The organism is Actinomyces sp., from assembly GCF_030530635.1.
Taxonomy (GTDB): Bacteria; Actinomycetota; Actinomycetes; order Actinomycetales; family Actinomycetaceae; genus Actinomyces.
Genome location: NZ_JAUMUL010000014.1, coordinates 1 through 55,681, shown reverse-complemented (window position 1 = coordinate 55,681; position 55,681 = coordinate 1). Strand labels below are relative to the sequence as shown.

Here is a 55,681-nt window from a genome sequence, read left to right as displayed (position 1 = left end):
GCATGGTCTCCTCCAGCGGCGTGGCGTAGTCGTAGCGGTGCGCCTGGTAGAGGTCTACGTAATCCATCCCCAGGCGACGCAACGAACCGTCGATGCCCTCCATGATGTGCTTGCGGGAAAGGCCGACGTCGTTGGCGCCCTTCGGGCCGACGGGCCAGTAGACCTTGGTGAAGATCTCCAGGGACTCGCGCCGCTGCCCCTTCAACGCCTGCCCGAGGACCTCCTCCGCGACGGTGTTGGCGTACACGTCCGCGGTGTCGAAGCTGGTGATGCCCAGGTCCAGCGCCGTGTGTACGCACTCCACGGCGGTGTCGGCTTCAACCTGGGAGCCGTGAGTGAGCCAGTTGCCGTAAGTGATTTCGGTGATCTTGAGTCCGGAACTGCCGAGATGACGATATGCGACCATGGCCACAGCCTAGCGCGACGCAAGTACAGTGGCGCAACTATTTCGGGGAGTGAACGCATCCCGCGCCTGTTCTACCGACCTCGGCACGTAACAACTACCGATCTCGGTGGGGAACTGGGCCCGGAGTTCGGGGCCCAGTGGGCTCAGTCGGGGTACTGGCGGCGAGCCACCTGGGGCGCGGGCTGCCGCCACCGGCGCAGGTTGAAGCAGCGCGAGAAGATGTACCAGAAGATCGTCCCCTGCTCCTGGACCTTGTCACTTCCGAACTTGGCGTACAGGCGCCGGCGCAGTCGCCGCCAACAGACCACCGCATCGCCGATCGCGATGAACAGGAACAGGTAGATGGCCAACATGAAGTAGTAACCGAGCAGCGTCTGCCGAGAGGAGAAGGCGATGAACACAATCAGCAGCAGGAAAGTCAGCGGCATGAACAACTCGCCCAGGGAGAAGCGGGCGTCGATGTAGTCGCGGATGTACCGCTTGATCGGGCCCTTGTCCCGCAGCGGCAGGTAACGGTCGTCTCCGGTCTGCATAGCCTGCCGCTGGCGCTCCCAGGCGGCGTCCTGCTTAGCTCGTGCCTCCCGTTTGGCGGCCTTTCGGTCCGCGGGCACGAGCGGGTGCAGGTTTCGGGCCTGCGCGTCCTTGCGCTTAGGAGTGGGACGCCCCTTGCCTGAAGCCTTTGCGGGGGCGGGCGCGGCGGCTGCGGCATCGTCGTCGGCCCGGCTGCGTCTGCCGAACGGCAGCTTCTCTAACAGACTCACGGGCCACAGGTTAGCGGCTCTACCGCGCTACCCTGCAACTCATGATCACTGTCCAAGCCGTGCGCGCCGCCGTACACGACTCCTTCGATCGGGTCGTCGCCGACCTTAGGGAGCTGGTGTCCATCCCGTCCGTATCCGCCTCCGGTCACGATCCCGCCCAGATTGAACGTTCCGCCGAGCATGTGGCCGGGCTGCTGCGTGAGGCCGGTCTGGAGGCGCGAGTGGCGAGCGCCGTCGGCCCGGACGGTCCCGGCCGTCCAGCGGTGCTTGCTCACCGGGAGGGCCCTGCCGGCTCACCCCGGGTACTGTTGTACGCCCACCACGACGTCCAGCCCGTGGGCGATCCCGCCAAGTGGCGCCAGGCCGATCCCTTCGTCGCCGAGCGGCGCGGTGAGCGTCTGTTCGGTCGGGGTGCGGCCGACGACGGCGCCGGCGTGGTCTCCCTGGTGCACGCTCTGCGCCTGGTCGCCGATTTGAATGACGGTGAACTGCCATGCTCGGTGACCGTGTTCATTGAGGGGGAGGAGGAGATCGGCTCGCCCTCATTCGAGGCCTTCCTCGAGGCATACCGCGAGCAACTGGACGCCGATGTGATCGTGGTCGCCGACTCTTCCAACTGGCGGGTGGGGGTGCCGGCGCTGACCACTTCCCTACGGGGAGTGGTCCAGGTGGACGTGCACCTGGACGTGCTCGATCATGCTCTCCACTCCGGCCAGTACGGCGGTCCGGTACTCGATGCCATCACCCTCATGTGCCGGTTGGTGGCCACCCTGCACGACGAGAACGGCGATGTCGCCGTGGACGGCCTCATCTGCGAAACTGTCGCCGCGCCCGGCGCTCCCGACTACTCTGAGGCCGACTTCCGCTCCGACGCCGGCGTGCTGGACGGCGTTGCGCTCGCCGGCACGGGTGACCTGACTGCCCGATTGTGGACCAAGCCGGCGCTCGCCGTCATCGGCATGGACGTGCCGCCTCTCCGGGTGGCCGGCAATGTGCTCGCCCCGAGCTGCACCGCCCGCCTCTCCCTGCGGATCGCACCCGGTGAGGATCCGGCCACAGCACTCGCCGCCCTGCAGACGCATCTGCAGACGCACGCCCCTCTCGGTGCCCGGGTTACGGTCGACGTCGGCGAGATGGGACCGGCCTTCGACTCGACCGCCGACACGCCTGCTGCGCGTGCGGCCCGCTGGGCATTGAGCACCGCCTTCGGCAATGGGGCCGTTAACATCGGTCAGGGCGGTTCGATACCCTTCATCGCCACCCTCAAGCGGGCGTTCCCCGACGCACAGGTGCTGGTCACTGGCATTGAGGATCCGGACACACGCGCACACAGCGAGGACGAGTCCATGCACCTGGGTGACCTCGAACGCATAGTGGTCGCCGACATCCTGCTGCTGGCGCGGCTCGGTGGCGTCGTCGTGTCCGACTGACTCGGCCCGCCATGCCAATGCGTATCCTCCTGGCCCCCGGGCCGATGTACCCCGAGCCCGGCGGTATCCCCTTGGTGACCCCTGAATCCGGGCTTGGAGCCGCCGCCGTCGCACGAGCCTTATCCACTGGTTGGGAGGACCAGCGGCCCGACGATGTTCTCACCCGCCTGCCGCTGCCCGACGGCGGCTCAGGCACGGCGCAGGCAATCAGCGAGGACCGGATCGGGGCGTGGACCGCCGTGGAGGCGGCCGGTCCCCTCGGCCAGGTCCGGGAGGCGGACCTGCTGTGCCTGCGTCCTAGTGACCTAGGCCGCGCCGGCACGGCCGCGGTTAGCGGCGCACGCGCTACCTGGTTGTTGGACACGGCCCGATTGCTAGCGCTTCCCGCCGACCGCGGGCAGGCTGCGCTCGAGGCGCGGGCCGGTACGACAAAGGGCCTTGGGCAGGCCTTGGCCGCTGCTCTGCGGATTACGGCGCCTGGAGACACGCTCGTAGCGACCTTGGGACCGACCGCCGTGCACGATGGCGGGCTCGGTGCCCTGGATGGACTCGGCGGGTTGGAAGCGGCTCGCACACTGATGACTGGCCGCGAGTTGGTGCTCGCCCTGGCCGATGACACCCCGCTGGGCGGCGTATCGGGCGCCGGTCAGGCCCTGGCCGCGGTCACTGCGCTCGGCGGGGAGGAGTGCCAGGAACTGAACCGGCGTGCCTGTGCGGCGGCATCGGGGCTCGTGTCCCGGGCGGGTGCAGTCCATAACGGCAATCTGCCGATTGTGGGCGCGCAAGCACAGGCGTTGTCGGTCACCTCCCGGGGCACCGGTGCGGGCGGGGGAGCGGCACTGGTGCTGCGGGCGCTCGGTGCCAGGGCCGTGCCCGGGCCTCGCGCCATGTCTTCGTTGCTGGGCTTGCGGGACGCCGTCGCCGGCCAGGATCTGGTGGTGACGGCCGCCGGAGAGATATACGACGTCGTCGCCGACTCCGTGGTCGCGGTGGTCGGCGAGGCCGCCGGGAAACGGGCTCTACCGACGGTACTGGTGGCGGGGAAAATGGCCCTGCCGCGCGGTGAACTGGCCGCGGCGGGCGTGGTATCCGCCTACTCGCTCGAGGAGCTTCACGCAGGTCGAAACGGCGGGTGGAATGTCGGCGGCGCTTCCGCGCTGCGCGAGCGGCTGGCGGTAACCGGCGCACGATTGGCACGCACCTGGTCTCGCTAAGAGCGCTCGGCTGCATCATCGACCGACCTCGGCACGTAAGATCGACCGAACTCGGTGAGGGGCGGGCCGAAGCCGGAGTGGAGTCAGGCGACCCTGGTGTGCGGCGCCGGGGCGGTGGAGCCGCGCACGATCAGGTCGGGGACGAACAGCAACTCGGTATCGGCGGGCCTCTCGCCGCCGATGGCCGCCAGCAGGGTGGTCACCGCCGCCCGGCAGATCGCTGCGACCGGCTGGCGCACGGTGGTCAGCGGAGGATTCGTCATGGGAATAAGGGGGGAGTCGTCATACCCGATCACCGATACGTCCTGCGGCACGGTCTTGCCGGCGGCTCGCACCCCGGAGATGACGCCCAGCGCCATGATGTCCGATCCGCAGATAATGGCGGTGCAGTCCTGCTCCAGTAGTCGGACTGCGGCACTGGCGCCGCCCTCATAGGTGTATAAGGTCTCCACGATGCGCAACTGCTGGTCCGGCAGAGCGGCGTGCACCCCGTCCTCGTAACCGGCCCGTTTGCGCTGAGCGGGCACCATCCGTCCGGGACCGATCGCCAGGCCGATGCGGGTATGCCCCAAGCTGGCCAGGTGATCCACGGCCATTCGAGCCGCCGCCCGGTCGTCGGTGGCGAAACCGGGAACCTTGATCGTGGAGGCATTGCCGTTGATGGTCACCAGCGGCACGCCCCGCTCCCGCAGTCGCTGGTAGCGGGTGACGTCGCCGCCGGTGTCGGCGTGTCGTCCGGAGACGAAGATTATGCCGGCCACGCCCCGATCCACCAGCATCTCTATGTACTCGTCCTCGCTGGTCCCACCGGGAGTCTGCGTGCACAGCAGCGGGGTGTGTCCGCTGGGGGCCAGCAACTGCTCGATCTCCTGGGCGTACAACGGGAAGATCGGGTTGGACAGTTCGGGCACAATCAGCCCCACCAGGCCCTTGGAGGCTTGGCGGAGCGATTCAGGGCGCTCATAGCCGAGCAGGTCGAGGGCGACGAGCACCTGGCGGCGGGTTACCTCCGCCACGTTGGACTTACCATTCAGGACCCGGGACACGGTCGCTGTGGAGACGCCCGCCTGCTCGGCGATGTCGGCGAGAGTGATGCGCTGTTGCACGGTGCCCATCCTAAAGGGAAACCAGCGGCTACGGCCGCCGGGTGACGAGACTTGATACGCGGCGAGATGAGGCATGCATATCGCGCCTATGGAATGTCGGTGGAATCGGTGCGGGGTGGAGCCGGGCGCAGCGTGACGATGGCCGATCCCGGACCGTTGGCGGTTATGGTCAGGTGCCCGCCCTGCTCGCCGACGACGGTGATGTCGATGCCGTCCATGGTCTTCACAGCATCGACCGCCTCGGCCGGAAGCGCGGCCAAAGGCAGATCCACTATTGTCCCTCCCGTCCGGGCCAGAGCCACCAATACGTCCCCCTCCGGGTGGGTCCGCAACCAGACCACCAGGTCGCCTTCGGCATGCACCCAGCGCATGCCACCGCGCCGCAGCGCGGGTAGTTCACCGCGCAGCCGGCCCAGAAGCCGGTAGCGGTCGAGGGTGACGCGGTCCACCGGGCCCCAGGCGCCCACGGGGCCCGGCTCATTGGACGGTGCTGCACCTGGCGGGCTGGTCCAGGGGATGGTGGTGCGCGAGTGCTCACCGGTGCGACCGGTGGCGCCGAGCTCGTCGCCGGAGAACACGGTGGGTACCCCCGGCGCGGTGAACAGTGCGGTGGCTGCCACGAACTGTGCCGCCCGGGAGCCGACGACGGTACGGATGCGCGGCGTGTCGTGCGAACCGAGCAGGTTCATGGAGTGGGTGAGACAGGTGCCCGGCATGTGTGCGGCATATTCCCGCACGCCCCGTGTAATCGGGTCCGCCGGGAGCCGAGGAATGCCGGTGGGGATTCCCAACCAATTGAGGTTGTCGGCGGGATCGGGCGCGGCGAGCCAGGACCACAGCGGCCGGGTGAAGCCGTGATAGTTCATGGTGCCGTGCCAGCCCGCCCCGTCAAGGTCGCCGGAGGCGTCGTGGCCGTGCTCCGCGACCAGCCACAGCTCCCGCCCGGTCTTCGTCTCGACCTGCCGCATGGTGGAGCGCATATCGCGGGCCGCCTGGTGGGCGAGGTCGACCATTCCGCTGCGTCCGGTCATATTGGCCACGTCCGTGCGCCAACCGTCGGCGTTGTAGGGCGGGCGCAGCCAGTGTGCGGTGACCGAATCGGTTCCGCGCAGCAGCCGGTCGCGCATGTCCTCCGAGCGGTGATCGAGCTTGGGCATGGTGGCCACCCCCATCCAGGTCACGTACTTATCGGGGTGACGATCGAAGGCGTAGAAGCCGGCCTCGGTGCAATCGGCGTCGGATACGGCACGCCGGAACCAGTCGTGGGAGACGCCGGTGTGATTGGTGGTCAGGTCCAGCAGCAGCCGCATGCCGCGCGCGTGCAGCGCCTCTGACAGGCGGGCCAGCGCGGCATCACCGCCAAGTAGGGGGTCTACGTGGGCGAAGCTGGTGGAGTCGTAGCGGTGCACGGAGTCGGCGGGGAACACCGGAGTCAGGTAGACGGTGTTCACACCTAGTTCCTGCAAGTAGTCCAGGTGGTCGGCGATGCCGTCCAGATCCCCGCCGTACCAGGCTTGCCCGGCGGGATCTCCCGCCAGGGGCGGCTCGTCGAGCCAGCCGTGGGGCTGCGCCCAGGCCGGGGCCGCACGCTCCTGTGGAGCGGTGTGGGCGGCGAAACGATCCGGGAAGATCTGGTAGCACACGGCGTCGAGAACCCAATCGGGGGCGTCGTCTGCACCAAGTACCCGGAAGTCGGTGGCGTCGGGGACGTCGTGGTCGGCCAGGCCTGCGGCATGGAACCACATGTATGGGTTCTCGCTGCCCGGAGACAGTAGGAGGAAGCGATAGTGATTGACCGGATTGACCAGTCTGACCTTCGCCTCCCACCAGGTGCCGGCGTCGCCTGTGGACACCATCTCGGCGGGAGACAGGTCTGGCTCGCCGTCTATGACCTGACGCAGGATGATGCGTTCGGGCTTCCAGGGAGTGGGCACCCACACCCTGGCGGTGAGTTCGGCGCCAGGACGGCGTGAGCCCAGAAGGTAGGCGGGGCCGGTGTCGTGGTGGGGCTGGTGCAGGTACTGCGGTTCGTGCTGGCGGGTCATCGATCAGCCTCAGCCCTTGACCGCGCCGGCGGTGGCGCCGCCGACGATGTACCTTTGCAGATACTGGAACAGGGCGATCACCGGGAGCATGGTCATCACCGAGCCGGCGGCGAAGACGCCCAGGTTGTTGGAACGGTCGCCTGAGAGCATGCCGTACAGACCCACGGCCAGAGTCTTCTTGGAATCGTCGGTCAGGAAGATCGAACCCAGTATGAACTCGGAGATAATGCCGACAAAAGCCAGCAGGAAGGTAGTTGCCAGAATCGGCTTCAGAGAGGGCAACAGAATCCGGTAGAACACCTGCCAGTGGCTGCAGCCGTCGAGGATTGCGGCCTCGTCGAGCTCCTTGGGGATGGCGTCGAAGGTTCCCTTGATCAGCCACACCTGGCCCAGGGCGCCACCCATGAGGGCCAGGCAGTAGCCCAGCAACGTGTTCAAGCCGATGGTGGGCACGATCTCGCCGATGCCGGAGATCATGTTGTAGATGGCGATCATCGACAGTGTGGTGGGGAACATCATGATCAGCAGTAGTGCCAACAGGCCGCCGCGACGCCCCCTGAAGCGGAAGCGGCTGAAGGCGTAGGCCGCCAGCACGGAGAAGAAGATCTGTGCCGCCGCGACAGCCGCGCACACGATCATGGTGTTCAGGTACCAGCGGGTGAAGGGACCCTTCTCGCCACCGAGCAGCGTCTGATAGTTGACCAGGCTGAACCGGGTGGGGATCAGGGAGGTGGATGCCACCGTGCCCAGGGGGTTCAAGGATGCGGAGATGACGTACAGGATCGGGAAGGCGGCGAAGCCGAGGGCCAGCACGCCGACCATGTGGCGCCAGCCGATCTCCCGGAACCAACGGCGCAGTGGCATGCGGTTGTGCTGGATTTGCGGGTGTTCGGTGCTGGCGGCGGCGTTCTTCGATGCGGTCTTACTCATTTTCGGTCCTTTCCGGCGGCTTCAGTGGATGTCCTCAAGGCGGCGCGTAGCGGTGAACTGTGCCGCGGCCAAGACGCCGGTGATGACGAATAGGACGACGGAGACGGCGGAGGCGAAACCGTAGTCCGCCCCCGATCCGCCGAAGGCGATGCGGTAGACCATGGAGATGAGAATGTCGGTGCCGCCGCGCGTGTACTCGCCGGGAGCGAAGGGCCCGCCTTCGGTGAGCAGTCGGATGGCGTTGAAGTTGTTGAAGTTGAAGGCGAAGGTGCTCACCAGCAGGGGTGCCACCGAGACCAGCAGCAGCGGGGTGATGACCCGGGTGGTGGTCTGCCAGCCGGAGGCCCCGTCGATGCGGGCGGCCTCCTTCAGATCGTCCGGGATCGACTGCAGCGCGCCCGTGCACACGATGAACATGTAGGGGAAGCCCATCCAGGTGTTGGTCAGCAGCACCGCGATCTTGGCCCAGGTGGGGTCGCCGAGCCAGTTGATGTGCAGGTGCAGCGTCTCGTTGATCAGGCCGAAGTCACGGTTGTAGAAGTTCGACCATATCAGCAGGGAGATGAAGCCCGGAACGGCATAGGGAAGCAGCAGGAAGGAGCGGTACAGCTTCTTGCCGCGAATACGGTCGTCATTGAGGGTCAGAGCCAGGAAGTAGCCGAGACCAAAGGTCAGCAGCATGGAACCGGCGGCGAAGAGCAGGGTCCACCCGAAGGCGCCCCCCAACTGCTTGAGCAGGCTCTGATTGCCGAACAGGCGCTCGAAGTTGGCCAGACCGACGTTCTGCTTCCAGGACTGCGCCAGCCGGTCCCCATTGGCGTTGACGTAATACTCGGAGTTGCCGACCTTCTGCACCGTGTAGACGTCACCCGTCTGGGTATTGGTAATCGCGTCGGCATCCTCGTCGTACACCATCGTCTTGGTTCCCTCGAAGGCGGAGCGCACGCCCTGGACCTTGATGGCGGTGGTCTCGGAGACCGACAGGGTCAGGTTGGAGATCTTGTCGTAGGCGGCGTTGACCTCCTTGCCGGTCAGGATGGTGTAGCCGTCGGCGGCGGTGACGAAGCCGTCGGTCACGGTCGTGTCGACGTCGGTGGCCGCCTTGACCGTATCGCCATCGGCTCCGTAGAGCACCTCTTCGGTGTCGGTGTCCACCAGGAACAGGGAGAAGGGGCCGTCCTCCACGGACCCGGTGGTGGCCACGGACAGGTTGTACAGCGAGGAGTCGGCGGCCTGAACCACCGAGTTGTTTGTGATGGTGGTTACGGCCTCCTCCTTGGTGCCGCGGAAGCCGTCGCCGAAGTTGGTGAAGGCGGTCTGCACCGTCATGATTATCGGCACGATCAGGAACACGGCCAGGAAGAAGGTGCCCGGGAAGAAGTACTTAGCCGGCACGAATCGCCGGGTCGAGTACAGGATGAACAAGGCGGCGGTGGCGACTACCACAATGAACAGCCACATCCACATGCGTGCGGCGATCAGCAGCGGCAGCAGATAGGCGGCTACGGCGAGGGCGGCGCCGAGGACGAGCACGCGTGCGAGCACCGAGCGGATAGTCGTCGTTCGTTCCCGCATTGTGTGACGAGAGGATTCCTGTGAGTTGTCCGCGCCTGTGGCGGCGTGGCCGCCGCCTCGGGGGGCGGTTGGGGACGTCATCGTCGAATGACCTTTCATCGGACTGAAAGAGACTGAAAAGACTGAAAGAAGAGAGCGAAAGACGGGAGGCCTGGTATGAGGCGAAACCGAAACCGGGCGGCGTCGGGCGGCCGACCGCTGTCGGGGGCGGCCGGATCGGGGCTGAGGGTTTCGGCCGCCGGCGGCCGACGGCCCGGGAGGGCGCGGTGAGGGTCGGCTGCCAGGCCGCCGACCCTCACCTGTGAGTCACTTTTCCAGCGTGGACTTGATCTCGTTTCCGGCGCTGGTGATGGTGGAGTCGGGGTCGGCACCGCCGATGATGTTGGCCTGGGCCTTGCCCAGGGGGCCCCAAATGGCGGACATCTCGGGGATGGCGGGCATCGGGTCGGCGGCGGCGGCGAAGTCCATGAACTTGACCATATTGGTGTCGGTAGCCTTCAGCTTGTCGGCCAGGTCCTGCTGCACCGGCGGCAGCGGGTTGATGGCGTACATGGCCTCGGCGATGGTCGAGTCCTTGGCGATGTCGGCCGCGAAGGTCTCCGCGAAGGCCTTGTTCTTCCCGGCGTTCGCCACGTAGAAGGCGTTGACACCGGCGAAGGGGCGGGCTTCCTTCAGGCCTTCGAATCCGGGAACCTTGGAGACCTCGTAGTCGATTCCTGCGGTGGTGATGTCGGCGATGGCCCAGGGACCGGAGATGAGATAGGGGGCCTTGCCCTCGGTGAACAGGGAGATCGCGTTGTCGCCGGTCACGGAGGTGCTCAGCACTTCCTGCTTGCCCAGATCGCCGATCTTCTTGGCCGCGGTGATCGATCCCTCGCCGCCTACGCCCACGTCGGTGGCGTCGAGTGAGCCGTCTTCCTTGGTGCCGAACAGGTAGCCGCCACCGGAGGTGTAAAGGGGCTCCATGTGGTAGGCGTCGCCTTCCTCGCCCACGGGCAGCAGCAGTACCTTTTCGGCGGAGGAGGCCTGCCCGGCCTGGACCAGCTCCTCAATGGTGGCGGGGGCGGTGACATCGGTGAGGCCCTTGTTCACGAACAGGCCCAGCGTCTCCACGCAGTAGGGCACGCCGTAGTACTGGCCGTCGTAGGTGACCGCGTCCAACGCCACCTGGCTGTAGTTGTCCTTGGCAGCGGCGTCCAGGGTGACCGGGGAGATGGCGCCGTTCTGCACCAGGTTGCCGATCCAGTCGTGGGCGGCTACGATCATGTCCGGCCCGTTGCCGGCCTGGTTGGCGGCAATGAAGGTTCCCTGGAGTTCGTCGGCGACGATCTGCACCGCCACGGAGATGTCCTGCTGGTCGCCCCACTTCTGTGCAATGTCTTTCAGGGCGCCGGCCTTGACCTCGTCGGTCCAGATGACGAGGTCGGCGCCGGCGTCGCGGACTACCTGCCCGTCGGTGCCCGCGGCCGAGGCCTCGGGAGCGGCGGAGGTCGAGGCGGACTGACCGTCATTCGAGCCGCAGGCGGCTGCGGCGGCAAGGGTGGTGGCGATGGCGGTCACGGAGAGGAACGAGCGGCGATTGACAGACACCGGGATTCTCCTTCGAATCTGAATGGAGCTGATGGGATGACGAAAAAAATGTAACGGCCTCCTGCAAATCTTGCAAGTCGATACGCGGATTCATGCAAGCATGTTGCAGAAGAGTGTCTCAGGCGACAGTCGAGGCGGTCGCCCAGACCGTCGTCGTGGGCGGCACGATCAGACTGCCGCCCTCCTGCTCCAGCGCCGCCGACGACAACAGCACATCGGCGTGCTCGGGCAGCATCAGCGCACGCGGCGAGGTGTTGACCAGCACCAACACGTCCCGCGTCAACACGACCAGCACATCCCGCGGACACCAGTCCAGCCCCTTCACGAAGGCGAAGGGCGCCGCCGCCAGGTTGTGTTCGTGACGCACGTAGCTGGCGTGACGAACAGTGGCCAGGGGAGAGCCGAACTGGGAACCCTGGGAAGCGGCGCGATCATTGACGATTTCGGCCAGTGCCACAGGATCGGCGGGCCTGGCGGCGTCGGCCAGCCCGACCTCGTCTCCCTGACGCAGGTAGACGGCGCCGGGCAAGGCCAATACCAGGGCCTGCAGGGCCAGGGCGCGCCGGAGGACCTCGTCCTCCGACACCGATTCGAACCAGCGACGCCCGTCTCCCGGCCGCACCGACCCGGCCAGCCGATAGCTGGGGAGAAGACGCCACACCGGCGGTGCGCCGAAGCGGTCGTGCTCAGCCAGGGAATCGGTGATGGCACTAGTGAGCGAGCCCTGGTCCCAGCGGGACAACATGAGTCGATCGTCACGCAGGTGGTGCAGCCAATCGTCCTGCAAATGATGCAACAGCGCATCGGGGTAGCTGGCGGACACGTCTGCACCCAGCGTGCCCTCGGGCACGTACTCGGCCAGCAGGGACTGCACGGCTGTGAAGTACTCGCTGAGCCGCTCCAGATCGGACTCGTCCCAGATCTCGGGCGGCACGATGGTGCCGAGGTCAACACCATCGGCCCCAGCCGCCAGGAAACTGCCGGCCCGTTCCACCAGCCCGTCGTAATCGCGCTCCTGGCCGACCACGATTGGGTTGTCATTGTGGGCAGAGGCGCCGGTGACCGGTCCCAGTGCCCCCGAGATCCGCACGATCACGCGCAGACCCAGCTCATGGGTGTGCTCGGCGAAGCGGCGGAACGCCGCCATGTCGGAATTTGCGGAAAGCCGGGATGGGCGCAGAAGGATGGCGCCGAATCCGAGGGAGACCACGTGTTCGCAGACGCTGCGCAGGTCGTCCAGCTGTGCGGCGCCGAGCTCGGGGGAGGCGACCTCGTATACGAGTCCGTCTCTCCACCATTCCACCGGACCGGTGTACGCACGGTGGATGAGCGTCGTCGTGGTGGTCACGGCAACTGGCTCCCTTCCGCCGGGTTCTACCCGGACCTGCAGGCCGGACCGGGCCCACGAGGGGCCACGGGCGAGTCCCGGCGACAAGACATCCTGCCAAGCCGTACGGCTAAGGCGTGAGCCATAGTAACCCGCTGTCAGGAACGTTGCCGCCACGTCCTGCGATACGTTGGACTCATGTCCGTCTCACAACAGCGCTTCCCCGTCACAGGCGAGTTCGGAGCGAGCGGCGCCGTGGCCGAGGACACCGGCGACCTGGTCGGATACGGCGGGGCCGATGTGGTGCGTTTCGTGTCCGAGCCGCTCAAGAACCCGCAGCGCACCCCCTTCGAACGCGACCGCGCCCGGATTCTGCATTCCTCCGCCCTGCGCCGACTCGGCGCCAAGACCCAGGTTCTGGGTCCGTCCGCCGACGACTTCGTGCGAACCCGTTTGACCCACTCCCTGGAAGTGGCCCAGGTGGGGCGAGCACTTGGACAGGCGCTGGGATGTGATCCGGATGTAGTCGATGCCGCCTGCCTCTCACACGACCTGGGGCACCCGCCCTATGGGCACAACGGCGAGCAGGCGCTGAACGTGGTGGCGCAATCCATCGGCGGCTTCGAGGGAAACGCCCAGACCTTCCGCATCCTCACCCGCCTGGAGCCCAAGACCCTGGATGCGGCCGGCCGGAGCGTGGGCGTGAATCTCACCCGCGCCAGCCTGGACGCGGTCGCCAAGTACCCCTGGGCCAGGGGCGAGGGACCGGGAGGTCCGGACGGGCGCTCCCGGGTCAAGTACGGCTGCTATGACGAGGACCGGGAGATCTTCGATTGGATGCGTCGGAATGCCCCGGCCCGGCGGCGCTGCCTGGAGGCGCAGATCATGGACTTCTCCGACGACGTCGGCTACTCGGTGCACGACGTGGAGGACGCCATCGCCCTGTTCAAGATGGATCCCGCCCGCCTTACTGACGCCACCGAGATCGCTGCCGTGGTGGACTCCACCCGTGCCTGGTACGGCACAAGCGTTAGCGCTGACACTCTCGGCGCCGCCTGGGAGCGACTATCCGCCCAGCCGTTCTGGATCCGCAAATATACCGGCGCGATGGCGGATGCGGCACAGCTGAAGAACCTGACCAGCCAACTCATCGGCCGCTTCGTATCCGCCGTCGCCGTGGCCACGCGCGAGGTCTTCGGGGAGGGGCCTCTGACCCGCTACAACGCCGAACTGGTCATCCCCGAGCAGACCGCCGCCGAGATCCTGATCCTCAAGGGTGTGGCGGTGCATTACGTGATGGCGCCCCGCGAGCACGAGCCCGTTTATCTGCGTCAGCGCACCGAGTTATTCGACCTGGCCGATGCGCTGGTAGAGGGCGGGGCTCGTCATCTGGAGCCCGTCTTCGCCGCGGCCTGGAACGAGTCGGCCGACGACTCCGGTCGATTGCGAGCCGTCGTGGATCAGATCGCCTCCCTGACCGACACCTCGGCGCAGGCCTGGCACGCTCGCCTGTGCGGGCTGCTGTCCGCGGTGTAGGCGGCACAGCGGGAGTCGGGCCGGCGCCTTTTGTGTCTGAGCGCTCGCCTAGGATGGGGCCATGGCGGGACTGATCAAGCGCGAGGACATCGATGCGGTGCGCGAGCGCGCCCGGATCGAGGACGTCGTCGGCGAGCACGTCACGCTCAAGAGCGGGGGAGTAGGCTCCATGAAGGGCCTGTGTCCCTTCCATGACGAGCGGACCCCGTCATTCAATGTGCGCCCTCAGTTGGGGCTGTGGCACTGCTTCGGCTGCGGCGAGGGCGGCGACGTAATCGACTTCGTACAGAAGATCAACCACCTGTCCTTCTCCGAGGCCGTGGAGTACCTGGCCGGCCGAGTAGGCGTACAACTTCGCTACGAGGAGGGTGGCGCCGTCAGGCGCGGCGTCGAGCCGGGCACGCGCCAGCGGCTGATGGAGGCCAACCGCCTGGCCGAGGCCTGGTTCCAGGAGCAACTGGCCACTCCGGCCGCCCAGGCCGGACGAGACTTCCTCACCGGGCGCGGCTTCGACCGCAACGCCGCGGCTCACTTCGGCGTGGGCTATGCCCCGGGCGGCTGGGACAACCTCGCGAACGTGCTGCGTTCGCACGGATTCACCGAGCGGGAACTGGTGGAGTCCGGGCTTTGTGGCCGCGGCAGTTCCGGGCGCATCTATGACCGCTTCCGGGAGCGGCTGATGTGGCCCATCCATGATGTCACCGGCGCTCCGGTCGGTTTCGGCGGGCGGCGCCTGTCGGATGCGGACAAGACCGTCCCCAAGTACCTCAACACCCCTGAGACGGCGATCTACCACAAGGGGCAGGTGCTGTACGGGCTGGATCTGGCCAAGACGGAGATCGCCCGCGCCCACCGGATCGTGGTGGTCGAGGGGTACACGGATGTGATGGCCGCGCACCTTTCCGGGGTCACCACGGCGGTGGCCACCTGTGGAACCGCCTTCGGTCCGGACCATGTGCGCATCGTGCGCCGCCTACTGGGGGACGCGGCCGACCCCTCCGCCGGAGTGATCGCCGGCAATCGGGTCCGCGGCGGCGAGATCATCTTCACCTTCGACGGCGACGCTGCCGGTCAGAAGGCCGCCCTGCGCGCCTATGGGGAGGATCAGCACTTCGCCGCCCAGACCTTCGTCGCCGTCGAGCCGCGCGGTCTGGATCCGTGCGATCTGCGTATGGAGGAGGGACCCGAGGCCATCCCGCGCCTGCTCGGGCGCCGCGTACCCCTGTTCGAGTTCGTCATCCGGGCCTGCCTGGCCGATCTGAACCTGGACACCGCCGAGGGACGTGTGCAGGGGTTGCGCTCGGCGGCGCCCGTGGTCGCCGGAATCCGCGACCGGGCGCTGAAGCGCGAATACACCCGCCGTCTGGCCGGATGGCTCGGGCTGCCCGAGAGCGAGGCGGTCGGCGCGGTGCGTGCCGGTGAGCGCCGGGGAATGAGACCCACAGGCCCGGTAGGTGGCTGGCCAGGGGAGTACCCTCCGGCCGACGACTCTTTTTCCGGGCCGCCGGCAGAGCGTCCCGGGCTGCCGCCGGTGACCGACCCGGTTGAGAAACTTGAGCGCCATGCATTGGAAGTCATGGTCCAGATGCCCCAGATCGCGGCACGCGTAGGCGCGGACGACATCAACGCGGTGGCCTTCTCCGTGCCGGTACACCGCGCCGTCTTCGAGGCGATCGAAGCTGCTGGCGGGACGGCCGAGGTGGATGGGCTCGTACAGCATGCACAGGCGGCCGGCTTGTCCGGAGGTGATGCGGTTAAACGCGCTACCACCCGTTGGTTGGAGCAGATACGTGCCGGGGCCTTCGGGCCGGTCGCTGCGGCCGTGACGGAACTCGCCGTTGCCCCGCTCCCGCTGCCGGCTCCGCGCGGCAACCGAGAGGCAGAGCCGGGTCCGGAGGCGCTTGAGCGCTATGCCTCCGGCGTGCTGTCCTCACTGGCCCGCACCGGGATCAACCGTCGGCTGACCGAGTTGCGTTCCCGGCAGCGGCGCATGAGCCCGAACGACTCCGGCTATCGGGAGTTGTTCGAGGAGATCGTTGGCCTGGAGAACCGGCGCCAGCAGATTGCCCGTGGCGCCTGAGCCGAGCCGGGGCGTGAACCGAGCCGGGCCGAGCGGACGGATCGCTCCGGCTAGCGGCGGATCGGTCCGCGGCTCACAGGCCGCGTCCGCGCAGCTCCCGCATGGCCTTGGCGCGGTTCTGCCGAGACAGGCGGTCCAGGTACAGGTGGCCGTCGAGGTGGTCGCACTCGTGCTGGATGCAGCGGCCCATTAACTCCTCGCCCTCCAGGACGACCTTCTTGCCGTCCAGGTCGATGCCCTCGGCGCGCGCGTACCAGGCGCGCTCGGTCGGATACCACAGGCCGGGCACCGACAGGCAGCCCTCCTCCCCGTCCTGGAACTCATCCTTTGACAGCTCCACAATCCGCGGGTTGAGGATGTAGCCGATCTCATTGTCGATGTGCCAGGAGAAGGCGCGCAGGCTCACGCCGATCTGGTTGGCGGCCAGTCCTGCGCGGCCGTCCTCGTCGACGGTCTCGAGTAGATCCTCCACCAGTGCCTTGACGGAGTCATCAATGTCGGTGATCGGTTCGCATACGGTGCGCAGCACGGGGTCCCCGATAATGCGGATGTCGCGGTAAGCCATGTGCACATCCTCGCACGTTCCGTGCCGGGGCGGTCATTTCACAGCCCGCCCCGCCACCACCGCACGCATCCGCCAACTCGCGAAACCATCATCTAGGCTCAGACGCATGTCCTCACCCGGCGCAGCCTCGATCCGGTCCGCGCTGCGCTCCCGTATCGCCGGGCGCCTGCGTCACCGGCGCGCATCCCTTCCGATATCGCTGGCGGCGCTGGTGCCCGCCGACGGGAGCTTGCTCGGCGCCGTGCCGCTTGACGACGGCGCCCGCTGGGCGGTGGCGACCGCCCGTTATCTGACCGTGGTGGGTGCCCGGGGCGTGGAGCTGCGCCGCGGCTGGCATGAGGTTGAGCACGGTCGGTGGGACGCAGACGCCGCGACCTTCACATTGACGTGGACTGACAAGGGGCGGTCACCGCTGGACCTGGTGGTCGCCGCACAGGTCGACCAAGGCGGCCGGCCGGTGCCGGTCGACGTGTCGCACTTCGCACGTGCACTGCGGCAGGGGGTTGAATCCGCCGTGGTGCATTCGGTGTCCGGACAACTGCCCAGCGGCACGAGAGTGACTGTCAGCGTGCGTCGTGATGGTGCCGGCCAGCTGTACACGACTTCGAACCTGTCCTCGCACGTGGTCGGTGGCCTGGACGGGGCCGACCGTGACGCCTTGGAGGACCTCTTCCGGCGTGCCCGCGACGGTGTGGGGCTTCCCACAAGCTGACTTTCCGGCGGCACTGCGCCATGCCGGGGCTGCGCTCCGATTCGACGTGTGCGCGACGACTTGTTAGAGTTCCTCCCGCGTCAAACGCGATCCCGCGTAGCTCAATGGCAGAGCATCCGACTGTTAATCGGACGGTTGTTGGTTCGAGTCCAACCGCGGGAGCCCACCAGGACCCCGGCCCCAGCGGCCGGGGTTCCGTCGTTGTTGGGGCCATCGTCTTCGGTTCCGGGGGCGGCGTCGGCTGGCAATGCGGCGTCGGCTCTGGCATCATGGACTCGCATGCCGCGTGCGTCACGCGAAGCGTCCAGTTGGCTCGAGACCGTTGGGGAAGGCGAATCTCGGAACAACCAGGAGGCGATCCCCGTGAACGGTGCCTACACCCGCGGTGTGCTTTTCGTGCACTCTGCGCCCCGCGCCCTGTGCCCGCACATTGAGTGGGCCGTGGCCGAGGTGCTGGGTAGTCGTGTCCATTTCGAGTGGACCGAGCAGCCCGCTGCACCTGGGATGATGCGCGCCGAGACCAGCTGGGTGGGCCGTGTCGGCACCGGCGCCCAGCTCACCAGCGCCCTGCGCGGCTGGGCGAATCTCCGCTACGAGGTCACTGAGGAGGCGTCCCCCGGCTACGACGGCGGGCGCTGGTCCCACACTCCCGACCTGGGCATCTTCCACGCCCAAACCGACGTGCACGGCAACGTGGTGGTCCCCGAAGACCGGGTGCGTGCCGCCCTGGCTCACGCCGATCAGCCCGCGGTCATGCGGCGTCAGCTGGACCTCGCCCTAGGTCAGGCCTGGGATGATGAGTTGGAGCCCTTCCGCTACGCCGGTGCCGGGGCGCCTGTGCGCTGGCTGCACCGGGTCGGCTGAGCGCCATCCATCGGGGTGGTCCGTCTGCGAAAGCGCCCCAGCGATCGGTCTGTGCACATCAGGTCAAGCGGCCTCGGTGGGACCGCGGTCATTAGGTGTCGGCGCGGGTGAAGGCCAGGGCGACGTTGTGCCCTCCGAAGCCGAAGGACGTGCTCGCCGCCGCCTCCAAGTCGGGCGCCGAACGCCCCCGGGACCCCACGATGTCCAGCCCCAGGGCGGTGATCTCGGGGTCGATGCCGCCGGGCAGCAGCGTTGGCGGCAGCCACCGCTCGTGCAATGCCAGCACAGTCAGTACTGCCTCCAGGCCGCCGGCCCCGCCCAGCAGGTGACCGGTGAGGGACTTGGTTGCAGACACCGCGGCATTGGGGACGGACCGTGCCAGCACCGCGGCCTCCACCGCGTCGCCCACGGGCGTGGAGGTGGCGTGGGCATTGACATGGCCGACCTGCTTGGGATGCAGGCCGCCGCGGTCCAGCGCCAGTCGTAGCGCCCGCTCCTGCTGCGTGCCGTCAGGGTCGGGACGCACGGCGTCGTAGGCGTCGGCAGTGATAGCGGCGCCGGAGAGCAGGGCCAGAACGCGGGCTCCCCGAGCGGCAGCATGTTCGGCCGCCTCCAATACCAGCACCCCGGCGCCCTCCGCCAAGACGAAGCCGTCGCGGTCCGGAGCGAAGGGACGGGAGGCGGTGGCGGGGTCGTCGTTGCGGGAGGACAGCGCCCGCATAGCGGCGAAGGCGGCCACGACCATCGGGTGCAGGGCCGCGTCCGTGCCTCCGGCGATGACGACGTCGGCGCGCCCCAGGGCGATCAGATCAGCGCCGTGGGCGATCGCCTCCGCCCCGGACGCGCACGCCGAAACCGGCGCATGCACCCCCGCCTGCGCACCTAAGTCCAAACCCACCGCGGCAGCCGGCGCGTTGGGCATGAGCGCCGGTATCGCCGTCGGCGCCACGCGCCGCCGTCCCCGCTCGCGTAAGGCGTCCCAGGTGTCCATCACCGACAGCACCGGTCCGATTCCGGGTGAGACCGACACCGCCAGTCGTGCCGGATCCACCGGTGGGGCGCCCGCGGCCGCCCACGCCTCGCGGGCGGCGATCAGGGCGCACTGACTGGAACGGTCCAGGCGGCGGCTCTCCCGCGCGGAGAGCCGTTCGGTGGGGTCGACGGCGAGCGGCGCGGCTACCCTCACCGGCAGGTCGTGTCCCCAGTCGGTGTTCGGCCGGCCCGCCGCCGGCCGGCCGACATGCATTGCCCGCCAGGTGCCGGGCGTATCTGCGGCCAGCGGGTTAGTGGTTCCAAGCCCCGTTACGGCAACGGCGCGGGGATCTGGACGGGAATGAGTCAGCACGGTTCGCGGCCCGGTGCCGTTCAGCGCTTCTGAGCGCCGACCAGGTCCACGAGGGAGCCGACCGTGGTCAGTGTCGGAATGACGGCGTCATCAAGGGTGATGCCGAAACGTTCCTCCACCTGGGTGGCGATAGTCAACAGGCCTAGGGAGTCGATGTCGAGGTCATCGGCGAAGCGGGACTCAGAGGTGACCAGCGCAGTGTCGATGCCGGCCTCCTCGGCGACTAGCTCGGCGATGGCCGCCAGGACGTCGGTGGGCGTGTCGGTCATGATGCTCTCCTTGGTTCGGGTGTGAATGGGTGAATAGGCGGCCGGGCACGGGGCTACTGCGTCCGGCCGGCGTCGAGCCGGCCGATGATGACGGCCAGATGCAGCATGAGGCCGTCGCGGGCATCCGTGGCGTCCCAGCCGATCTGCTTGCTGACTCGTCCCAGTCGGTAACGGACAGTATTGGCATGAACGAACAGGGTGCGGGCCGTCATCTCCAGGCTGCGTCCCAGGGCCAGGTAGGTGGCCACCGTCTCCTCATAGAGGGCGCCCATATCGCGTAGCGGCTCGGTCACCAGGGCCCGGATCTGTTCGGCGGCGAGCGGGTCTCCGGCGAGCAGCCGTTCGGGCAGTAGATCGTTGGCGCGGCATGGGTTGGGCGCCTCGGTCCAGCCGGGCAGGGCGCGCAGCCCAGCGAGTGCGGAGCGCAGGGAACGGCCCGCCTGGGCGACTCCGTCCACCACCGGACCGATCACCACAGCGCCGTCCAGACCGGCCGCGATACGGTCGGCGGCGGTTGCCAGTGCTACCTGCGGTGTCGGGTCGGCCGACTTTCCACTTGTCGACGCGGCCGCACCGAGGACGACGATCACGGAGTCTCCATGCACCGAGACCAGGCAGTCCCGCGCATACTGGCGACACTCATGACGCAGCCGGGAGGTCGCCAGCGCGTCCAGAACCGTGCGCGCGACTACAGCAACCGCGGGTCCCGTGCCGTGCCAGCCGGCGGCACCGGCACGGGCGGCGGCGTCGTCGGCGGAGTCGTGCAGCATGGCGTCCACGGCCACCGACTCCAGTCGGGCGTCCCAGGCCCCGCGGGCCTCAGCGACCCGGGCGTAGACCTTGGCGGCGGCGAAGCCCACGTCACGGCCGAAGGTGAGCACCCGCACCCGGACGGCGTCGTGGCCGTTGGACGGAACGAGCCCGGGTGCCTCCTCCTCGACGACGTCGACGACGGTGCGCACCAGTTCCAGAGTCTGCTCCAGCGTTACCGCTCCGGTCAGGGCGACGGGGGCGACGTTGAAGATCCCAGACGGATCCGCCTCCGTCCCGTGCTCGCCCACCGAGTCCACAAACATGGTCACGCCCACGCGAGCAACCGTTTCGATCTGGTCGCGCGAGGCGGCCGACAGCGTGCGGTACCAGGGATGCGCCGCACTGATACGGTCCAAGGAGTGTTCGATGAGGGTGTTCTGCGCCTGCCGCAGGGCCGTGACGGCCGGGGCGCTGAGCTGGTCCATGTGCCGATGCTAGCGACCGGTGACGCCACAACCGAATACGGCCGTCGCGTACCGGAGTTGCGGCGCTGCGGCAACGCCACGGCCCGGTAGGGTCGAGGCCGCGGGGCAGGCGCCGTCGGCTCCCCGCACCGGCTCCCGTCGACGGCGGCGAGCGCCCCGCGGCGCGGATGGAGGAAAACCCATGCAATCAAAAGCCACCCGTACCGAGGAGGATCTGCTGGGTACCAGGCAGGTTCCGCTCGAGGCCTACTGGGGGATTCATACGCTGCGCGCCACCGAGAACTTCCGCATCTCCAATCAGACGGTGGGCGACCAGGAGGACTTCGTCCGCGGCATGGTGGAGGTCAAGAAGGCCTCCGCCCTTACCAACAAGGAGCTCGGCGCGGTCTCCGAGGAGATCGCGGATGCCATCGTGTGGGCATGTGACCAGGTGCTGGTGGAAGGCAGGTGCCTGGACCAGTTCCCCATCGACGTATTCCAGGGTGGTGCGGGCACCAGCGTGAACATGAACACCAACGAGGTCATCGCCAACCTAGCCCTGGAGCACCTCGGCTACGCCAAGGGACGCTACGACATCGTCAACCCCAACGACCACGTCAACAAGTCCCAGTCCACCAATGACGCCTACCCCACTGGTTTCCGCCTGGGCGTGTACCGTGCCGTCAACGGCCTGGAGATGGACTTGTGCGACCTCATCGACGCCCTGCTGGCCAAGAGCAGGGAGTTCGCCGACGTGATCAAGATGGGGCGTACGCAGCTGCAGGACGCCGTCCCCATGAGCCTGGGTGCGGAGTTCCTTGCCTTCGCCGAGTTGCTGGATGAGGAGATCCCCCGGCTGATGAACAACTCGGCGCTGCTGCTGGAGGTCAATCTGGGTGCGACGGCGATCGGCACCGGGCTGAATACCCCGCCCGGATACCGGCAGATGGTGGTGCGGAATCTGCGAGAGGTCACCGGGCTACGGGTGACCGGCGCTCACAACCTGGTTGAGGCGACCGGTGACACCGGCGCCTACGTCTCCATGCACGCCGCCATCAAACGCCTGAGCGTGAAGTTGTCCAAGATCTGCAATGACCTGCGGCTGCTGTCCTCCGGGCCGCGAGCGGGCCTGGCCGAGATCCGGCTTCCGGAGCGTCAGGCCGGTTCCTCCATCATGCCCGCCAAGGTCAACCCGGTGATCCCCGAGGTGGTCAACCAGGTGTGCTTCAAAGTGATCGGCAACGACCTGACGGTCACCATCGCCGCCGAGGCCGGGCAGCTGCAGCTCAATGTCATGGAGCCGGTCATTGCGCAGGCCTGCTTCGAGTCCATCGCCCTGCTGCGAAACGCCCTGGTGACCCTGAAGGACCTGTGCGTGGTAGGCATTGAGGCCAATGCGGAGGTGTGCCGCCGTAACGTCATGAACTCCATCGGCATCGTTACCTACCTCAATGAGGTGATCGGTCACCACAATGGTGATCTGGTGGGGCGCGAGTGCGCCCGCTCGGGGCGGAATGTGCGTGAGGTGGTGCTGGAGATGGGCCTGCTGGACGAGGCCGCGCTTGACGAGCTGCTCAGCCCTGAGAACCTGATGCGTCCACGCTACCGGGATGCCGACTACTACTCGGGCTCCGATCCGGATGTGCGTACCGAGTCGGAAGACGAACGGGACGCGGCGGCGTCGGCGCGCTGATGCCCGCCGACGCCGCCCGGTCGCGTTCGGGCGAGGCGGTTCGGCTCAGGCATCACCGCCCTGGGCGCCGGAACGGCCGGCGGAGGGGTCCTGTAGCCGGTAGCGCGAGATCGCCTGGGCCAGTACGGAACGGTCGACCCGGCCCTGCGCCACCAGTGCCTGCAGCGCCTTGACGACGACGGACTCGGCGTCGATCAAGTAGTGCCGGCGGGCCGCTGCGCGGGTGTCGGAGAAGCCGAAACCGTCAGCGCCGAGGGTGTGGAAGTCACCGGGTACCCAGGCGCGGATCTGATCGGGGACCAGGTGGTCGAAGTCGCTGGTGGCGATGAACGGGCCGGAGGCGTCGGCCAGTTTGGCGGTCAGGTAGGGCACGCGGGCCGTTTCCTCCGGGTGCAGGAAGTTGTACTGGTCGGTCTCAAGGGCCTCGCGGCGCAACTCGTTCCAACTGGTGACCGACCACACGCTTGCACGCACCCCCCAGTCCTCTGCCAGCAGGCGGCGCGCCTCGCGGGCCCACGGCACGGCGACTCCCGAGGCGAGCAGCTGCACCTGCGGGCCGTCGCCCGCGGGCGGGCCGTCCAGCCGGTACAGGCCGCGCAGGATCCCGTCCGCGTCCACGCCGTCGGGCTCGGCCGGCTGGGAGATAGGCTCGTTGTAGACGGTCAGGTAGTACATGACATCCCGGTTGCGTCCGGTTTCCGGACCGTACCAGCGCACCAGGGCGTCGCGCACAATATGGCGGATCTCATAGGCGTAGGCCGGGTCATAGGTGATCACGGCCTCGTTGGTGGCCGCCAGCAGCGGTGAGTGACCGTCCATGTGCTGGGTGCCCTCACCCGTGAGCGTGGTGCGGCCGGCGGTCGCACCGATGATGAAACCGCGTGCCAACTGGTCTCCGGCCGCCCAGAACTGGTCGGCGGTGCGCTGGAAGCCGAACATCGAGTAGAAGATGTACACGGGGATCATGGGCTCTGCATGCGTGGAGTAGCTGGTGCCCACCACCTGGAACAGGGCCGCTGACCCGGCCTCGTTAATGCCGGTGTGCATGATCTGGCCGGAGGTGGACTCTCTGTACGAGAGCATCATTTCGGCATCCACGGGCGTGTAGTTCTGCCCTTGAGTGTTGAAGATCTTGCGGGTGGGGAACAGCGACTCCAGGCCGAAGGTGCGCGACTCGTCCGGGATGATCGGTACGATGCGCCGACCGATGTGCTGGTCCTTGAGCAGCTCCTTCAGCAGACGCACGAAAGCCATGGTGCTGGCCACCTGCTGCTTTCCGGAACCGCCCTTGAGGATCTCGTATGGCGCGTCGTCCGGCAGCTGCAGCTGCGTGCCGGGGTTGCGGCGCTCGGGCAGGAAGCCGCCCAGACGGCGACGGCGCTCGAGCATGTACGCCAGCGCGGGATCGTCGGGGTCGGGCCGATAGTAGGGCGGCAGCTTGGGATTGGCTTCGAGTGCGGCGTCGGTGATCGGGATATGCAGGCGGTCGCGCAGCCCCTTGAGGTCCTCCAGGCCGAGTTTCTTCATCTGGTGAGTGGCGTTCCGGCCGGCGAAGTGCGAGCCCAGCAGGTAGCCCTTGACGGTCTGCGCCAGGATTACCGTGGGCTGTCCCTTGTGCTCGGTGGCCGCCTTATAGGCGGCGTACATCTTGTGGTAGTCGTTGCCACCGCGCTGCAGGGCCCAGATCTCCTCATCGGTCCAGTCCTCTACCAGCTTGGCGGTGCGCGGGTCGCGGCCGAAGAAGTGCTTACGCACATAAGCGCCGTCATTGGCCTTGAAGGTCTGATAGTCGCCGTCGAGCGTCTCCATCATCAGATGCTCCAGGGCGTGATCCTTGTCCGCCGCCAGCAGCCGGTCCCAACCGCGCCCCCAGATCACCTTGATGACGTTCCAGCCGGCACCTTTGAAGCAGGCCTCCAGCTCCTGGATGATCTTGCCGTTTCCGCGCACCGGCCCGTCCAGTCGCTGGAGGTTGCAGTTGATCACGAAGGTGAGATTGTCCAGCTGCTGGGAGGCCGCCAACTGCAGCATGCCGCGGGACTCGGGCTCGTCCATCTCGCCATCGCCGAGGAAGGCCCAGGTGTGCTGGGAGGAGGTGTCCTTGATTCCCGCGCCCTGCAGATAGCGGTCGAACCAGGCCTGGTAGATGGCCTCGGCGGGCCCGAGGCCCATCGACACGGTCGGGAACTCCCAGAAGTCCTCCATGCGCCGCGGGTGCGGGTAGGAGGGCAGGCCGCGACCGCCCGCCGGGCGGGACACCTCCTGCCGGAAGCCGTCCAGGTCCGCCTCGCTAAGACGCCCCTCGAGGAAGGCACGGGCGTAGTTGCCGGGGGAGGCGTGCCCTTGGAAGAACACGTGGTCGCCGCCGCCGGGGTGGTCCTTGCCACGGAAGAAGTGATTGAAGCCGACCTCGTAGAGCGTGGCGGTGGAGGCGTAGGAGGAGATGTGCCCGCCGACGCTGATGCCGGGGCGCTGTGCGCGGGTGACCATCACGGCGGCGTTCCAGCGCAGCCAGCGGCGGTAGGTGCGCTCGACGTCCTCGTCGCCCGGGTAGTAGGGCTCGTCCACCACGTCGATGGTGTTGATGTACGGGGTGGTGGTCTGCGCGGGCACGGACACGTTCTTACGGCGCGCCTCGGCGAGCATGGACAGCAGGATGAAGCGGGCTCGCGGACCGCCCTTGTCGGCGATGAGGGCGTCGAGCGAGTCGCGCCACTCGCCGGTCTCCTCGGGGTCGTTGTCCGCGACCTTGTGCAGCAGGCCGTCTATAAGTGGTGCGGAGTCGTTGGTGGGGCTCACGGGAAACCTCTTTTCTCTGGTCCGGCGGCGGATGCGGCGCGTAGCGGTGCCTTGGTCGCCGTGCCGGTCGCCCGGGCGATCGGTGCTTCTAATCTATGAGGCCGCCGCTACCAACCGCACCTCTGATCGGGAATAAAGTCCCACACATTCGGTGATTTTGCCCACTTACCGAGGTTGGGGAGGGGAGCTTCGGGCGAGTTGGGCCGCCCACGTCCCGGTGTGTCGGGCGTGTGCGCTTGCGTGCGGCGGGTGATCTGCGGTGGGCTATTGCCCGTAGGCAATCGGCGGGTCGCGACCGCGGCAGACAATGCGGTCGAATGGCCCAGGTATGGAACGGAGAGCACAACAGTGACGAGCACAGCGGCCGGAGCCTTTGGCTTCGCCCCCGGTCTCATCATCCAGGAGTTCGGATACGACGATGATGTCGACGAGGCCCTGCGTCAGGCCGCCGAGGCGCAGACGGGTACCGAACTGGTGGACGAGTACTTCGAAGATGTCGCCGACTCCGCCATCATCTGGTGGCGCGATGACGACGGTGACGTCGATGACCTGACCGACCTGCTGGTCGACGCCCAGACCAACCTCGACGGTGATGGTCTGGTCTGGGTGCTCACTCCCAAGGCACGCACCACCGGTGCCGTGGATGCCACTGAGATCGAGGAGGCGGCTCGAACCGCCGGTATGCATGCCACTTCGGCCGCCGCCATGGGCGAGCGCTGGAGTGGTATTCGCGTGTCCACCCGCAAGCACTGAGGCTAGCTGCCTCTCCCGGTGCGGACCCGCCTGGCGCTTCGGTGTCGGGGATGGTGCCGGGACGGAGTAGAGTTGTCTCTCGTGCGGTCGACGTTCCGGTCGGCGGCACAAGCGGACCTGTAGCTCAGTTGGTAGAGCAACGCGTTTACACCGCGTAGGTCGTCGGTTCGAGCCCGGCCGGGTCCACTGGTATTGGTTCCTCAGGAGTGTCCGGTGGTTCGCATCCCCTGTCTGTGCCGCTCGGTGGCCGGGGCGTGTGTCCTCGTGATCGGTGCGGTAGCACTCGGTGAGGTGACCCGTCGGCTGGCGTCGTCCTGCCTATTGAACGACGCGCCGTCCACAGGCGACATGACCGGCACCGAGGTGGTGCTGGTGCTCGGGCACGCTGACGCAGGTAGCTCGGCGGGGGCGGAAAACCGGCGGCGCGTTCGGGCCGGGCTGCGCAACCGAACCACGCCGACGTCACTTCTGGTGCTGTCCGGGGGTGCGGTGGCGGGGCCGGTGCCGGAGGCCGAACTCATGGCCCGCTATGCCACCGAAGGCCTCGGCTACAGCGGTCCGATCGTCTTGGAGGACGCCAGTCGGTCCACCTGGGAGAACATCGCGGCTGCTGCACCCATGATTGAGGCCGCGGACCGCATCATCGTCGTCTCCGAACCCGTGCACGCCCTAAAGGCCAGACTCTTCCTGCGACGGCAGTATCCGAATCTCGCTGCTCGGCTGGTGCGTGCGGACGACTACCGTCTTGCGGAAGGACTTGCGCGCGGGCCGGGGGCCGCTATGTTGGGACTGATTGACCTGGCTCTGTCAGCCTGCCTCCCCGGTTGGGCGCAGGACTCCGCAACCGGCCTGGCCGGGGTGCGGCGGTTACTCGCCTACGGCCGATTCAGCCTCTCAAGGAAGCGGCCCAGCCGGTCGAGTCCTTCAGAGATCTCCTCGGTCGGGGCGGCGTAGGACAGGCGCACATGGGACTCCGCCGTGCGCACCCCGAAATCGCGCCCCGGAGTAAGCGCCACGTGGGTCTCCTCGAGCGCCCGCATGCAGAAGTCCCAGGAGGACAGTCCCGTATCGGAGACGTCGAAGTAGATGTAGAAGGCCCCATCGGGTTCGACCGGCACATCCAGGTCCAACTCGCGCAGCCGCCTCAGTGTCAGTGCGCGTCGTTCCAACAGTTCGCGCCGATGGTCCTCACAGCGGGACAGCGACTCGGGCTTGAAGGCCTCCAGGGCGGCCAGCTGCGCCGGCGTGGAGGCGCACAGGAAGTAGTTGACGGCAAGGTTGCGAGCCGGTTCCACCAGCTCTTCGGGCAGCACCAGCCAGCCCAGTCGCCAGCCGGTCATCCCGAAGTACTTGGAGAAGCTCGAGACCACGATCGCCTCCGGGTCGGTGGCCAGTACCGTACGGGCCGGCCTGCCCTGCACATCCGGATCGGACAGTCCCAGGTAGATCTCGTCCACGATCCGCCAGGCGCCTCGGGATATCGCAGCGCGGCACAGGCGGTTCAACTCCGCGGCGGGGATGGAGGTGCCGGTGGGATTCGACGGCGTGGCCAGCATCAGCACGTTGGTGTAGGGAGTCCAGGCCGCCTCCATGGAATCCAGATCCAACTGGTAGCGGGACTGCGCGGTGGTGGACGCGAGTACTATGCGGCCGCCGAAGGAGGTCACGAGCTCACGGTTGCACGGATAGCACGGGTCGGCGATGACGACGTCGTCTCCGGGTTCGGTGGTCAGGGCGGTCGCCAGCAGTAGTCCGGCCGAGGCGCCCGAAGTGACCAGGATGCGTTCGGGGCCAACCTGGACGCCGTGATGGTCCAGGTAAAAGCGGGAGATCGTTCGGCGCAGTGAGTCCAGGCCCTCCGCCGGCGTGTAGGGAAGGTCCTGGTGAGCGGCGCGTGCCAGCGCCTCGCGCACGGCAGGTGGTGCCCCAAAGCTGGGCTCGCCCAGGGACAGCTTGGAGACCGAATGGCCCTGGACCTCGAGTTCGCGGGCGCGGGCACCAATGCTCATGGCGTGGAACGGCGGTGCGGATGCGGCGCGCTGCGCGGGCTTCATGGTTCTCTTTCTGGGGGCGTGTGCGCCGGGCGGGGCGCGGTACAAAAAACAGATCGGAGTAGTGAGGTTATGCCCCTCAGGCCGATGACGCACGGAGAACGGGGGTGGGAATTCGGCCACCTCAATCCCTGGTAGTGTAGGCCCGCCGGCCCCGCGGCCGACGTCGAGGCAGGTCCCGCGCCAGGGGGCCCGTGTCGCGCCCCCTTAGCTCAGTGGTTAGAGCAGCGAGCTTATATCTCGTGCGTGCCTGATAAGCACATGGTCCTGGGTTCGAATCCCAGAGGGGGTACTGGATCGGGGATCCGGCCCCTGTGGTGGAACGGTAGACACGGCGACCTTAAAAGTCGCTGCCTTAGGGCGTGCGGGTTCGATCCCCGCCAGGGGCACCATGACGCTGATATACGAACTTCCGTTATGCGAAGTTGGTGTAGGGGTCGTCCAGGCCGGCGAAGCGTGCTGACCCTGCGGGGTGGGCTCTTTTCGTTCCGGGAGCGTTTTGTGTCCAAGGTCACGGTTGCCGGGCTGTTCGTATTTGTGGGTCTGGGTGGTGGCCTGTTCCGATCGGGTCGTGGCTGCGCCGCCGAGTGCGGGCCTGGCACCGTAGTGCGGCCCGGACGCGCCTGAGCACCTCTACCGCTGTCCTAGCACCATTTCGCCGGCCAGCATATCCATGCTCCCCGGGGCGGTAGAGGTATCCTTCGTGCATGCAGCAGCTTCCCGACAACGTGCCGGTGCGAGCCGACGAAGCATTGACGGTGGCGGAGGTGGAGGCGATGCTGCGCGCGGCCGCTCCGCCACAGTTGGCCGAGTCCTGGGACTCCAACCGGCTGATATGCGGTGATCCGGAAGAGACGGTGCGCAGCGTACTGCTGGCCGTGGACCCGGTCACGGCCGTTGTCGATGAGGCCATTGCCGGCGGTGTGGATATGGTCATCACCCACCACCCCCTGTACTTGCGCGGCACCGACCAGGTGTCGGCCGCCGATCCGAAGGGACGGGTGGTGCACCGACTCATCCGCGCCGGCATCGCCTTGGCCAACGCCCACACCAGTCTGGACGCGGCCCACGGGGGCGTGGCCGCCGCGCTCGCCACGCAGGTGGGTCTACAAGACACCCGCCCACTGCAGCCCAGCCCCATCGACCCCACCCAGGGCATCGGCCGTGTGGGCGCGCTCGCAGCGCCCACCCGTCTGCGGGACTTCGCCGCCGCGGTCGCCGCCGCTCTTCCGGACTCCGTGCCCGGGCTGCTCGTGGGCGGCGATCCGGACGCCGTCGTCGAAACAGTCGCCGTTTCGGGTGGTGCCGGAGACTCCCTGCTGGAGGCTGCCCGAGCCGCCGAGGTCGACGTATTCCTCACCGCCGATCTGCGTCACCATCCAGCCAGTGAACACCTGGAGGTCGGGCGCCCCTACCTGCTGTGCGGCACCCACTGGGCCACCGAGTGGGTCGGACTGCCGCCGCTTGCCGCCCGGCTCGAATCCGCGGCCGCCGCGCGCGGGCATACACTTGCCACACACGTGTCGCAGATCATTACCGACCCGTGGGCGCTGCGCCTGAGCACCGGTTCCTAAACCGGCGGCGGATGTAGCCGTTCAGATAATTCGATACTCACCCCGACTGACCAGCGAAGGATCAAGCCGTGACCAGCGCCCCCCTCAGCCAACAGCGACTGCTCATCGACCTGCAGAAGGTCGACTCACAGCTCGCCCGAATCACCCACGAGCGCAAACACTTGCCCGTATTGGAACGCATCGAGGCCACCGTGGCGCAGCTCAAGACCAATCGGCGGCGGGCCGTAGTAGCCGCAGCAGCACTCCAAGAGGCTCAGGCCACTGCCAAGACGCGCGAGGAGGAGGTGGATCAGGTCGTGCACCGCGCACAGGTGCTGCGCGAGCGTCTGTCCTCCGGTGCGGCCGCGGCCCGGGACTTGCCGGCCATCCAATCCGAGATCGATCAGTTGGGGCGTCGGCAGGCTGTCCTGGAGGAGGCGCAGATAGAGGCCATGGAGGCACTGGAGTCTGCGCGCGCGGAGGCGGATGCAGCAGCGGAGGAAGAGCAGACGATAAGAGCCGGGGGGCGTGAGCTTACTGCCGAGCGCGACGCGGAATTCGCCCGACTCGATGCGCAGATCGCGCAGGCTCGGGCTGAGCGCGTAGATCTGGCCGCCGCCGTCGGAGATGCGCTGCTGGCCGAGTACGAGTCGGTGCGCGCCTCGACGGGCGGGTTGGGGGCAGTTGCCCTGCACGGACGCCGAGTCGAAGGCGGCAGCGTGGAGATCAGCCCGCAGGAGTACGCGCGGATAATGTCCGCGCCCGAGGACCAGGTCATTCACGCAGAGGAGAACGACGTGATCGTCGTCCGGATGGAGGACTGAAACCGGAGGCGGGCACCGTCTATGCTCCCGGCGCGGCGCGGCATAGAATCGGTTGCGCGGACGAGCCGGCCGGGCGGCCGCGGCACCGCCGGGAGACCGGCGGGTCGAGGAACGTCCGGGCTCCACAGAGCAGGGCGGTGGCTAACAGCCACCCGGGGTGACCCGCGGGAAAGTGCCACAGAGAACAGACCGCCGGCCATGCCGGTAAGGGTGAAACGGTGGGGTAAGAGCCCACCAGCGTGACGGGAGACCGCCACGGCTGGGTAAACCCCGCCCGGAGCAAGACCGCGCAGCAGGTGCCCGTCGAGAGACGGAAAGGGCTGCTCGCCCGAGCCTGCGGGTAGGTCGCGTGAGGTCATCGGCAACGGTGATCCAAGATGGATGGTCGCCACCGCTGTGCCGGTAACGGCGGGCGGCAACAGAACCCGGCGTACAGGCCGACTCGTCCGTACCGTGATTGACGGCGGTCCCGCCCAGTTGGGCGGGACCGCCGTCAATCACGGTATTGTGTAGTTGTGGCCCGTTGAGGCGGGCCCTCAGAGGCGATCAGAAGGTCTTCGCTGCCACGTACAGCTCGTCACCGCGGAAGCCTGAGACTGCGAAGACGCCCTCCTGCGCCTTGGCATCGTCCTCGCTGATGATGAACATGAAGTAGCCCGTCGCGCTACCACCATCACGCGGCATGTCCTGATAGGTGAAGGCACTGTCAATGTACATGGAGGCTGGCTCAGTGGTGTTGCCGTTCCGGACGTAGTCGACGGACACGTCGAAGCTACTCATCTGCCCCTTGCCGTGGTAGGTCACCGTGACCGGCACGCGCATGTAGACATTGCCGGCGCCCGGCTCCTTATAGCTGTACTTGCCAGCCTCCTCCTTGATCGCGGCGGTGGCGTCCCATTCGACCGAGCCGACCTTGACCTCGATCGACGCGTCCGGGTCAGTGGCGTACTTGCCGGCCTTGAAGGTCATCGACCCGGTCTGGGGGTCACCCGGGTTGTCCATGGTGGTCGCCGTAGTGTCGTCGGAGGAGGAGTCGGAGTCATCCTTCGACGAGTCATCAGAACTCGAGCCATCGGAGCCGGAGGTGGACGTGTCCTTCACGGAGTCATCAGACGTATCGGACGTTGACGACGTCGTCGTGCTTGAACGGTTGTCTTCTTTATTGTCGTCACCGCCGGTGAGCGCCACGACGATGCCGATCACCAGTGCGAGCACGACAACCGCGATGATGGTCCAGAACCACCACTGCTTGGTAACCGGCTTGCTTCCAACCGGAGCGCCGCCCTGTCCCACATTGATCGGCTGCCAACCGGCGGCCTGCGGCGAAGCACCCGGTACCTGCTGCTGGTTGTGGTACGGCGTGGGGGACTGGGCGTAGTTCATGTTGGCCGCGTACGGGCTGCCCCCGGCGGCGTAGTCGCCCGACGGAGCCGAGGCCGACTGGCCGGTCGGGTCCGCGACAGGTGCGGACGAGCCAGTGGGTACCGCCTGGGTCGGAGCCCAGCCGGCGTCAGCCGCCGAGCCGGCCTGCGGGGCGGAACCGGCAGATGAACCGGGTGCGGAGTCCTCCACCCACAACTGCCATCCCTCGGGAGCCGGGCCCCAGGCGGGGTCCGGCTGCCAGCCCGCAGGCGGGTTGAAGCCCTCGGGGGGCGCCGGCCAGTTCGGCGGCGGGTTGAAGCGAAGTGCCATAAGTAACTACCTCCGGGAATGGGGATACATGTTGTCGGCGGTGCCGAGACCAGTCGTCCCGGGCACGTCATGGACAGGAATGTACACGGATGTGACCGTCTGCGGAGCCTCCGGTTGACCGAATGCTCGGGTAGAGGTACCCATTTTGATATTGGTCACGTTTTGGCCATGGCCGTGACCGCGGGCAGGGACGAGGTCCGGCCTGTCAGCCGTCCGAGCCATCCGGGCCGGCGCACTCAGGGCAGGGTGAGGATGTCGGCGCCATCCTCCGTAACCACCAGCGTGTGCTCGAACTGGGCGGTGCGAGAACGATCCTTGGTGACCACAGTCCAGCCGTCTTCCCACTGTTCCCAGTCCTCGGTCCCCAGGGTGAGCATGGGCTCGATGGTGAAGACCATGCCCGGCTCCATAACCTCGTCGAAGCGGGGTGCGGCATCATAGTGGGGGATGATCAGTCCGGAGTGGAAGGCCTCGCCCACGCCGTGTCCGGTGTAGTCACGCACTACGCCGTAGTCGAAGCGTTTGGCGTACTTCTCGATGACCCGGCCGATGACATTGACCTCACGGCCGGGTTTGACCGCCCTGATACCGCGCTCCATGGCGAGCCGAGTGCGTTCAATGAGCAGCGCCGTCTGCTCATCCACCTCGCCAACCGGGAAGGTGGCGTTGGTGTCACCGTGCACGCCGTCGTAGTAGGCGGTCACATCCAGGTTGATCAGGTCTCCCTCCCGCAGCACGGTGGAGTCCGGGATGCCGTGGCAGATGACCTCATTGATGGAGGTGCAGATCGACTTGGGGAAGCCCATGTACCCCAGACAGGAGGGATAGGCGTGATGATCGCACATGTACTCGTGCGCGATCCGATCCAACTCATCGGTGGTGATCCCGGGCGCGATGGCCGCGGCGGCCTTCGCCAAGGCCCTCGCCGCGATGCGTCCCGCTGTCCGAATCCGTTCGACCGTCTCGGCATCCTTCACATCCGGGGCAGTCACCCGCTCCGGGCCATCATGGAACATGTACTCCGGACGGGAGATGGACGCGGGCACGTGCCGCTCGGGCGTGAGCACGCCTTTGGTGAGGTTGCCGCGCGGAGCCCGGTCTGCCGGTGAGGTCATCGGTGTGGTCATGGCGCCAGCATAGGAGCCGTCCGACGCGCGAGTCCCCACGGCCGCCGCCGGGGCGCATTTGACAGCGGCAAATACAACTACGCTGGTTCGCAGGCCCGTCCCGCATCCCGTGTGTCTCCGCTTCGCATCTACGGGTCGGGGTCCGGGCCGCTCGCATCCGACAGGCGGTCAACAAGGACACCGGGCGGCTGGCCGTGCGTGAGGACACAACTTCCTGTGGCTTCTTCTGGAAACGGAGACTGAATGAGCACTTCCGACGTTCGTGCCACCAGGGACCAGGGGCATATCCGTGACGTCGTAGACAGCTACCTGCGCCGCCGAGGCCGGCTGCTCGAGTTACAAACGAATGAGACCTATGCGGCGATCGCCCTGGCCGTGGCAACGATCGCCGCCCTGATCTGGGCGAACGTGGGCGACAGCTACCACCAGTTCTGGCATACATCCGCGGCTTTCTCGGTCGGCCCGTTCGCGGTGGATCTGACTGTGCACGAGTGGGTGGACGAAGGCCTGATGGCGGTTTTCTTCTTCATGGTCGGACTCGATGTGCGTCGTGAACTGAGCGTGGGCGAACTGCGGTTGCCCGGGCGCGCACTGCTGCCCACGGCGGCTGCTGTGGGCGGACTGGTGGTGCCGGCCCTGATCTTCCTGGCCATTATGGGCGGGGCGGAGGGGGCCTACGCGTGGGGATCCGTGATCTCCACGGATACCGCCTTCGCCCTGGGCATGCTCGCGCTCATCGGCCCCAAGCGCGCCCCGCGCCTATGACTGTTCCTGCTGGCCTTTGCAGTCATTGACGACATCGGGGCGCTGGCAGTGATCGCCATCTTCTACTCCGAGTCGTTTAGCTTCGGAGCCCTGGCCGTCGCCGTGGCCGGGCTGGCGCTGGTGTGGCTGATGGCGCGCCGGGGAGTGTGGCGGGTGTTGCCCTACCTGGTGCTCGCCGTCGTCATCTGGTACGCGGTCTACCGCTCCGGCGTGCACGCCACCCTCGTGGGCGTGCTCATCGCCCTACTCATGCCCGTCTACAACGTGCGCGCGCGTGGCGTTGACGCCGCCGGCGAGATAGCGGCGCTGTACCGGCAGACGCCTGCGCCCGGAACCGCCAGGATGCTGCAGGAGACCCTCGCCTACTCCATGCCGCTCAACCAGCGGCTGGCCTTCGCCCTGCCCCCGTACGTCAATTACCTCGTGGTGCCGTTATTCGCCCTGGCCAATGCCGGCGTCGCTCTCAATGCTGAAACCATTGGTGCCGCCCTCTCCTCCCGCACGCTGTGGGCAGTAATCGGCGGCCTGGTGATCGGCAAAGTCGTCGGCGTGGTCCTCGGAGCCGGGCTGGCACTGTGGCTCGTGCCCGCCTCCCGCATGCCGGGACTGGACCTGTTGCGCATCACCGGGCTCGGCGCCCTGTCCTGCATGGGCTTCACTATTTCGCTGTTGGTTGCCAATATCGCCCTTGAGGATGACAGCCTGCGCGATCAGGCACGCCTGGGGGTGCTGGTGGCCTCCCTGGCGGCACTCGCCTTGGCACCTTAGTGTTCCGGGTGACTAACAGGCTCTGGCCACTGCCGGAGCCCGCGGGGCTGAATCTATGTCGTCCTCCCTCCGCCGATGACGAGGTCGCTGTCGGAAGCGCGGATGCGCCGCACGTGATTGTGCATTACGCCGATATGAGTGATGAGAACCGTTGGCGTCTGTCCGAAGCTCTTCGCGGCATCCAGTCGCTGATCGATTCCGGCGAGGTGCGGTTGATTTTGCGCCACAAACTCTCTGGGCCGGAGAGTCTGCTCGCCGCGCTCGCCCTGGAGGCCGCATCCGCCAACGACGAGCCGAACCTATGGCCCTTCCACGACGCCATCGCAGAGCTGCGTGGTGGCATAACGGCATGTTCTTTGACGAGGGCGGCAGGAGATGTCGGAATTAACGCCCATAGGTTGTGGTAGCGCATCGACTCGGGGGCGGACGAGGCCAAAGTGCTCGCCGACGCAAGTGACGTTGAGGGTCTGACCGATGATGCGAGTCCGGTGCTCTACATCCGACGGTCATCGTTTCGAACGACTGCTCAACCGTTGGACGCTGTCTGAGGAGATTGCTCGTCTGCAGCAGGTGTCTGCGGATGGGGTTGAGGACATGCGTGCTGAGGCGCATCTCAGGCCTTCGCGGTGACCGGGGACGCCTTCGGTGTCGGGGACTGACTGTGCCTCATGGGGGTATCGCCATACGATTACCGCATGGCGATGATCTACTTCGTGCGGCACGGTCGCACCGTCCTGAACGAGCAGCGCCGCACCCAGGGTGCCGCCGACTCCCCGCTGACGCCCGAGGGTCGCATTGGTGCCGAGATCTGCCGCGACTATCTCGCCGATGTGCCCTTCACCCGTGCATACTTCAGCCCCCAGGGGCGCGTCCAGGAGACCGGTGGCATTTTGCTGCAGGCGCACCCCGGCGTGACTCCGGTCAATCTCACGGGTCTGCGCGAGTACAACTACGGCATCTACGACGGCGGTCCCGACCCGGTGATGCATGCGTCCCTGCCCGCCGAGGAGCACCTGCCCGCCGTGCTGACCGGCGTACATCCCGGCGCCCCTGGCGGCATCACCGCCCGGGACTACCTAGCCGACGTCGACGGCGCCCTGGCACGTATCGTCGCCGACCTGCGCGATGCCGCAGCGGATGGGGACGACGAGGAAAACGTGCTGGTGGTCTCCCACGGCATGACGCTCATGACCATCATGGCCCGCTGGGTGGGAATGCAGATCTACGGCTTGGCCCCCATGGCCAACTGTGCGGTGACTACCGTGGAGGTGACGCCCAGCGCCGTCGAGGGAGCACCGCGAATCGTCACCTGGGCGGAGGATCCCGGCGAGCAGGGAATCACCTACCCGGTTCGGGACTTCAGTGATGCCTTTGCCGGGGTGGTGCCCATGCCGATCGACTGGGAACATCCAGAGGGCATGACGGCCGACTCGGCCGACGCCGTTGGGAACAATGCTAGGAGCAATGCGTGACGCTGCCGCAGGCGCTCGCCGGATTCGCGGCCATCGTGGTTGTGCTCACGCTGGTGCCCGGACTCGACACCGCGGTCGTGCTGCGGGGCGCACTCAATCACTCTCGCGGCTACGGCCTGGCCACGGTAGCGGGCATCTTCACCGGGCTGATCATCTGGGGCGCAGCCGCCGGCGCCGGGGCGACGGCGGTGCTGGCCGCCTCCCGCACGGCTTACCGGCTCCTGTCGCTGGCCGGTGCCCTGTATCTGGCCTGGATGGGCGGCGGCATGCTGCTGCGTTCCTTCCATCGTGCCTCCCGTGGGCGGACGGCCATAGACCTGGGAACGGGTGCGGCACAGGCGGAGAGCGCGTCGGCGGATGCGCCGCTTACAACGGGTGTAGGTGCCGCTGACGCCGGCGTTGCTCCCCTATGGCGGGGCTGGCTCACCGGGCTGGCGACCGATCTGCTCAATCCCAAGGCGGGCGTGTTCTACCTCGCCACCATTCCGCAGTTCATGGCAGTCGGGGTGCCACCACTGCTGATGGGGGTGCTGCTTGCCGCCGTGCACGGGCTGTGCTGCGTGGTGTGGATGGGCGCACTCGCCGTCGGGGCGTCGTGGATCGCGCCCCGGCTGGAGTCCGGTGCCGGGGCCGCGCTGGAGCGCTGGACGGACCGGTTCACCGGCGGCGTGCTGCTCGGATTCGGTGCGAAGCTGGCGTTCGACGCCCGCGTATGAGCGCGGGCATCACCGCGGTAGGACAGCCGCACTTGGGCCGGGTGCGCCCTGAGTACCGGCCTAGGCCTCGAAGCTCTCGGCCGGTCCCGGGAAGGAGCCGTCTTGCACGGCCGCGTTGTAGTCCTGGGCGGCCTGCTGCAGGGCCTGGCCAACCTGTCCGAACCGTCGCACGAAGCGTGGCGTCCACTCGGCCATGCCGGCCATATCTGTCCACACCAGGACCTGGCCGTCACAGTGGACCCCCGCACCGATACCGATCGTGGGCACTGGCACCGCCTTGGTGATCCGAGCCGCCACCGGGTCGGGCACCATCTCCAGAACCATGCCTATCGCGCCGGCGTCGGCCAGCGCGACCGCATCGGCCACCAGCGCCTCCTGTGCGTCCTCGCCGCGTCCCTGCACGCGGAAGCCGCCGAGCTTGTTGACCGACTGGGGGGTGAAGCCGAGGTGACCGACCACCGGTATGCCGGCCTCAGACAGCGTGCGCACCGTCTCGACCCGGGGCCGGCCGCCTTCAAGCTTGACGGCGTTGGCGCCCACACGCATGAGTCGCACGGCACTGGCCAGGGCCTGCTCCGGACCGGCCTCATAGGTGCCGAAGGGCAGGTCCGCCACCACCAGTGCCCGGCTGGTGGCGCGGGCCACCGAGCGAGTGGCCACCACCATCTCCTCCAGGGTGACCGGCATGGTGGAGTCGTAGCCGAGCATGACGTTGCCCAGCGAGTCGCCCACCAGCAGCATGTCGGTGCCTGCCGCATCCAGGATGCGTGCGGTGACGGCGTCGTAGGCGGTGAGCATGGTCAGCTTCTCGCCCCGCTGCTTCGCGCCCAGCAGGTGGTGCACGCGCACCTTCTTGACCTGCGAGAGCCGCGGCGGCGCAGCCGGACCGCTGGTGACCGGCGCAGCGGTCTCTAAGGGGGTACCGGGGGCCGCGGAGGACTCGCCGGATGGTTGGGCAGAGGCGGAAGTGCTCATGCCCGGAGCGTACTCGCCGGGTGCGGGCGCGTCGCCTGCCGTTGGCGGCAAGTGGCTCGCCGTCGGCGCGGATTCCGCTAAATCTCTGCCGCGATGCCCTCCACGAAGAACTCTGTACGGCCGTCGACGCGGTAGTAGCGGCCGACTCGCTGTTGGATCTGAGCCTCGTTCGTCAACCCCATGAGGCGGCAAAGGGCGACTGCGTCGCGGCGATCAGCGTCCGACTGCCTTGAGGATAGTACCTTCATGGCCAAGAGGTAGTCTGGGGAGGCTACATTGACCGTCAACGCGGGGCCGATCTCGATCGTGCGTGGATCAGCGTCAGTGGAGAAGTCAAAACCCAAGTCGGTGACGCCGTCACTGAGCCAATTCGGGGACAGGCCGTGTCTAGCCGCCATCGTCCGCGCGTGCTCAAGTACCACGTCGCGGGGCAGGAAAGCCGCGTCTATGTCCGCGGTCGTGCGCCTGATGTCATAGGCCAGGGCCATCGCGGAGCCACCTACGATGTACAGCTCGGCCTCCTGGCCGTGCTCTTCCAACAGGGAGTTGAGCTCCTTCAGCAAAGCAATGATGCTCTCTCGGGTGAACTCCTCCATGGTTCACACTCCTTGCAGGTTGCCGCGGGCCAGGCACACGCCCTTTTCCCGCAGCGGGACGGGAGTGCGCAGGTAGGACAACGCGAAGCGACGTTGCGGCGCCAGCGGATCGAAGATGTCGCTGACATCGTCCGGAGTGCGGCGCGCCCAGTCAAGCACCGCGGGGTCGTTCAGCCTGCCGGCACCGGTCCATAGGGCGGTGCCCTGGATAAGTCGGTCCCAGCCCGGATGGCCGGTTGAGGGAGGCTCACCATGCGCCTGGTCCAACTCGGGGCCGGGCACCATGGCCTGAAGCTCCGTCACTAGGTTCTTGAGCACCTGAACGGCGAAGTGGTTGTCCGCCTCGGCCGCTTTCCAAGCGGCGAAGTCGCTGTAGGTCCGGATCACCGTAGTCTTCCTCCACTGGCTTCGCTCCGCCACCAGCATAGGCCCAGACACAGTTGCTGATGGCGTCGGCGCGCGAAACCCGAGCGACTCAACCAGCCGATAGGCTGACCGTGGAAGTGGACAGCAGCGGCCGCGTCGCCCCCACCGGTCGGCGCCACGCAGGGAGGCAGCGCAGACATCATGGACAAGCAGCAGGAATACGTGCTCCGCGCCATCGAGGAGCGCGACATCCGCTTCATCCGACTGTGGTTCACCGATGTGCTCGGGCAGCTTAAGTCGGTTGCAATCGCACCCGCAGAGGTTGAGGGCGCATTCGAGGAGGGCATCGGCTTCGACGGCTCCGCGATCGAAGGGCTCACACGCGTCTTCGAGTCCGACATGCTGCTCTCCCCGGACCCCTCGACCTTCCAGATGCTGCCGTGGCGTGAGGAAGTCAATAGCGTCGCCCGTATGTTCTGCGACGTGCTCACGCCCGACGGCGAGCCCGCCCGCACCGACCCCCGTGCCGTGCTGGAACGGCAGCTGGCCCGTGTGGCCGACGCCGGCTTCACCTGTTACGTGCACCCCGAGATCGAGTTCTACCTGGTAGACCGTAATGGTGACGGCCGCATCACACCCACCGATCACGCCGGCTACTTCGACCACGTGCCCGGCGGTACGGCGCACGAGTTCCGCCGTCACGCCATCCTCATGCTCGAGCAGATGGGTATTTCGGTGGAGTTCTCCCACCACGAGGGCGGTCCCGGCCAGAACGAGATCGACCTGCGCTTCGCCGACGCGCTCTCCATGGCCGACAACATCATGACCTTCCGGGCCGTCGTCCAGGAGGTCGCGCTGCAGGAGGGATGCCAGGCCACATTCATGCCCAAGCCCTTCATCGGTCAACCCGGCAGCGGCATGCACACCCACTTCTCCCTGTTCGAAGGCGACCGCAACGCCTTCCATGACCCGGCCGGGCAGTATCAGCTCTCCGCCACCGGCCGGGCCTTCATTGCGGGCCTGCTGCACCATGCCACTGAGATCTGCGCGGTCACCAACCAGCACGTCAACTCCTACAAGCGCCTGTGGGGCGGAGATGAGGCACCCAGCTATGTGTGCTGGGGCCACAACAATCGCTCCGCGCTGGTTCGTGTGCCCATGCACAAGCCCGGAAAGGCCCAGTCGGCCCGCATCGAGTTCCGCGGCATCGACTCCTCCGCCAACCCCTACCTGGCCTTCGCGGTGATTCTCGCCGCGGGTCTGAAAGGCATTGAGGAGGGCTATGAGCTGCCCGCCGAGGCGGAGGACACCGTTTGGGCCCTGTCCGAACTGGAACGCAAGTCGCTCGGCATCGGCGCACTGCCGACCTCACTCAAGAGCGCGGTGGCCGCCATGGCCGACTCGGATCTGGTGGCCGACACCCTGGGAGAGGATGCCTTTGAGTTCTTCCGCCGCAATAAGCGCCGGGAGTACCTGGCCTACGACGCCCAGGTCACCGAGTTCGAGATCAACCAGTTCTTCCCACGACTGTGACCGCAGCGAACCCACCGATGAACACAGCCCGCCTTCCGATGAAGGAGTCTGCGGATCCGGGGAGCGCGACTTCAACCGGCCGGGGCGGACCCGCGGCGCGTGCGCACGGCCGTTGGCCCAGCACCCGTGCCCGGCTACTGTGGGCCGGTTTCAACCAGGTCGATCGCGCCTACGGTCTACTGACCGATCCGGCATTCGTGCCGTTCCTGCCCACTGCCCCGGCCTTGGCCCACGATGGCACTCCCGGTGAACTGCCCGAGCTCGACCCGGCCCGTGAGCGCCTGGTTGACGAACTCGGCGGCACTGCCGACCCGGACCTCGCTCTGCTTACGCTCGTACGGCTGGCCGAGGCCTGCACCGTGATCGGGGGGGAAAGCAGCGCGTACGAGTGCGTCGGCGCGCCCGCGCGCACGCTGCGCGACCTGCTCAGCGCCGATGCCCCCTGCGCCACTGAGGCGGTGCCCGGCTTGGACGGCAGACAGTCCCCCCGGGGTGGTGAGGCCGGCGTCCCGCAGGATCCCGAACAGTTGCGTGCGGACCATCTGCACCGACTCCTGGCCGTACTCGGCTCATCCGAGGCGCTGGGCGACTTCCTGGTCACCCATCCCGAGCATCTGGACGCCCTGGCCCCCGCCCACGCCTACGACGCCCCCGAGCAGCCGGATGTCCTCACTGTCATGCGTGAGGCGGTCACAACGATCCTGGATGGCGCACCCACGCCCCTGCCGGAGGGGATCGCAAGCCGGGCGACAAGCGCGCTGCGCGTGGCCTACCGGAGTCGGCTGCTTGCGGTGGTCGCCGACGACCTGACCTCCGCCATGCCGCTGATGCACCTGCCCACCGTGGGGCGACGCATGACCGATCTGGCAGACGCCGTCCTGGAGGCCGCCTTGATCATCGCCCGTGGTGTGGTCGGTCCGGCTGCCGCGCACGTCAACATGGCGATAATCGCCATGGGTAAGACCGGCGCCCGGGAGCTGAACTACATCTCCGACGTCGATGTGGTCTATGTGGTGGCCCCGGCGCGGGCCGTGGAAACGGGGCCGCCACCGGCCGAGGTTGGGCAAGATGCGGATCACTCCGCCGTCCGGTTGGGAACGCAGATCGCGGCGGAGATTGCTCGCATCACCTCCGCCTCCGGAACCGAGCCGCCGCTGTGGCCACTGGACACGGCGCTGCGACCCGAGGGCAAGGACGGGGCACTCGTGCGCACCCTGGCCTCCCACCTGACCTACTACGAGCGCTGGGCCTCCTCCTGGGAGTTTCAGGCCTTACTCAAGGCCCGTGCGTGTGCAGGTGACCGGGAACTCGGCGCCGCCTATGAGGCCGGGGTCGCCCCCTTCGTCTGGTCGGCTAGTAGACGGGAGAACTTCGTTGATGACGCCCGTGCCATGCGCCGCCGGGTGGAGACCGAGTCCGCCCCACCCGGCGGCGATGACCGCCGTATCAAACTGGGACCTGGGGGACTGCGTGACGTGGAGTTCACCGTGCAGCTGCTTCAGCTGGTGCATGGCCGGGTAGACGAGCGGCTGCGCGTGCGCGGCACGCTGGAAGCGCTCGCGCAACTGTCGGCCGGCGGCTATGTCGGCCGTTCCGATGCCGCCGACCTGGGGGACTGCTACCGGGTGCTGCGGCTGCTGGAGCATCGCGCCCAACTGCGGCACATGCGCCGAACACATGAGATTCCGGCTGCAGACGCGGAGCTGCGCGGTATCGGAAGGGGGATTGATCGGCGTAAATTGAACGATCCCAAGTCCGTGCGCAAGCTGTTCCACTCTGTGCGCCGGCGGGTGCGGGCACTGCATGAGGAGATCTATTACCGGCCGTTGTTGAGCGTCGCCGCTACCCTGAGCACCGAGGAGTTGACCCTGACCCCGGATGCCGCCCGGGAGCGCCTGGCGGCCTTCGGCTATCTCGATCCCGATGGCGCCCTCCACCACATCCAGGCTCTCACCGAAGGAGTGAGCCGCAGTGCCGCCATTCAGCGTCAGCTGCTTCCGGTGATCATCGGCTGGATCGGGCAGGGTCCGGATCCGGACAACGGGCTGCTTTCCTTCCGGCGCTTGTCCGAAGCCATTGGCGGGTCTCACTGGTATCTGGCCATGCTCCGTGACTCGCCGGTGGCTGCCCGCCGGCTGTGCCAGGTGCTGTCGGGCGCGCGCTGGACCACCGACCGGCTGGCGGAGCGCCCGGAGTCAATCGCCTGGCTGGATGACGACGCCGAGTTGGCGCCCCGCCCACCCGGAGCCATCTGCTCAGAGACCGAGCGGATTCTGCGCCGCCGCGCCTTCACCGGCAAGGATACGGCCGGGTTTGAGGCGCAGGCCGGTGAGGCCATCCGCGCAGTCATGGGGGTTCGCAGCCGGGAACTCATCCGGGCGGCGCTTGCCGACTCGCTCGATGGTGTCGACCCGGCCCGCACCGCCCGCATCCTGGGGGATGCCACCGACGCAGTGCTCGGTGCGGCCCTGACTGTAGCCACGGGATTGGTGATCGCTCAGCGGGACGGGCAGGCGGCGGTCGCCGCCGGTCCCGATGGGGACGGAACCTGGCCCGCGGCCTTCGCCCGTCACGCAATCATTGCTGTGGGCCGGTTGGGCGGAAGAGAGATCACCTACACCTCCGACGCCGACGTGCTGTTCGTTCACGAGCCGTGCCCGGGTGCCGATGCGGACGCGGCCGCCGCCGAGGCGGTCTCGCGGGTCGGGCCGGCCAGGGCCCCGCGGCGGAGGCGGTCGCCAAGCTGGTGGCGCGCCTGCTGGCCCAGGCCCGTCCGCATCCGCTGGTGGTGGACACCGGCCTGCGTCCGGAGGGGCGTCGGGGGCCGGTCAATCGCAGCCTGGGCTCTTACGCCGAGTACTACCGGCGTTGGGGATCGGTATGGGAGCGTCAGGCCCTGCTGCGTGCCCGCGCCTGCGCGGGGGATGCCGCCCTGGGGGAGCGCTTCGAAGCGATGATCGACCCGCTGCGGTGGAGCCCTGACGGCCTGGATGACGCCGGCCTGCGAGAGATCAGGCGGTTGAAGGCGCGTATGGAGGCGGAGCGTCTCCCTCGTGGCGCAGATCCCAGCCGCCACGTGAAGCTCGGTCCCGGCGGACTGTCCGACGTCGAGTGGTCCGCTCAGATCCTTCAACTAACGCGGGCGGACCAGGTGCCTGGGCTGCGCACTACCTCGACGCTGGAGGCCCTCGCGGCGGCCACGCAGGCGGGTTTGCTCGAAGTGGACGACGCCGCCAGGCTCACGGCCGCCTGGGTCCTGGCTTCCCGGGTGAGGGCCGCCACTGTGCTCGGGACCGGTCGCGAAGGCGGGGAGAGGGTGCATGTGCTGCCCACCGATCAGCGTGAGATCCGCCTGGTAGCGCGACTGCTGGGCATCCCGGCCGGCAGCGAGCGTGACCTGGAGGACATATACCGGCGCACGGCCAGGCATGCTCGACGGGTCGTCGAGCGCGTGGTGTTCGGTGACACCGTGCCGAAGGCCTCGACGCTGCCGACACGCGGACAGTCCGGTGCCGGCCGAGCCCAACACGGGCATGCCGACGGTGGCGGCGTAGCCGGTAATGAATCGGCGGGGGTCTCGGGCCGAGCCGGCCGCCGCGCCCCGCGGCCTGCCGGACGCCGCCATGGCGCAGGCCCCTACCCGTGGTCCTGACGGCGACGTCGGCTGCGGGAGCCTGGCAGGATAGACGCCGTGAAGCTTCTCCTCGTCCGTCACGGCCGCACGATCGCGAACCTCGCCGGCGCCCTGGACACCGCATTCCCCGGTAACTCCCTCGACGCCGTCGGGGTGGAACAGGCCGCCCTGCTGCCCGCCCGCCTGGAGGCCAGCGGCGATCTGGAGGCGATCTCCTCGCTGTGGGTCTCGCCTATTCAACGGGCCCGGGAGACGATTGCACCGATTGAGCGGGCCACGGGCCTGGCCGCACGCATCCGACCCGGCCTGCGTGAGGTGTTGGCCGGCGACATGGAGATGAACACCGATGTCCGCTCGGTGGCCTGCTATACGGACACCACCCGCTCCTGGATGGTGGGGCGCACGGCGGCGCGCATCCCCGGCAGCCCGGAGGACGGTGCGGACACCTTCGCCCGTTTCAATGCGGTGGTGGAGGAGATTCACAAATCCACCCGTACCGGCGGCACTGCCCTGCTGGTGGCGCACGGGACGATCCTGCGCCTGTGGGTGGCGCTGGCGGCCGCCGTCGCCGGGGGCGCGGATCCGGCCTGGATCGCGGACCACCCCATGCGCAACACGGCCGTAAGTGTGGTGGAGGGCGACCCGGAGTCCGGCTGGCGGCTGCTTGACTGGGACGAGGGCACCTGGCGGGCCGATGCCGTCGGCTGAAGTCGAAGCCCGCCCCGGATGACACCAGGTGCCGATGCGGCTGAAGGCCGTTTCAGACGTCTACAGCACGGATGCGAGGAAGGCCTTGGTGCGTTCCTGAGTGGGGTGGTCCAGTACCTCGACCGGGTCTCCGGACTCGCATACGAGGCCGCCGTCCATGAAGACCAACTGATCACCGACCTCCCGGGCGAAGCCCATCTCGTGAGTGACCACCACCATGGTCATGCCGTCCGCGGCCAGATCTTTCATCACCTGCAGCACCTCACCCACTAGCTCCGGGTCCAGGGCGGAGGTGGGCTCATCGAAGAGCATCAGCTCCGGGTCCATGGCCAGCGCCCGGGCGATCGCTACTCGCTGCTGCTGTCCGCCGGAAAGCTGCGAGGGGTAGTGGTCCAGCCGGTCGCCCAGCCCCACCCGTTCCAGCAACTTAACGCCGCGTGCGCGGGCCTGGTCCTTGGGCACATGACGTACGTGTACGGGCGCCTCAATCACATTGCCCAGGGCCGTCATGTGTGGGAACAGGTTGAAGCGCTGGAAGACCATGCCGATCTTGGAGCGCTGGGCGGCGCGCTGCTTGTCCGTGAGAGCATGCAGCTGCACGGTGCCGTCGGGGCGCTGCACCTCCCGCATGCCGATCATCTCGCCATCGACCCACACGCGGCCCGCGTCAATGGTCTCCAGCTCATTGATGCACCGCAGGAGCGTGGACTTCCCGGAACCGGACGGGCCCACCAGCACCGTCACCGAACCGGGTTCGACCGTTAGGTCAATGCCCTTAAGGACATGCAGTTCTTCGAAGAACTTGTGCAGCCCGGCGATGCGGACCTTCGGGACTACCGCCCGGGACGTGGCCGGATTCGCGTTCGATGTGCTCACGGGGTGACCTCCAGGAAGGGGGAGACCTTGGTGGTGTGGGAGTCCAGGATCGCCTGCTGGCGCGCGGACATGCCCCGGCGCCCGTTGGGCTTGGCGCCGTCGAATCCGCGGCCGTAATAGCGCTCAATGAAGTGCTGGCCGACCATCAGGATCGAGGTGATGATTATGTACCACAGGGCCGCCACGATCAGCAGCGGGATTGTCTGGTAGGTGTAGGAGGCGTAGGAGTTCGTCACGAAGGTCAGGTCCAGGGTGAAGGGGACCGCCAGCACCAGTGAGGTGGTCTTCAGCATGGAGATGGTCTCGTTGCCGGTAGGCGGAACAATTATTCGCATGGCCTGCGGCAGGACGATGCGCCGCAGGATCTGCCCTCGGCTCATGCCCAGGGCCCCGGCCGCCTCGGTCTGGCCCGGGTCCACGCTGGCCAGGCCGGAGCGGACGATCTCCGACAGGTAGGCGCCCTCATTGATGCCCAGCCCCAGCACGGCTGCGACGAACGGCGTGAACACCGTCGTGGTACGGAAGGTCAGCAGCTCTGGACCGAAGGGAACACCCAGGCTCAGGTACTGGTACAGGGCGGACAGCGCCCCCCAGAACACCAGCTGGGTGTAGATCGGGGTGCCGCGGAAGAACCACAGGTAGGCCAGCGCTACCCCGCGCAGCACCGGATTGGAGGACTGTCGCATAACCGCGGTGGTCACCGCCAGTATGATGCCGATCAGCATGGCCAAGAAGGTCAGCAGCAGCGTCCAGCCCACTGCCCGCACAACGTGCACCTCGCGGAAGAAGAACCACACCGTGCTCCAGTGGAACTTCTCATTGGTCAACAGGGCGTGGATCAGCATTGCCCCGAGCACGGCGACGATTGTGGCACTGATCCAGGTGCCTGGGCGGGGAACCGGCTTGGGCCGGTTCAGCTGCACCGGCTGCTGGGTGCCGGAGGGAGCCGCGGCGGAATCGGGTCGGAGTGTCATGGCGGTGATCACTGCTCCACGTTCGGGTTGAGTTCGGCGGTCTTGAGCGCGGCGTCCTCGATTCCCCAGGCTTCCAGGATCTCCTCCCAGATGCCCTCATCCATGAGGTACTGGACGGCGGCCTGGATAGCGGCGTTGAACTGTGGATCGTCCTTGGTCAGGATGATGGCCTGGGGGAGTGCCTCCTCGATCTCGCCGATGGTCTCCACCCCGCCGTCGGTCAGTTCCACTGCGTAGCCGGCCACTGTGGAGTCGGAGTAGACGGCGTCGATCACGTGTCCGATCAAACCGGTTGTGGCCTCGGACTGGGTGGAGTAGGAGCGTACGGCAATGGCGGGCAGGCCGGCCTGCGTGCAGGCCGCGGAGTCGGCGTGCAAAGCCTCCTCCTGGGCCGTACCCGTCTGCACTCCGATCGTCAGACCGCACAGGTTCATGTGGTCGGAGGGGTCCACGCCCTCAGGGTTGCCGGCTACCACGTTGAAACGGGAGCCGACATTGATGTAAGCGATCATATCCATGGCCGCTTCGCGCTCGGTGGTGACCGTGAAGGAGGAGATGCCGGCGTCGTACTTGGAGCCGACGGCGGCGATGATCGAGTCGAACTCGGCGGTATGGGTGGTCGACTTCACCCCCAGCACGGCCGCGATCGCCTTGGTGAGGTCAACGTCGTAGCCGATGGCGGTCCCGTCAGTGTCCAGGAACTCCGCCGGCGCATAGTCGGTGGAGGCGGCCACGTCCAGTACACCGTCGCTCAGGGCGCCGTCGGGGAGCAAGGCGATGATGTCTTCCTGCGGCTGGATGCCGGAGGTGTCGTATCCGGTGAAGGCCCCTGCACCCCCCTCCCCGGTCGCCTTCCAATCCGCTGCGTTCGTGCAGGCGGCCAGGGGCAGTGCCGCCGAGAGCGCCAGACACAGCCCAGTTGCCAGGCCTGCTCTGCGGGTACGGGCGGATCTCATCGCGGCTCCTTCCGTTCGACGACTGCCACGGACGTTAGGATATCCAGACGAGAGCATACATATGCAAACAGTCGCTCGGTGGCCCGCTGAGAGACGCGTTACAGGTCGTAGTAGAGCTCGAACTCGTAGGGGTGGGGCCGCTGCCGCATCGGAGCGATCTCGTTGGTGCGTTTGTAATCGACCCAGGTCTCGATCAGATCCGGGGTGAACACCTCGCCCGCGCCCAGGTAGTCATGATCGGCCTCGAGCGCCTCCAGGGCCTCATCCAGTGTGCCCGGCAGCTTGTCGATGTCGTGGTAGTCCTCCGGAGCCAACTCATACAGGTCCTTGTCCACGGGCTCGCGCGGCTCGATCCGGTTGCGGATGCCGTCGATACCGGCCATAAGCGTCGCGGCGAAGGCCAGGTAGGGGTTCGCCGACGGATCGGGTACGCGGTACTCAATGCGCTTGGCCTTCGGAGAGGAACCCGTCACGGGGATGCGGATGCAGGCGGAGCGGTTGCGGGCCGAGTACACCAGGTTGACCGGGGCCTCGAATCCGGGAACGAGCCGGTGGAAGGAATTGACCGACGGATTGGTGAAGGCCAACAGGCTCGGGGCGTGGCGCAGAATCCCGCCGATGTACCAGCGGGCCAGGTCCGAGAGCTGCCCATAGCCGCGCTCATCGAAGAACAGCGGTCTGCCGTCCTTCCACAGGGAGTGATGGGTGTGCATGCCCGAGCCGTTGTCACCGAAGATGGGCTTGGGCATGAAGGTGGCGGTCCTGCCATTGCGCCAGGCCTCGTTCTTGACGATGTACTTGAACTTCATCATGTCGTCGCCCGCGGCCAGCAGCGAGGCGAAGCGGTAGTTGATCTCCTGCTGCCCGGCAGTGCCCACCTCGTGGTGGGCACGCTCGATGTCGAGTCCGGCCGCAATGCAGGTGCTTACGATCCGATCGCGCAGATCGGCCATCTGGTCGTTGGGGGAGACCGGGAAGTAGCCGCCCTTGAAGGCGGTTTTGTAACCCTTGTTTCCACCCGGCTCGTCGCGTCCGGTGTTCCAAGCGGCCTCGGCGGAGTCGATCAGGTAGCGGGTGGAAGCCGGGGTGGTTTCGTACTGGATGGAGTCGAACAGGTAGAACTCGGCCTCGGCGCCGATGTAGCAGGTGTCCGCGATACCGGTGGAACGCAGGTAGTCCTCCGCCTTGGCGGCGATCGAGCGGGGATCGCGGGAGTAGACCTCATCGGTGAAGGGATCAACGATCGAGAAGTTGATCACCAGTGTGCGCTGCTCCCGGAAGGGGTCCAGGAATGCGGTGGTGATGTCGGGGACGAGCTTCATGTCCGACTCGTGGATGGCGGTGAATCCTCGGATGGAGGAGCCGTCGAACATCAGGCCCTCGGTAAGCGCCTCATCCTTGAAGGCGGACACCGGGATCGTGAAGTGCTGCATGACGCCAGGCAGGTCGCAGAAGCGCACATCTACCAGCTGCACCCCTTCCATCTCGATGTAGGCCAGTGCTTCCGAAGCGTCACTGAACATGAAGTTTCTCCATCCCGGGGGTGGTGGTGTGTCATGGTTGCCCGTCGTTGCGGGGCATTGGGCTTGCGCAGGCTAGAGCCGCGGGGTGTCGGCGGCGTGCCGCGGGTGTGTCCGCCGTGTTTCGAATACGGGGACCGGGATGCCGGGGGAGGGTGCGGCTTGGCGGTCTTCGGAGGGGGATGCCGTTCGGCTCAACGACCGCGCATGGCGCGGCGATCGGGACGGATGTTATTGGGGTCCATGTACTTGGGGATGGGCAGCCCCTTGGAGGACAGCGAGGAAAGCCGCTTGGCCACTCGATCGATTTCCGTGTTGGTAAGCCTGGTGGGCTTGGTGGGCAGGCGCCGCAGGGTTCGCTCCAGCTTGATCAAACGGATCTGCCCGGGCGCGGTGCCGACACTGATCACGTGCACAGGCACCGTGGACAGAATGCGCCGCAGCACCTTCTTCTCATCCTCAATCAGATTCTGGGTTCTTCCTGGGGCACCCTCAGCCACCAGGACCACACCTGGGCGACCCACCATTCGCCACACCAGATCCTGACCCTTCGGGCTGAAGGCGACCGGGTTCTCCTCCACATACCAGCCGCGGCCGGCCTGATCCAGCACTGCCTTCACAGCGCCCGGACGGCCCTCTATCTGCATGTAGGAGGCGCGCCTGGTAGCCAGCGACAGAACGATCATGTCAGCCATCAGCGCGAAGACCACGGCCATGAGCAACCAGTACCACAGGGCCTGATTGGTGACGGCGGCGAGCACGCCGGCGAGCACCAGTACGGCTATGGTGATAACGAGCAGCACCCAACCGATCCACGGATAACTGCGCCGCGAGATCGTGTAGGAGTCCTTGATGTTCTGGGCGACCTGGGCGAGGCGCCGCTTCTTCTTCGGTTGCGCGCTCTGGGCTGTGCTCACGCCGATAACTCTAGCTGACGCGGAGGCCGTCAGGAGGCCGCACGGCCTGCGACGCCGTCGGCCAGCAGAGCTGAGGCCTCCTGACGGGCGGTCCCGGGCTCCGCTAGGTCACGCATATTGGCGGGTATCTGCCTGCCGGTGGCGCGCATGGCCCGGGCCCAAAGCAACCCGGACCGGTAGGAGGAGCGCACCATGGGGCCACTCATGGCCGCATCGATACCCATCTGCTCGGCAAGGGCCGCCAGCTCGACGAACTCCTGCGGCTTGACCCACCGGTCGATCGGGTGATGCAGCTTGGACGGACGCATGTACTGGGTGATGGTGAGGATATTGACGCCGACCTCCACCAGGTCCGCGATCGCCTGCTCGATCTCCGCATGGCTTTCACCCATGCCCAGGATCAGGTTCGACTTGGTGAGCAATCCCGCCCGCGACGCACGGGAGAGCACCTCCAGGCTGCCCTCGTAGGAGAAGGCGGGGCGAATGCGCTTGAAAATGCGCGGCACGGTCTCCAGGTTGTGGGCGAAGACCTCCGGGTGGGATTCGAACACCTCCTGCAGGGCGTCCTCACGCCCCCGGAAGTCGGGCACGAGCAGCTCGATCCCGCAGCCGGGCACCCGCTGGTGTACCTGGCGTGCGGTCTCGGCGTAGAGCCAGGCACCGCCGTCGGGCAGGTCATCGCGGCACACGCCGGTGACTGTGGCGTAGCGCAACCGCAGCTCGGCCACCGAGGCGGCTACCCGGGCGGGCTCGTCGGGGTCGTACTCGGTGGGGCGACCCGTAGCAATGTTGCAGAAGTCACAGCGTCGGGTGCACAGGCTGCCCCCGACCAGGAAGGAGGCCTCGCGGTCGTTCCAGCACTCGTAGACATTGGGACAGTTCGCCTCGGCGCACACCGTATGCAGTCCGCGGGTACGTACCAGGTCGCGCACATCCTGATAGGTCTCGGTCACCTCAGCGCGGGTGCGCAGCCACTTCGGTTTGTGTTCTATCGGTGTCTCAGCGTTGCGGGCCTCAACCCGCAGCAGGCGGCGGCCTTCGGGGGCGACGACGTCGGGCACTGGCACTCCTCCGGAACGTAGGACCATGGGCCGCCAGTGTATGCCCGCGGCGGCGATTCGTGGGACTGAGGGCCTATGTGAGTCGTTCGGGGTGTTCGCCTAATCGGCGGCCATCAGGGGGAGCAGTTGCCGGTTCAAAGCGGTCATCAGCGGCACCGCCAGCTGAGCCGCCTCGTAGTGAACTCCGGTCTGGGCCGTCAACGAGGTGACACCGGCGTCGGAGATCCCGCACGGGACTATGCGATCCAGGTCAAAGGCGGTCAGGTCCGGGTCAACGTTCAGGCCGACGCCGTGCATGGTCGTCCCCTTAGCGACTCGCACTCCCAAGGCGCATAGCTTTCGCGCCACCGCACCGTCCTGTCCGCGGCCCGGGACGGGTGGGACCCACACCCCCGAACGCCCCCCAATGCGAACGGTGGTCACACCGAACTGCGCGCAGACCTCCATCACCGCCGTCTCGAGCGCCCGCACGTACTTGATCACATCAATCGGCGCGGCCAATCGAATAATCGGATATGCGGTCAGCTGTCCGGGACCGTGCCAGGTGGTCTTCCCACCCCGGTCGACATCTACCACGGGCACGTGGTCCGGACCCACATAAGCGCCCTCCGGTCGCTCCCACGAATGGGTGCGACGCCCCACCGTATAGACGCTCTCGTGCTCCAGCAGCAGCACCGTCGCCGGTCGGCGCTCGGAGGCGACCTCGGCGTGTACGACGCGCTGCAGCTCCCAACCCTCCGCGAAGGGTACGAGCCGGCTTCCTAGATCGACGTCGAGACGCTCCAAGCGGCGCACTGCGCCAGCCTAGACGAGGGGCGCAGCTGTGACCGGTTATCCACAGGTCGCGAATTCATCCTGGCCGTCGCCGCAGTATTGCAGCGACCATTGGGGTATGGATACCGAACCGCGCCGGAAGCGGCGCTCCCGGCGGGAAGAATGTGCGGAGGGCCCGGACGCCCTCGCACCCGAACTACGGGATGCGTTAATTCGGGCGGGTCTGGCCGTGGGCTCCCCGCTGGGAGCGGACACGCCGGGTCGTCCGGCGCCGCGCCGCGGACTGGATGCATCCGGCCGGGACGTGGTCATTCATCTGCTCGACCTACCCGACGACGCCTCCCGGGCCCGCACGCTGCGGCGGCTCGATGAACTGCGAGCCCTGGTCCACCCCGGCTTGGCGCCCGTACGCGACGTCATCTTCCTGCCGGACGATTGGGCCGCGGTGGTGATCGACTTGATCGTGGGAGCCGATCTGGCGGTCGTACTCGGCGCGCGCGGCGGGCTGACCCGAGCCGAGGCCGCCAGGGTCCTTGATGATGTGGGCAGCGCCTTGGCGCACCTGCATGATCACGGAGTGACGCACGGAGACGTCTCGCCGGCTAACGTGATGGTGACCACCGAGGGCGCCCTGGTGCTCATTGACCTGTTCGGCGGCATCCTCGAGACCGGGACGGACGGGTGCGCCGCCCCCGAGCGCCGCGGCGGTGGCCCGGCGACTCCGGCCTCAGACGTGTATGCGCTCGCCGCATTGCTGCGCGAATGTGCCTCTGGCTCGGCGCTGCTGAGGGCACAACTGGAGCGGATACTTCCCGATGCGCTCGACGCCGACCCGCGGCGTCGTCCCACCGCTCGTGCCCTGGCCGCGCGGGCCCACGAGCTGGCCGGCCCCGGCCGGATCGTCCTGCCCGACGGCGCCCGTCTCGCTGCGGGCGCACTGCGGGCGGCGGCGGCCCGCCCCACTCGCGTGGTCCCCACTCGCAGGGGGCTGCGTCGCCGCGCCGACGCTGAAGCCGATACCCGCTCCGGACGGCGACGTCTAGCACAGAGTCCCGAGCCGCGTCGGGGCCGACGCCGACTATGGGCCGTGCTCGGCGTCCTTAGCGCGGTCGCACTGGTGGGGGCCGGGATCCTGAAGGTGGGACTTGACGCAAGTGCCCGGACCCCGCCGGCCACAGGCGCGGGCGTAGTCTCCGCGGCGCCGGAGACGGGCCGGCAAACCGCGGACGGAGACGGGCTGCTGGCGGTGGTGGTGGATCTCACGGGACGGCGTGATGCGGCGCTGAACGCCGGTGATGCCCAAGCCCTGGCACTAACCACGGTGCCGGGTTCTCCAGCCGCGGAGGCGGATGCGGCCGTGCTCGACGCGCTCGCCGCGGCGGGGGAGAGCGTGGACGGCCTGGACACCTCGATTTTGAGCGTGGTTGAGGTTTCCGTCCCCGAGGATTGCGGGACTTGGGCGGATGCCCGTGCCGTAAGGATCCGTCAGTCCCAGCCCGCCTCCACCCGTACGGGCGTGGACGGCACGGTGCGTACCGTGCCGGCGCAGACTGCTCGCGAGGTGGTGCTGGTGCTGGTACCCGGCCCGTGGCGCGTGGCCGAGGTGCGAGAGGCGTAACGCCTTGAGCGCGTCCGGCCGCTCCCTCGGGTCTAGGCGGCCACGGTCCGAGCGATGGCGCCGAGGGTGGAGACCATGCCGATGCGCGTGAGTCTCCGCGTCACCGGGTGCGCCAGCCGTCCGGACAGTCGCCAGATTCGATAGGCGCGGGTGAAGGTGAGCGCGCATCCGCCGGGGGCGGGCGCCAGATCGAAGCGGTCATATGCGATGCCCTGTCCGGGTGCGGGTCCGTTCAACATCGTCTTGACCCAGACGACTGAATCTGGCGTCGGTTCGAAGCGCCTCCAGCGCAGGTCCATGTGGCGGCGTCCGGACCGTGAGCCGCTACGGGTGATGATGCCGTCCGGACGGGTTGCGCGTATCTCCGTGGCGAGAACCGCCCAGCTGGACAATAGTGACGGATCGGCCAGGACGCCGTGCACCTGTGCCGGCGGTGCGGAGATGAACCGGCTCAGGCGCTCAGCGGCCGACGGCTGTTCGGCAAGCAGCGTGTGGTCGACCATGACGCCGGCACGGCGTGCCACCGGGTTCGGGCGGCGCTGTTTGTAGGCGGCAAGATCGTTGCGTAGGTGATCCGGATCAACACCGAGTAGGACGAGTGGGCGAATCGCTACTTCGGTGCCCAGCAGGGCCTGCAGCGCGGACAGTGAGGTTTTGAACGAGGTGTTTCGGTCGTTCACGAGCTGTTCGGCCCGAGCGGACATGGGTATCTCACCGAAATTGGCCAATGGTTCCGTGCCTACACGTTCCGGAAGGTTCTGCGGTATGGCGGAGACGTCGACGCCGATAGCGGCTAGATCGGCGTCAGCCACATCCCGTATCGCGCCTCGGGCGTTGGCGAGAGTGACGCCGTGGGCGCCCAGTAGGGCCGCGGCCGCGCCGCCCTCAGCAAGCAGGCCCAGGAGCAGATGGTCCAGATCGACTTCGGGATGGCGCAGTCGACCGGCTTCATGCCAGGAGCAGGTGATCAAGGCGAGCAGGTGTGTGGTCGTACTCATGGTCAACGTGACCTCCTTCGTATGGGAGCCAGACCCGGCTCCACGCGTTTGGCGTACTTCTTGTGGACGGCCTGGCGGGTGACGCCCAGATGGTTCGCGATCTGAGTCCAGCCCATGCCGGCGCGCAGGGCGGCCTCGACCTGTGCGAGCTCCAGGGATTCGGTGAGTCGGCGCAATGCCGCCACGGCGCGCAGGCCGGCGACGGGATGGGCGGTATCCGCTGCGGCGGTGGCCACCTGATCGGGCGATGGAGTGGTTGAAGAACCCATGTGAGCAACCTACATTGACAAAACGCCGATTGTCAACCGCAGTTGCTAGACGTTGGTGGTGCGCTCGGTCACCGCACTCGCCGGGACCGTTAACCGGCTCTTCGGGTTTGGGGGTGTGGTGGTTGTGGTGGGGCTGCGGTAGAGCTGTCGCTGATGTCCTGATGCCTGACACGGGGGTGGGGTGTGTGCTTGGCCGGTTGGGCGTTAACAACGCAACTTAACGTTGTGCTGTATGCCTCGGGGCCTTTGACAGCCGATTAACCGGCGTTGTCAACCCCGAAGCGGCGCAGCAGATCGGGAAGTGGCGTTGCAGATGGTCCCGCTTCCGGGCACCGGGGCCGCCGGCAGCCAAGTCCGGCACGGTTGAACCGGCAGGCTCGCCACGGCACGGCTCATCACGTCCCTTGCCTGGCAACATGCCGGCCAGCACACCCACAAACATCAAGACACACCAGCCACCACAGCCACCAGCACCAAGAGTCGGCTTGGGTGGGTTGGTGGGGGTCGTTCGAGGACGCCGGTTCGCCGTCGACGACGCGGGTTGGCCCTCAAGGACGCCGCCCGGGAGAGCGTCCTCGGCGGTCAGCCCACGTTCTGGAGGTTTAACCCGCGCCCTCGACCACCCGGCCAACACCGAGAGCACCCCTACCGGCCCGAAACGTCCCCGCCAGCCCGACGACGTCCTCGGTGCCCCCACGACGTCCTTGTAAGCCCGAGAACG

The 55,681-nt window shown here is 67.4% G+C and carries 45 protein-coding genes, 4 tRNA genes, 1 other RNA gene and 2 pseudogenes; 24 read left to right on the top strand and 28 right to left on the bottom strand.

Going from position 1 to position 55,681, the window contains the following annotated elements:
- A partial coding sequence (locus Q4A20_RS05460) for an aldo/keto reductase (RefSeq protein WP_303121115.1) occupies positions 1-406 on the bottom strand: 406 nt, incomplete at its 3' end.
- A gap of 143 nt (positions 407-549) precedes the next feature.
- Entirely contained in the window at positions 550-1,167 is a 618-nt protein-coding gene (locus Q4A20_RS05455) for a DUF3043 domain-containing protein (RefSeq protein ID WP_303121114.1), read from the bottom strand.
- A 41-nt stretch (positions 1,168-1,208) separates the two neighbouring features.
- Here Q4A20_RS05455 and Q4A20_RS05450 point away from each other — a divergent pair, with 41 nt between their 5' ends.
- Both Q4A20_RS05450 and Q4A20_RS05445 read left to right on the top strand, forming a co-directional pair.
- On the top strand, positions 1,209-2,597 hold the full coding sequence (locus Q4A20_RS05450; protein ID WP_303121113.1) for a dipeptidase: 1,389 nt from the start codon (positions 1,209-1,211) through the stop codon (positions 2,595-2,597).
- Between the two features lie 17 nt (positions 2,598-2,614).
- Positions 2,615-3,811: a glycerate kinase gene (locus Q4A20_RS05445; protein ID WP_303121112.1), complete on the top strand. Its 1,197-nt coding sequence runs from the start codon at positions 2,615-2,617 to the stop codon at positions 3,809-3,811.
- A gap of 83 nt (positions 3,812-3,894) precedes the next feature.
- Here the strand turns inward: Q4A20_RS05445 and Q4A20_RS05440 are convergent, their stop codons facing one another.
- From Q4A20_RS05440 to Q4A20_RS05415, 6 genes are all read right to left on the bottom strand, one after another.
- On the bottom strand, positions 3,895-4,917 hold the full coding sequence (locus Q4A20_RS05440) for a LacI family DNA-binding transcriptional regulator (protein WP_303121111.1): 1,023 nt from the start codon (positions 4,915-4,917) through the stop codon (positions 3,895-3,897).
- 86 nt (positions 4,918-5,003) lie between these two features.
- A complete protein-coding gene (locus tag Q4A20_RS05435) occupies positions 5,004-6,962 on the bottom strand; it encodes an alpha-amylase family glycosyl hydrolase (protein ID WP_303121110.1) in 1,959 nt (652 codons plus the stop codon).
- Positions 6,963-6,971: 9 nt separating this feature from the next.
- On the bottom strand, positions 6,972-7,892 hold the full coding sequence (locus Q4A20_RS05430; RefSeq protein ID WP_303121109.1) for a sugar ABC transporter permease: 921 nt from the start codon (positions 7,890-7,892) through the stop codon (positions 6,972-6,974).
- Between the two features lie 21 nt (positions 7,893-7,913).
- Positions 7,914-9,467 carry an ABC transporter permease subunit gene (locus Q4A20_RS05425; RefSeq protein ID WP_303121107.1) on the bottom strand — a complete coding sequence of 518 codons (1,554 nt, stop codon included), beginning with the start codon at positions 9,465-9,467 and terminating at the stop codon, positions 7,914-7,916.
- Positions 9,468-9,773: 306 nt separating this feature from the next.
- Positions 9,774-11,057 (bottom strand): extracellular solute-binding protein, encoded by a 1,284-nt coding sequence (locus tag Q4A20_RS05420; protein ID WP_303121105.1) that lies wholly within the window; start codon positions 11,055-11,057, stop codon positions 9,774-9,776.
- Between the two features lie 118 nt (positions 11,058-11,175).
- The gene (locus Q4A20_RS05415) at positions 11,176-12,405 is read right to left on the bottom strand and encodes a glycosidase (RefSeq protein WP_303121103.1); all 1,230 of its coding nucleotides are present in this window, start codon (positions 12,403-12,405) and stop codon (positions 11,176-11,178) included.
- A gap of 177 nt (positions 12,406-12,582) precedes the next feature.
- On the opposite strand from Q4A20_RS05415, the gene Q4A20_RS05410 reads away from it, so the two are divergent.
- Together Q4A20_RS05410 and dnaG are read left to right on the top strand one after the other, a co-directional pair.
- On the top strand, positions 12,583-13,920 hold the full coding sequence (locus Q4A20_RS05410) for a deoxyguanosinetriphosphate triphosphohydrolase (protein WP_303121101.1): 1,338 nt from the start codon (positions 12,583-12,585) through the stop codon (positions 13,918-13,920).
- Between the two features lie 61 nt (positions 13,921-13,981).
- Positions 13,982-16,000, top strand: a complete 2,019-nt coding sequence (gene dnaG, locus Q4A20_RS05405; protein ID WP_303121099.1) for a DNA primase — start codon at positions 13,982-13,984, stop codon at positions 15,998-16,000.
- A 73-nt stretch (positions 16,001-16,073) separates the two neighbouring features.
- Here the strand turns inward: dnaG and def are convergent, their stop codons facing one another.
- Positions 16,074-16,565: a peptide deformylase gene (def, locus tag Q4A20_RS05400; RefSeq protein ID WP_303121097.1), complete on the bottom strand. Its 492-nt coding sequence runs from the start codon at positions 16,563-16,565 to the stop codon at positions 16,074-16,076.
- Positions 16,566-16,671: 106 nt separating this feature from the next.
- Between def and Q4A20_RS05395 the strand changes: the two genes are divergently transcribed.
- From Q4A20_RS05395 to Q4A20_RS05385, 3 genes are all read left to right on the top strand, one after another.
- Positions 16,672-17,277, top strand: coding sequence for a hypothetical protein (locus Q4A20_RS05395; RefSeq protein ID WP_303121095.1), 606 nt, complete (start codon positions 16,672-16,674; stop codon positions 17,275-17,277).
- A 90-nt stretch (positions 17,278-17,367) separates the two neighbouring features.
- Positions 17,368-17,439 (top strand) — tRNA-Asn (locus tag Q4A20_RS05390).
- Between the two features lie 201 nt (positions 17,440-17,640).
- A complete protein-coding gene (locus Q4A20_RS05385; protein ID WP_073331744.1) occupies positions 17,641-18,141 on the top strand; it encodes a DUF3145 domain-containing protein in 501 nt (166 codons plus the stop codon).
- Between the two features lie 91 nt (positions 18,142-18,232).
- On the opposite strand, the gene Q4A20_RS05380 is transcribed toward Q4A20_RS05385, so the two are convergent.
- Genes Q4A20_RS05380 through Q4A20_RS05370 form a run of 3 tightly spaced genes read right to left on the bottom strand, consistent with a single transcriptional unit; the run spans position 18,233 to position 20,993 of the window.
- On the bottom strand, positions 18,233-19,486 hold the full coding sequence (locus Q4A20_RS05380) for a beta-ketoacyl synthase (protein WP_303121090.1): 1,254 nt from the start codon (positions 19,484-19,486) through the stop codon (positions 18,233-18,235).
- Between the two features lie 20 nt (positions 19,487-19,506).
- Positions 19,507-19,755, bottom strand: a complete 249-nt coding sequence (locus Q4A20_RS05375) for an acyl carrier protein (protein WP_303121089.1) — start codon at positions 19,753-19,755, stop codon at positions 19,507-19,509.
- A gap of 53 nt (positions 19,756-19,808) precedes the next feature.
- Complete coding sequence (locus tag Q4A20_RS05370; protein ID WP_303121087.1) at positions 19,809-20,993, bottom strand: CdaR family transcriptional regulator; 1,185 nt, start codon at positions 20,991-20,993, stop codon at positions 19,809-19,811.
- A 181-nt stretch (positions 20,994-21,174) separates the two neighbouring features.
- On the opposite strand from Q4A20_RS05370, the gene aspA reads away from it, so the two are divergent.
- On the top strand, positions 21,175-22,665 hold the full coding sequence (gene aspA, locus Q4A20_RS05365; protein ID WP_303121086.1) for an aspartate ammonia-lyase: 1,491 nt from the start codon (positions 21,175-21,177) through the stop codon (positions 22,663-22,665).
- A 45-nt stretch (positions 22,666-22,710) separates the two neighbouring features.
- Here the strand turns inward: aspA and aceE are convergent, their stop codons facing one another.
- On the bottom strand, positions 22,711-25,464 hold the full coding sequence (aceE, locus tag Q4A20_RS05360; protein ID WP_303121084.1) for a pyruvate dehydrogenase (acetyl-transferring), homodimeric type: 2,754 nt from the start codon (positions 25,462-25,464) through the stop codon (positions 22,711-22,713).
- Positions 25,465-25,812: 348 nt separating this feature from the next.
- On the opposite strand from aceE, the gene Q4A20_RS05355 reads away from it, so the two are divergent.
- From Q4A20_RS05355 to Q4A20_RS05345, 3 genes are all read left to right on the top strand, one after another.
- Positions 25,813-26,217: a DUF3052 domain-containing protein gene (locus tag Q4A20_RS05355; protein WP_303121083.1), complete on the top strand. Its 405-nt coding sequence runs from the start codon at positions 25,813-25,815 to the stop codon at positions 26,215-26,217.
- Between the two features lie 113 nt (positions 26,218-26,330).
- A tRNA-Val gene (locus tag Q4A20_RS05350) sits at positions 26,331-26,403 on the top strand.
- Between the two features lie 27 nt (positions 26,404-26,430).
- Positions 26,431-27,171, top strand: a complete 741-nt coding sequence (locus Q4A20_RS05345) for a YdcF family protein (protein ID WP_303121081.1) — start codon at positions 26,431-26,433, stop codon at positions 27,169-27,171.
- Here the strand turns inward: Q4A20_RS05345 and Q4A20_RS05340 are convergent.
- Positions 27,093-28,271: an aminotransferase class I/II-fold pyridoxal phosphate-dependent enzyme gene (locus tag Q4A20_RS05340; protein WP_303121079.1), complete on the bottom strand. Its 1,179-nt coding sequence runs from the start codon at positions 28,269-28,271 to the stop codon at positions 27,093-27,095. The genes Q4A20_RS05345 and Q4A20_RS05340 overlap by 79 nt on opposite strands.
- Positions 28,272-28,469: 198 nt before the next feature.
- On the opposite strand from Q4A20_RS05340, the gene Q4A20_RS05335 reads away from it, so the two are divergent.
- From Q4A20_RS05335 to rnpB, 5 genes are all read left to right on the top strand, one after another.
- A tRNA-Ile gene (locus Q4A20_RS05335) sits at positions 28,470-28,560 on the top strand.
- 16 nt (positions 28,561-28,576) lie between these two features.
- Positions 28,577-28,660: transfer RNA gene (locus tag Q4A20_RS05330), tRNA-Leu, on the top strand.
- 315 nt (positions 28,661-28,975) lie between these two features.
- Entirely contained in the window at positions 28,976-29,842 is an 867-nt protein-coding gene (locus Q4A20_RS05325) for a Nif3-like dinuclear metal center hexameric protein (protein WP_303121077.1), read from the top strand.
- 68 nt (positions 29,843-29,910) lie between these two features.
- The gene (locus Q4A20_RS05320; protein ID WP_303121076.1) at positions 29,911-30,645 is read left to right on the top strand and encodes a zinc ribbon domain-containing protein; all 735 of its coding nucleotides are present in this window, start codon (positions 29,911-29,913) and stop codon (positions 30,643-30,645) included.
- Positions 30,646-30,706: 61 nt separating this feature from the next.
- An RNA gene (rnpB, locus tag Q4A20_RS05315) (RNase P RNA component class A) lies at positions 30,707-31,094 on the top strand.
- Between the two features lie 97 nt (positions 31,095-31,191).
- Here the strand turns inward: rnpB and Q4A20_RS05310 are convergent.
- Together Q4A20_RS05310 and map are read right to left on the bottom strand one after the other, a co-directional pair.
- Positions 31,192-32,337: a hypothetical protein gene (locus Q4A20_RS05310; protein WP_303121074.1), complete on the bottom strand. Its 1,146-nt coding sequence runs from the start codon at positions 32,335-32,337 to the stop codon at positions 31,192-31,194.
- 236 nt (positions 32,338-32,573) lie between these two features.
- Positions 32,574-33,464 (bottom strand): type I methionyl aminopeptidase, encoded by an 891-nt coding sequence (gene map / locus Q4A20_RS05305; RefSeq protein ID WP_303121073.1) that lies wholly within the window; start codon positions 33,462-33,464, stop codon positions 32,574-32,576.
- A 243-nt stretch (positions 33,465-33,707) separates the two neighbouring features.
- Here map and nhaA point away from each other — a divergent pair.
- The 4 genes and pseudogenes from nhaA to Q4A20_RS05285 all read left to right on the top strand — a co-directional run bounded on the left by nhaA (position 33,708) and on the right by Q4A20_RS05285 (position 37,185).
- Positions 33,708-34,997, top strand: a pseudogene (nhaA, locus tag Q4A20_RS05300) (Na+/H+ antiporter NhaA).
- Between the two features lie 134 nt (positions 34,998-35,131).
- The gene (locus Q4A20_RS05295) at positions 35,132-35,404 is read left to right on the top strand and encodes a hypothetical protein (RefSeq protein WP_303121072.1); all 273 of its coding nucleotides are present in this window, start codon (positions 35,132-35,134) and stop codon (positions 35,402-35,404) included.
- Positions 35,405-35,692: 288 nt separating this feature from the next.
- A complete protein-coding gene (locus Q4A20_RS05290) occupies positions 35,693-36,469 on the top strand; it encodes a histidine phosphatase family protein (protein WP_303121071.1) in 777 nt (258 codons plus the stop codon).
- Positions 36,466-37,185, top strand: a complete 720-nt coding sequence (locus tag Q4A20_RS05285) for a LysE family translocator (protein ID WP_303121069.1) — start codon at positions 36,466-36,468, stop codon at positions 37,183-37,185. Before Q4A20_RS05290 ends, Q4A20_RS05285 begins: the two co-directional genes overlap by 4 nt.
- Before the next feature lie 60 nt (positions 37,186-37,245).
- Here the strand turns inward: Q4A20_RS05285 and panB are convergent, their stop codons facing one another.
- The 3 genes from panB to Q4A20_RS05270 form a co-directional block, all read right to left on the bottom strand.
- On the bottom strand, positions 37,246-38,034 hold the full coding sequence (gene panB / locus Q4A20_RS05280) for a 3-methyl-2-oxobutanoate hydroxymethyltransferase (protein WP_368502439.1): 789 nt from the start codon (positions 38,032-38,034) through the stop codon (positions 37,246-37,248).
- 203 nt (positions 38,035-38,237) lie between these two features.
- The gene (locus tag Q4A20_RS05275; protein ID WP_303121066.1) at positions 38,238-38,756 is read right to left on the bottom strand and encodes a DUF6036 family nucleotidyltransferase; all 519 of its coding nucleotides are present in this window, start codon (positions 38,754-38,756) and stop codon (positions 38,238-38,240) included.
- A 3-nt stretch (positions 38,757-38,759) separates the two neighbouring features.
- Positions 38,760-39,143: a hypothetical protein gene (locus tag Q4A20_RS05270; RefSeq protein WP_303121065.1), complete on the bottom strand. Its 384-nt coding sequence runs from the start codon at positions 39,141-39,143 to the stop codon at positions 38,760-38,762.
- Between the two features lie 180 nt (positions 39,144-39,323).
- On the opposite strand from Q4A20_RS05270, the gene glnA (Q4A20_RS05265) reads away from it, so the two are divergent.
- The 3 genes and pseudogenes from glnA (Q4A20_RS05265) (at position 39,324) to Q4A20_RS05255 (ending at position 44,997) form a co-directional block, all read left to right on the top strand.
- Positions 39,324-40,655: a type I glutamate--ammonia ligase gene (gene glnA / locus Q4A20_RS05265; RefSeq protein WP_303121063.1), complete on the top strand. Its 1,332-nt coding sequence runs from the start codon at positions 39,324-39,326 to the stop codon at positions 40,653-40,655.
- Positions 40,656-40,693: 38 nt separating this feature from the next.
- A pseudogene (locus Q4A20_RS05260) lies at positions 40,694-44,307 on the top strand (bifunctional [glutamine synthetase] adenylyltransferase/[glutamine synthetase]-adenylyl-L-tyrosine phosphorylase).
- Positions 44,308-44,346: 39 nt separating this feature from the next.
- Entirely contained in the window at positions 44,347-44,997 is a 651-nt protein-coding gene (locus Q4A20_RS05255) for a histidine phosphatase family protein (RefSeq protein WP_303121061.1), read from the top strand.
- 60 nt (positions 44,998-45,057) lie between these two features.
- Here the strand turns inward: Q4A20_RS05255 and Q4A20_RS05250 are convergent, their stop codons facing one another.
- The 7 genes from Q4A20_RS05250 to lipB form a co-directional block, all read right to left on the bottom strand.
- A complete protein-coding gene (locus Q4A20_RS05250; protein ID WP_303121059.1) occupies positions 45,058-45,873 on the bottom strand; it encodes an amino acid ABC transporter ATP-binding protein in 816 nt (271 codons plus the stop codon).
- Positions 45,870-46,847: an amino acid ABC transporter permease gene (locus tag Q4A20_RS05245; protein WP_303121058.1), complete on the bottom strand. Its 978-nt coding sequence runs from the start codon at positions 46,845-46,847 to the stop codon at positions 45,870-45,872. The genes Q4A20_RS05250 and Q4A20_RS05245 overlap by 4 nt, the downstream gene beginning before the upstream one ends.
- An 8-nt stretch (positions 46,848-46,855) precedes the next feature.
- Complete coding sequence (locus Q4A20_RS05240) at positions 46,856-47,803, bottom strand: ABC transporter substrate-binding protein (RefSeq protein ID WP_303121056.1); 948 nt, start codon at positions 47,801-47,803, stop codon at positions 46,856-46,858.
- A 98-nt stretch (positions 47,804-47,901) separates the two neighbouring features.
- A complete protein-coding gene (glnA, locus tag Q4A20_RS05235) occupies positions 47,902-49,326 on the bottom strand; it encodes a type I glutamate--ammonia ligase (RefSeq protein ID WP_303121054.1) in 1,425 nt (474 codons plus the stop codon).
- Between the two features lie 191 nt (positions 49,327-49,517).
- Positions 49,518-50,240 (bottom strand): DUF4191 domain-containing protein, encoded by a 723-nt coding sequence (locus Q4A20_RS05230; protein ID WP_303121052.1) that lies wholly within the window; start codon positions 50,238-50,240, stop codon positions 49,518-49,520.
- A 29-nt stretch (positions 50,241-50,269) separates the two neighbouring features.
- Positions 50,270-51,301 carry a lipoyl synthase gene (gene lipA / locus Q4A20_RS05225; protein WP_303121050.1) on the bottom strand — a complete coding sequence of 344 codons (1,032 nt, stop codon included), beginning with the start codon at positions 51,299-51,301 and terminating at the stop codon, positions 50,270-50,272.
- Positions 51,302-51,400: 99 nt separating this feature from the next.
- Positions 51,401-52,087 carry a lipoyl(octanoyl) transferase LipB gene (gene lipB / locus Q4A20_RS05220; RefSeq protein WP_303121116.1) on the bottom strand — a complete coding sequence of 229 codons (687 nt, stop codon included), beginning with the start codon at positions 52,085-52,087 and terminating at the stop codon, positions 51,401-51,403.
- A 106-nt stretch (positions 52,088-52,193) separates the two neighbouring features.
- On the opposite strand from lipB, the gene Q4A20_RS05215 reads away from it, so the two are divergent.
- Positions 52,194-53,693, top strand: a complete 1,500-nt coding sequence (locus Q4A20_RS05215; protein WP_303121048.1) for a serine/threonine-protein kinase — start codon at positions 52,194-52,196, stop codon at positions 53,691-53,693.
- Positions 53,694-53,725: 32 nt separating this feature from the next.
- Here the strand turns inward: Q4A20_RS05215 and Q4A20_RS05210 are convergent, their stop codons facing one another.
- Positions 53,726-54,691, bottom strand: a complete 966-nt coding sequence (locus Q4A20_RS05210) for an SRPBCC family protein (protein ID WP_303121046.1) — start codon at positions 54,689-54,691, stop codon at positions 53,726-53,728.
- Between the two features lie 2 nt (positions 54,692-54,693).
- The gene (locus Q4A20_RS05205) at positions 54,694-54,960 is read right to left on the bottom strand and encodes a hypothetical protein (protein WP_303121044.1); all 267 of its coding nucleotides are present in this window, start codon (positions 54,958-54,960) and stop codon (positions 54,694-54,696) included.
- Between the last annotated feature and the right edge of the window lie 721 nt (positions 54,961-55,681).

What these genes read in the sequence shown, in the direction of transcription:
- Q4A20_RS05450 (WP_303121113.1), top strand. Translation starts at nt 1,209, where the DNA reads ATGATCACTGTCCAAGCCGTGCGCGCCGCCGTACACGACTCCTTCGAT.
- Q4A20_RS05445 (WP_303121112.1), top strand. Translation starts at nt 2,615, where the DNA reads ATGCGTATCCTCCTGGCCCCCGGGCCGATGTACCCCGAGCCCGGCGGT.
- Q4A20_RS05435 (WP_303121110.1), bottom strand. Translation starts at nt 6,962, where the DNA reads ATGACCCGCCAGCACGAACCGCAGTACCTGCACCAGCCCCACCACGAC.
- Q4A20_RS05430 (WP_303121109.1), bottom strand. Translation starts at nt 7,892, where the DNA reads ATGAGTAAGACCGCATCGAAGAACGCCGCCGCCAGCACCGAACACCCG.
- Q4A20_RS05425 (WP_303121107.1), bottom strand. Translation starts at nt 9,467, where the DNA reads ATGCGGGAACGAACGACGACTATCCGCTCGGTGCTCGCACGCGTGCTC.
- Q4A20_RS05410 (WP_303121101.1), top strand. Translation starts at nt 12,583, where the DNA reads ATGTCCGTCTCACAACAGCGCTTCCCCGTCACAGGCGAGTTCGGAGCG.
- dnaG (WP_303121099.1), top strand. Translation starts at nt 13,982, where the DNA reads ATGGCGGGACTGATCAAGCGCGAGGACATCGATGCGGTGCGCGAGCGC.
- def (WP_303121097.1), bottom strand. Translation starts at nt 16,565, where the DNA reads ATGGCTTACCGCGACATCCGCATTATCGGGGACCCCGTGCTGCGCACC.
- Q4A20_RS05395 (WP_303121095.1), top strand. Translation starts at nt 16,672, where the DNA reads ATGTCCTCACCCGGCGCAGCCTCGATCCGGTCCGCGCTGCGCTCCCGT.
- Q4A20_RS05375 (WP_303121089.1), bottom strand. Translation starts at nt 19,755, where the DNA reads ATGACCGACACGCCCACCGACGTCCTGGCGGCCATCGCCGAGCTAGTC.
- Q4A20_RS05370 (WP_303121087.1), bottom strand. Translation starts at nt 20,993, where the DNA reads ATGGACCAGCTCAGCGCCCCGGCCGTCACGGCCCTGCGGCAGGCGCAG.
- aspA (WP_303121086.1), top strand. Translation starts at nt 21,175, where the DNA reads ATGCAATCAAAAGCCACCCGTACCGAGGAGGATCTGCTGGGTACCAGG.
- Q4A20_RS05340 (WP_303121079.1), bottom strand. Translation starts at nt 28,271, where the DNA reads ATGAAGCCCGCGCAGCGCGCCGCATCCGCACCGCCGTTCCACGCCATG.
- Q4A20_RS05325 (WP_303121077.1), top strand. Translation starts at nt 28,976, where the DNA reads ATGCAGCAGCTTCCCGACAACGTGCCGGTGCGAGCCGACGAAGCATTG.
- Q4A20_RS05310 (WP_303121074.1), bottom strand. Translation starts at nt 32,337, where the DNA reads ATGGCACTTCGCTTCAACCCGCCGCCGAACTGGCCGGCGCCCCCCGAG.
- map (WP_303121073.1), bottom strand. Translation starts at nt 33,464, where the DNA reads ATGACCACACCGATGACCTCACCGGCAGACCGGGCTCCGCGCGGCAAC.
- Q4A20_RS05295 (WP_303121072.1), top strand. Translation starts at nt 35,132, where the DNA reads ATGAGTGATGAGAACCGTTGGCGTCTGTCCGAAGCTCTTCGCGGCATC.
- Q4A20_RS05290 (WP_303121071.1), top strand. Translation starts at nt 35,693, where the DNA reads ATGGCGATGATCTACTTCGTGCGGCACGGTCGCACCGTCCTGAACGAG.
- Q4A20_RS05275 (WP_303121066.1), bottom strand. Translation starts at nt 38,756, where the DNA reads ATGGAGGAGTTCACCCGAGAGAGCATCATTGCTTTGCTGAAGGAGCTC.
- glnA (WP_303121063.1), top strand. Translation starts at nt 39,324, where the DNA reads ATGGACAAGCAGCAGGAATACGTGCTCCGCGCCATCGAGGAGCGCGAC.
- Q4A20_RS05245 (WP_303121058.1), bottom strand. Translation starts at nt 46,847, where the DNA reads ATGACACTCCGACCCGATTCCGCCGCGGCTCCCTCCGGCACCCAGCAG.
- Q4A20_RS05240 (WP_303121056.1), bottom strand. Translation starts at nt 47,803, where the DNA reads ATGAGATCCGCCCGTACCCGCAGAGCAGGCCTGGCAACTGGGCTGTGT.
- glnA (WP_303121054.1), bottom strand. Translation starts at nt 49,326, where the DNA reads ATGTTCAGTGACGCTTCGGAAGCACTGGCCTACATCGAGATGGAAGGG.
- Q4A20_RS05215 (WP_303121048.1), top strand. Translation starts at nt 52,194, where the DNA reads ATGGATACCGAACCGCGCCGGAAGCGGCGCTCCCGGCGGGAAGAATGT.
- Q4A20_RS05210 (WP_303121046.1), bottom strand. Translation starts at nt 54,691, where the DNA reads ATGAGTACGACCACACACCTGCTCGCCTTGATCACCTGCTCCTGGCAT.
- Q4A20_RS05205 (WP_303121044.1), bottom strand. Translation starts at nt 54,960, where the DNA reads ATGGGTTCTTCAACCACTCCATCGCCCGATCAGGTGGCCACCGCCGCA.